Consider the following 54493-nt stretch of genomic DNA (forward strand, 5'->3'; position numbering starts at 1 on the left):
CTTCTTTGCTTCCAGTGCCTTCGCTTCGTCCAGGTCGCCACCGCGGATCGCGGTGTCGGCCAGCACGGTCACGCCGTTCGGCTGCACTTCGAGGATACCGCCTGCGACGAAGACGAACTCTATTTCGACTACTATTGCTGCTCGGTTTTAGATAATCTTTTCGTCTTACCGGGACCCTTTCGCTTGCCCGTATCTGAATAAGCTGGCGAAACTTCTGATACATCAGCCGAAGCCTGATCTTCCGCAGACGAGTTCGTACTTTTATTCTTCGCAGAACGGGCTATTTCCCACTTTTCCATGTCGCCTACGACATCTTCATCAACGTTGCTATTGAAATTCGGAGAGGGCAAGAACCATACGCCGTAAGCGCTACGTCCAGTAAAATTCGCAATATATTCTCTAAATGCACCGTAAAGCATCATGTAACCAGTACCACGAACAATTTTGAATCGTTTCTCTCCATCTTCTTTACCCTTAAAGAAGAGATAAGCGAAACCTTCGATTGTCACCGAATATGGAATTTGCAGTCCATTCTCTTGAGACTCTTGCTGGACTGAAAGACGAACCATAAGCGTAAAGTGGCGAGGATCATCAATCTCTTCGTCGGGATACATCAGATCGGTACCCAATTCGAATGAGACGTTATTGAAATCAAACTCGATTTGTGGGAAAAATCCTTCTTTGGGATTTTCTTTGTAGTCGGGATTAATTTCAATACTGATCTTACTAAATTCAAGACGCGAAAGTGATACCAGGCCGGGCTTCATAATTTACCTATTAGTAGTAAGCGCACTCTTTGAAAGGCGCAGCAATACTGGGCACGCTTCTCATAGAATTTCGGTTAGGACGATATTTATTTATATCGAATACATTTTCGAAATCCGATTTAAAAGAATCAACGCTGGTTTTCACAGCATCGTCAATTTTCTTAGCAGCTGGCTCAATAGGACAGGTGAACTTCAGTTCCAACTTTTCTTCAATTGCGTCCGCGAGTTGGTAAAGCGTATCCAACTGCAGATTTTGTTTTCCCTTAAGCATTCTGGAGACACTAGCTTCAGAAACGCCAAGTCGTTCAGCCAAATCCTTATTCAAAATATTCTTGTCACGCATAATTCTTCGGATTTGCTGCACCGGCAAAGCTCGACGAAGGGCACCCCAAAGCTCTCCTTTCTCAAGAACTTCGCTTGCGATCACATCATTGCTTTTTGCCATTTTTGACCTCACAAAAATCAATCTTACCTCTAGATTTTAAAATGTTCCTAATTTCTTCTTCACAGGGATCAGCTGCCTCTGCTGGCGTCGTTTCGTCTTTTTTATGGTATGCCATCAACAGGAAGATAGTCTTCCGTGCGGGAGATTCAAGATCTGTAACCGGATAAAAATAAATTCTGTCTTTATTATTCGGCTTTAGTTCCCAAAGCTTATGGTTAGACTTGTCGAACTTAAAGGTCCTTGCTGATTTGCAAGCTACGGCCGAGCCAGCCAAAACTGCTTGATAATTCTCATCTTGAATAGCTTCGAACAGCAGACCTATCGTTAGAAGAAAGCTTGCCTTCTTTTTACGATCGTCAACGTACTGCGATACGCTTCGTGTGAAACGATTTTTTTCGCTGGAGCAATCGGGGACTAACACAGCAACATCCCACTTAAGCTTGGACGTATCGATAACTCCTTCTCGATGGGAAGGATCAATCAGATCGTATAGTTGCTCTTGGGTAACTTTTCTAGCTTTCATGAGACAAGCATCTTAACACGTATGTTAAGTTAGTCTAGCATATTTCAAGTGTATTGATCTATCGCAGCAACATGTTGCATAGCGTACCGAAGTACGTCGATTACTGCGTGCAAACAAAAAGGCAGCCCACAGGCTGCCTTTTGTTCACGCAAGCAGATGCTTGCGACTCAGCGTCCTTTCGAACGCAGCTTCTGGATCGCCGCCAACTGCGCGATCGCCGCGGCCATTTCGGCCTGGGCTTTCGCGTAGTCGATCTTCGATTCCTTGTTCAGCATCAGCTCTTCGGCCTGCTTCTTTGCTTCCAGTGCCTTCGCTTCGTCCAGGTCGCCACCGCGGATCGCGGTGTCGGCCAGCACGGTCACGCCGTTCGGCTGCACTTCGAGGATACCGCCTGCGACGAAGACGAACTCTTCGCCGCCGGCAGCCGTCTGGATCCGGACGGCACCTGGCCTGATGCGCGTGATCAGCGGGGTGTGGCGTGGGTAGATACCCAGCTCACCCGCTTCACCCGGCAGCGCGACGAAGGTAGCCAGGCCGGAGAAGATCTGCTCTTCGGCCGAGACCACGTCCACTTGAATGGTGTTTGCCATGTCTGTCCTTCTGGTTAAGAATCTGGCTTAGGCAGCCAGTTTCTTGGCCTTCTCGATTGCTTCCTCGATGGTGCCGACCATGTAGAAGGCCTGCTCCGGCAGGTGGTCCAGTTCGCCCGATGCGATCATCTTGAAGCCCTTGATCGTGTCTTTCAGCGAAACGTACTTGCCCGGCGAGCCGGTGAACACTTCAGCGACGTGGAACGGCTGCGACAGGAAACGCTGCATCTTACGAGCGCGTGCGACGACCAGCTTGTCTTCCGGCGCCAGTTCGTCCATGCCCAGAATCGCGATGATGTCACGCAGTTCCTTGTAGCGCTGCAGGGTGCCCTGCACGGCGCGCGCGGTGCTGTAGTGCTCTTCGCCGACGACCAGCGGGTCCAGCTGGCGCGAGGTCGAGTCCAGCGGGTCCACTGCCGGGTAGATACCCAGCGAAGCGATGTCACGCGACAGAACGACGGTCGAGTCCAGGTGGGCGAAGGTGGTTGCCGGCGACGGGTCGGTCAAGTCATCCGCAGGGACGTACACGGCCTGGATCGAGGTGATCGAACCGGTCTTGGTCGAGGTAATACGCTCTTGCAGGCGGCCCATTTCTTCGGCCAGGGTCGGCTGGTAGCCCACCGCGGAAGGCATACGGCCCAGCAGTGCCGACACTTCGGTACCGGCCAGGGTATAACGGTAGATGTTGTCGACGAAGAACAGAACGTCCTTGCCTTCGTCACGGAAGGCTTCCGCCATGGTCAGGCCGGTCAGCGCGACGCGCAGACGGTTGCCCGGCGGTTCGTTCATCTGGCCGTAGACCATCGCCACCTTCGAGTTGGTCGGGTTTTCCAGGTCGACGACCTTCGCGTCCGCCATCTCGTGGTAGAAGTCGTTACCTTCACGGGTACGCTCACCCACGCCGGCGAACACGGACAGACCCGAGTGCGCCTTCGCGATGTTGTTGATCAGTTCCATCATGTTGACGGTCTTGCCGACGCCGGCGCCGCCGAACAGGCCGACCTTACCGCCTTTTGCGAACGGGCAGACCAGGTCGATCACCTTGATGCCGGTTTCCAGCAGGTCGGTCGACGGCGACAGTTCGTCGTAGGCCGGCGCATCGCGGTGGATCGATGCCATGCGCTCGTGGCTGACCGGACCGCATTCGTCGATCGGATTGCCCAGCACGTCCATGATGCGGCCCAGGGTCGGGGTGCCGACCGGGACCATGATCGGGTTGCCGGTGTTCTGGATGATCATGCCGCGGCGCAGGCCTTCCGAGCTGCCCAGTGCAATGGTACGGACCACGCCGTCGCCCAGCTGCTGCTGGACTTCCAGGGTCAGTTCCGAACCTTCCATTTTCAGTGCGTCGTACACTTTCGGCATGGCGTTACGCGGGAATTCCACGTCGACCACAGCGCCGATACACTGAACGATTTTGCCATCAGCCATTTTCGTTCCTTCAGATATAGTTAAATTCTTTTGCTTGATCGTCAGACGGCTGCTGCGCCGGAAACGATCTCGGAGAGTTCTTTGGTAATCGCTGCCTGGCGGGTCTTGTTGTAGACCAGCTTCAGGTCGCTGATGACACTACCGGCGTTGTCGCTCGCTGCTTTCATCGCCACCATGCGCGCCGATTGCTCGGACGCCAGGTTTTCTGCCACGGCCTGGTACACCAGCGCTTCCACGTAACGCACCAGCAGTTCGTCGATGACGACGGCCGCTTCCGGTTCGTAGATGTAGTCCCAGCTCATGCCGCCCTTGTCGGCTTCCATGTGCTTGGCCGGCAGCGGGAGCAGTTGCTCGACCATCGGTTCCTGCTTCATGGTGTTGATGAACTTGGTGTAGCACAGGTAGACAGCGTCGAGCTTGCCTTCCTGGTACGCGTCCAGCATCACTTTGACCGGGCCGATCAGCTTGTCCAGGTGCGGCGTATCGCCGAGCTGGGTCGCTTGCGACACGACCTTCATGCCCATGCGGTTCAGGAAGCCCAGGCCCTTGTTGCCGATGGCAACCGCCTCGACGGTGTTGCCTGCCTGCTCCATTTCGCGCGCCTTCAGCGTCACCTGGCGCAGCACGTTGGTGTTCATGCCGCCGCACAGACCTTTGTCGGTCGTGACGACGATGAAACCCACGGCTTTCGCTTGCACGTGCTTGGCTTGCGCCATGAACGGGTGCGTGTATTCCGGGTTTGCGCCGGCAAGGTTGGCGGTGATGGTACGAACCTTGTCACTGTAGGGACGGGCGGCGCGCATGCGATCCTGCGCCTTGCGCATTTTCGATGCGGCGACCATTTCCATCGCCTTGGTGATCTTCTTCGTATTCTCTACGCTCTTGATCTTGCCACGAATCTCTTTGCCTACTGCCATGAGTCCTTACTCCTTCCGCGCACCGGCGCCGTGCTCACACGACGCCGGCTTGACGATTAATATGCGCCGGATTTCTTGAAATCAGCAATGGCGGCGGCCAGCGCAGCTTCGCCGTCCTTGTCCAGTTGCTTGGTTTCGTCGATCTTCGACAGCAGGGCAGCGTGGCTCGACTTCAGGAAGTTGTGCAGACCCTGCTCGAACGGCAGGACTTTCTTGACTTCGATGTCGTCCAGGTAGCCTTTGTTGACGGCGAACAGCGATGCGGCCATCAGCGAGGTCGACAGCGGCGAGAACTGCGGCTGCTTCAGCAGTTCGGTCACGCGTGCACCGCGGTCCAGCTGCTTGCGGGTCGATTCGTCCAGGTCCGATGCGAACTGCGCGAACGCAGCCAGTTCACGGTACTGCGCCAGGTCGGTACGGATACCGCCCGACAGGCCCTTGATGACCTTGGTCTGGGCAGCGCCACCGACGCGCGACACCGAGATACCTGCGTTGATCGCAGGACGGATACCGGCGTTGAACAGCGAGGTCTCCAGGAAGATCTGGCCGTCGGTAATCGAGATCACGTTGGTCGGCACGAATGCCGAGACGTCGCCTGCCTGGGTTTCGATGATCGGCAGTGCGGTCAGCGAACCGGTCTTGCCGGTGACGGCGCCATTGGTGAACTTCTCGACGTAGTCGGCGTTCACGCGTGCTGCGCGCTCCAGCAGACGGCTGTGCAGGTAGAACACGTCGCCCGGGTAGGCTTCGCGGCCCGGCGGACGGCGCAGCAGCAGCGAGATCTGGCGGTAGGCAACGGCCTGCTTCGACAGGTCGTCGTACACGATCAGCGCGTCTTCGCCGCGGTCGCGGAAGTATTCGCCCATGGCGCAGCCCGAGTAGGCCGAGATGTACTGCATCGCAGCCGATTCCGATGCGGAAGCGGCGACCACGATGGTGTACTCCATCGCGCCGTGCTGTTCCAGCGAGCGGACGATGTTCTTGATGGTCGATGCCTTCTGGCCGATTGCGACGTACACGCAGGTGACGCCCTGGCCCTTCTGGTTGATGATCGCGTCGACAGCGACAGCCGATTTACCGGTCTGGCGGTCGCCAATGATCAGCTCACGCTGGCCACGGCCGATCGGCACCATCGCGTCGATCGACTTGATGCCGGTCTGCATCGGCTGCGAGACCGATTCACGGGCGATGACGCCCGGAGCGATCTTTTCGATCGGTGCGGTCAGGGTGGTCGCGATCGGGCCCTTGCCGTCGATCGGCTGGCCCAGTGCGTTGACCACGCGGCCACGCAGTTCCGGACCGATCGGCACTTCCAGGATGCGGCCGGTGGTCTTGACGGTGTCGCCTTCCGAGATGTGCTCGTAGGCGCCCAGGATGACGGCGCCGACGGAGTCGCGCTCGAGGTTCATCGCCAGGCCAAAGGTGTTGCCGGGGAATTCCAGCATCTCGCCCTGCATCACGTCCGACAGACCATGGATGCGGCAGATACCGTCGGCGACGGAGATCACCGTGCCTTGATTGCGAACTTCAGCCGAACCTTCCAGACCCTGGATGCGGCTCTTGATCAGTTCGCTGATTTCAGAAGAATTAAGTTGCATGAGTGCTAACTCCAAATGTTTTTGATGCGTAGGGCAAGGGCGCTAGGGCCGGCGAGTGCTGTCAGATTCCTGATTACGACACCAGCGCAACATGCATCTGTTGCAGCTTGGCGCGTACCGAGGTATCGAGCACTTCGTCGCCGACGACCACGCGCACACCACCGATCAGCGAGGGATCCACTGTTACCGTTGGGTTCAGCTTGCGGCCAAATTTCTTTTCCAGCGTTGCGACCAACTGGGCCAGCTGGTCACCCGCGATCTCGAAGGCGCTGACGATCTCCGCATCGGCGGCACCTTCGTTGGCGTTCTTCAGTGCCGCGAACTGGGCGGCGATCTCGGGCAGCAGGGTGACGCGGCCATTTTCGGCCAGCATCGCGATAAAGTTCTTCGCTTCAGCGTTCAGCGGCGACTTGACCAGGGACGCAATCGTATCGGCCAGCTGGGCAGCGGTGACCTTCGGGTTGGCGGCGAAAGCCTGCACGTCCGGGTTGGCGCCAATCTGGCCCAGCTCGGTAGTGACGGCCGACCAGGCGGTCATGTCGCCCGACTGGGCGACACGGAACAGCGCTTCGGCGTAAGGGCGGGCGACGGTTGCGAGTTCAGCCATGATCAGAGCTCGGTCGACAGTTTCGACAGCAGGTCGGCGTGGACCGCTGGGTTCACTTCACGCTTCAGGATCTGCTCGGCGCCTTGCACTGCCAGTGCGGCCACCTGGCCACGCAGTTCTTCGCGGACACGGGTCACTTGCTGCTCGGCGTCGGCCTGTGCGGCAGCGACGATACGGGCGGCTTCTTCGGCAGCGGTTGCCTTGGCTGCTTCGATGATCTGGGCAGCACGCTTTTCTGCGTCGGCGATGCGCTTCTGGACTTCGTCACGGGCACCGGCCATTTCGGCCTGCACGCGCTTTTCGGCAGCGGCCAGGTCGGCCTTGCCGCGATCGGCTGCGGCCAGGCCATTCGCGATCCTCTCGGCGCGCTCGTCGAGCGCTTTCATCAGTGGCGGCCACACGAATTTCATCGTGAAGCCCGCCAGGATGAAGAAGACCACGAACTGGACAAACAAAGTTGCGTTCAAGTTCACGGTAAATTCCTTCTCACAAAAACGGATGCCGAACCAGGGACGGTTCGGCTCTTCAGATCAAGTCGTGCTTGATTAGCTGAACGGACGTGCGAAGACGAACAGCATGGCGATACCAACGCCGATCAGGAATGCCGCGTCGATCAGGCCAGCCAGCAGGAACATCTTGGTCTGCAGGGTGTTCATCAGTTCTGGCTGACGTGCAGAAGCTTCGAGGTATTTACCGCCCATGATTGCGATACCGATGGAAGCACCGATAGCGCCCAGGCCGATGATCAAACCGCAAGCCAGTGCAACAAAAGAAAGGTCAGTCATGTGTAACTCCAAAAGTTAATTTAAAAACTAGATTAAAAACTACAACTTCTTTACAACCACTATCTATTCGATGCTTGCGGCGCCGATCAGTGGCCTTCATGGGCCTGACCGATATACACCAGCGTCAGCATCATGAAGATGAATGCCTGCAGGAACACGATCAGGATGTGGAAGATCGCCCAGATCGAACCCGCGATGATGTGACCGATCACACCAAATGCGGTGGCCATGGAGCCAAGCAGAGCAATCAATAGGAACAGCAGCTCACCGGCGTACATGTTGCCGAACAGTCGCATGGCAAGCGACACGGTTTTTGCTACATATTCGATGATGTTGAAGAGCAGGTTGAACGGCGCCATCCAGATGCCGAACGGTGCTGCGAACAGTTCGTGAAGCCAGCCGCCCAGGCCCTTGATCTTGACGCTGTAGTACAGCATCAGAGCAAGCACGCCGAGGGAGATGCCCAGGGTGCCGTTCAGGTCAGCGGTCGGCACCACGCGGTGGTACGGGAACAGGTGAGTCAGGCCCAGCCATTCGAAGCCCATCGCGAACATATCGACCGGCAGGAAGTCCAGCATGTTCATCAGGGCGACCCAGACGAAAATGGTCAGGCCCAGCGGTGCGATGAAGCTGCGATCGCCATGGACGATGGATTTGGACTGGCTTTCGACCATCTCGACCAGCATCTCGACGGCGGCCTGGAAGCGGCCCGGCACGCCCGAGGTGGCCTTGCGCGCAGCCATCCACATGAACAGGCAGCCGATCACGCCCATGGTGATCGACCAGAAGATGGTGTCGTAGTTGAAGACACTGAAGTCGACCACGAAATCCTGGTGCTTGTTCGACAGGTGGCCGAGGTGGTGAGTAATGTATTCCGATGAGGTGGGCGCGTGTGCTGCGCCGTCTGCGGTTGGAGTCGCCATGTGTCAGTGCCTAAATAATAAGATGATGTAACTCTTCAGCGCCACGACGAACCCGGCGAACAGCGCCAGCCAGTTCAGATCGTGGTACAGCTTCGCGACCGCGAACAGAAGCGCGACCGTCAATGCAATCTTTACAAATTCCCAGATGAAGAATACTGCAGGGCTACCGCCACCGGCCCGATGGGCGTTGGCGAACAGCCTGACTGCCATGATCCCGTTGGGTACTACACAACACAAACCACCCAGCACTGCCGAAAACATCGCAGACCATCCCCCCAGCAGTGCGGCGATGAGGCCTGCGACTACTGTTGCCATCAATTGCAGGGAGACGATGCGCAACATTTTTGTTCTGGTTTCTCGCCGCGCTTCGGACAGATACGATGTGGTAATTACATGAATCAGCGGGATTATAAGTGGTTATACGGACGCGAGTCAAACGATTCCGCGCTTATAACTGCGACGTAAAGATGTGATGGGAGCAACATTGGGCTAGCTGTTTTCCCCATATTTTCAGTCACTTAACTGATGAGCCGTGTAGGGTGGCCGGCTGTGCCGGCCACGCGTTCAAACAGTCTTCGCAGTGTGCGACCGTGGCATGCATACGTCAGTTGGACGCGCGTTCGGCGGAGCCGAACACCTACGATGAAGACACATTTCAGGTGCGCAGGCGGGCCAGCACGCCGTCGAGGATGTCGAGGTCGGCGAAGTCGATGATCAGCTGGCCCTTGCCCTTCGCGCCCATCTTGAACATCACCGGGGTGGCGAGCTTGTCGGACAGCTCCTCTTCCAAACGCACGATGTCGCCGGGTTTCTCCTTGGCGCGCGCCGGTGTCGCCGGGCTGGCGTTCTCCTCGAGCGCGCGGGCGACCAGCTTTTCAGTCTCGCGCACCGACAGGCGCTTGGCGATCACGTGGTTGGCCAGGGTGATCTGGTGCGCACTGTCCACCGCCAGCAGGGCCCTGGCATGGCCCATGTCGATGTCGCCGGCCATCAGCATGGTTTGCACCGGCTGGGCCAGGTTGATCAGGCGCAGCAGGTTCGACACCGCGCTGCGCGAGCGGCCGACGCTTGCTGCGGCTTGCTCGTGGGTGAATTGAAAGTCGTTGATCAGGCGCTGGATGCCCTGCGCTTCCTCGAGCGGGTTCAGGTCCTCGCGCTGGATGTTCTCGATCAGGGCCATGGCCGCGGCCGACTGGTCGTCGACCTCGCGCACCAGCACCGGAATCTCTTCCAGGCCGGCCATCTGGGCGGCGCGGAAGCGCCGCTCGCCGGCGATGATCTCGTACGGGACGGCCGCGCCCTCCCCCAGCGGACGGACCAGCACCGGCTGCATGATGCCCTGGGTCTTGATCGAGGCCGCCAGCTCGCTCAGCGAGGTTTCGTCCATGCGGGTACGCGGCTGGTATTTGCCGGCCTGGATCTGGGTGACCGGCAGCGACGAGGGCGCTTTACTGGGTGCCGGCTGGCTGTCGCCGCCGAGCAGCGCGTCGAGGCCGCGCCCGAGGCCTTTCAGTTTTTTGGTTGCCATTTCTGTGTCAGCTTTCAATGATTACATCGTCTTGATGCGTTCGACCATTTCCGCGCCAAAGGCGATGTAGGCCTGCGCGCCCTTGGAAGACGGATCGAACACCACGCCCGGCATGCCATACGAGGGCGCCTCGGCCAGGCGCACGTTGCGCGGGATGATGGTCTTGAACACCTTGTCGCCGAAGTGCTGCTCGAGCTGGCCGGAGACCTGCTGCGACAGGGTCATGCGCGGATCGAACATCACCCGCAAGAGGCCGATGATGCGCAGGTCGGTGTTCAGGTTGGCATGCACCTTCTTGATCGTGTTGACCAGGTCGGACAGGCCCTCCAGGGCGTAGTACTCGCACTGCATCGGAATGATCACGCCGTGCGCCGCGCACAGGCCGTTCAGGGTGAGCAGCGAGAGCGCCGGCGGGCAGTCGACCAGGATGAAGTCATAGTCCTTGTCCACGGCCGCCAGCGCGTCCTTCAGGCGGCGTTCGCGGTTCTCGAGCGCCACCATCTCGACTTCGGCGCCGGCCAGCTCGCGGTTGGCCGGCAGCACGTCGAAGCGCCCCGCCTCGGAGCGCATGCGCGCCGCGGCCACGTCGAGTTCGCCCAGCAGCACCTGGTAGATCGAGCCCTCGAGCGAAGCCTTGTTGATGCCGGCGCCCATGGTGGCATTGCCCTGCGGGTCGAGGTCGACCAGCAGCACACGCTGGTTCAGCTTGGCCAGGCCCGCCGACAGGTTGACTGTGGTGGTGGTCTTGCCGACCCCGCCCTTCTGGTTCGCTACGCAAAAAATCTTCGCCATCTATTCTTGTCCGTGGAAGCCAAGGTGATATACCGTTCATATCGTAAAAACGATTTAAACGGTTCGTATTTTATAAACTATATAAACTGTTTATACGGTTTATTTTGTTTATATCGATCGCTCGACAAATATGAGGTGGCGCTCCGCTCCCAGCCTTGGAACCTGCAATGGCTGTAAACCACTGATTTTCCACTCCGCCGGTACGCGCTCCTGTTCTTCCGCCGGCGCCGTGCCTTTCAGGGCGATGAATTTGCCGCCCTCGGCCAGCAGGTGCCCCGACCAGTTCAGGAAATCCGTGAGGTCGGCGAAAGCACGCGAGGTGATGACGTCGAATTTGTCGCTCACCTGCAGATCCTGCACCTTCATGGTGTGCACCGTGACGTTGGCCAGCTCCAGCTCCGCCTTCACCTGCTTTAGGAAGGCGGTTTTCTTGTGGACCGTGTCGATCATCGACACTTTCATGCCTGGCCTGCAGATCGCCAGCACCACGCCGGGCAAACCGCCCCCTGCCCCGACGTCCAGCACGTTGCCTGCGCCCGCGAATGCGGGCACCGCGGCGAGCGAATCGAGCAGGTGGTGGGTCACCATCTGCATCGGGTCACGCAAGGAGGTCAGGTTATAGACGCTGTTCCACTTGTTCATCAGCGCCAGGTAGTCGAGCAGCTTGTCCTGCTGTGCCGGGGTGACGTCCAGATGCATTTCCTCGACGCCGTCGGCCAGCACCTGCGAAAGTAGAGCGCGATCGAAATATTTCATTCAGCCTGCTCCGTCGGCGCATTGGTAAAGCCCTTGGCGCCGCGCTTTTTCAGGTGCACCAGCAGCAGCGAAATCGCCGCCGGCGTGACGCCCGAGATGCGCGAAGCCTGGCCCAGGGTTTCCGGACGCTGCTTGTCGAGCTTCTGGCGCACCTCGAAGGACAGGGCCTGGATGTCCAGGTAGTTCAGGTTTTCCGGCAGCTTCAGGTTCTCGTAGTGGTCGTGACGCTCCACTTCGCGCGCTTGCCGGTCGATGTAACCGGCGTACTTGAGCTGGATCTCGATCTGCTCCTTCACCGCCGGGTCTTCCACGCCCGGGCCGGCCAGGGGCTGGCCTTCAGCCCCGGTCATGCTCATCAAGGTGTCATAAGCGACACCCGGGCGGCGCAGCAGGTCGGCCAGGTTGTATTCGCGCTCGATCGCCTGCCCCACTACGCGCTGCGATTCGGCGGCTGCCAGGATGCGCGGGTTCACCCAGGTCGAGCGCAGGCGCTCGAGCTCGCGGGCCACCGACTCGCGCTTGTTCTCGAAGGCGGCCCACTGCGCATCGCCGACGATGCCGAGCTTGCGGCCGATCTCGGTCAGGCGCATGTCGGCATTGTCCTCACGCAGCGACAGGCGGTATTCGGCGCGGCTGGTGAACATGCGGTAAGGCTCGGCCACGCCTTGGGTGGTGAGGTCGTCGACCAGCACGCCCAGGTAGGCTTCGGAGCGGCCCGGCGTCCAGGCATCCTTGCCCTGGGTCTGCAGCGCCGCATTCAGCCCGGCCAGCAGGCCCTGGGCAGCGGCTTCCTCATAGCCGGTGGTGCCGTTGATCTGGCCGGCGAAGAACAGTCCCTTGATCGCCCGGGTTTCCAGCGACGCCTTCAGGCCGCGCGGATCGTAGTAGTCGTACTCGATCGCATAGCCTGGGCGCAGGATGAAGGCGTTCTCCATGCCGCGCATCGAGCGCACCAGTTCCAGCTGCACGTCGAACGGCAGGCTGGTCGAGATCCCGTTCGGGTAGAACTCGTTGGTGGTGAGGCCTTCCGGTTCCAGGAAGATCTGGTGCGACTCTTTCGAGGCGAAGCGGTGGATCTTGTCTTCGATCGAGGGGCAGTAACGCGGGCCCACGCCTTCGATCACGCCGGTGTACATCGGGCTGCGATCGAGGCCGTTGCGGATGATCTCGTGGGTCTTCTCGTTGGTGTGGGTCACCCAGCATGGCACCTGGCGCGGGTGCATGGCGGCGCTCCCCATGACCGAAAATACCGGCACCGGATCGAGGTCGCCCGGCTGCTCCGAGAGCACCGAGAAGTCGATGCTGCGGCCATCGATGCGCGGCGGCGTGCCGGTCTTCAGGCGGCCCTGCGGCAGCTTGAGTTCCTTCAGGCGGCTCGACAGCGACACGGCGGGCGGATCGCCGGCGCGGCCGCCCGAGTAGTTCTGCAGGCCGACGTGGATCTTCCCGTCCAGGAAAGTGCCGGCGGTGAGGACCACCGCACGGGCACGGAACTTCAGGCCGACCTGGGTGACGGCGCCGACCACGCGCTCGCCTTCGAGCATCAGGTCTTCCACGGCCTGCTGGAACAGCCACAGGTTCGGCTGGTTTTCCAGGCGCGACCGGATCGCCTGCTTGTACAGCAGGCGGTCGGCCTGGGCGCGGGTGGCGCGCACGGCCGGTCCCTTGGACGAATTCAGGATGCGGAACTGGATGCCGGACTCGTCGGTGGCAATCGCCATGGCGCCGCCGAGTGCGTCGACTTCCTTGACGAGGTGGCCCTTGCCGATGCCCCCGATCGATGGATTGCACGACATGGCGCCGAGGGTTTCGATGTTATGGGTCAGCAGCAAGGTCTTTTGACCCGTGCGTGCAGACGCGAGCGCGGCCTCGGTACCGGCATGGCCGCCGCCGACGACGATGACGTCGAATTCAGTTGGAAATAGCATGATGGAGAGTAAGGCGAGGAGTCTAATGCGCGATTATAGATTCTTTTCTCTTGCGGAAGCTTTTGGGGGGCTGAAAACGACAGATTTTGTTCCACGTGGAACAGTCAACCCGACAGTCGATCTGATGTTTCACGTGGAACAAAAACAAAAAAGCCGGGCGAACCCGGCTTGCTGTTTCACGTGGAACAATCACCAACCGATTTTGGTGAACGCGTCGTAGGCTGTCTTGAGGATCAGTCCCGACACTACCACGAGGAACAGTTTGCGCACGAAACCGCTGCCATGCTTCAGCGCCAGCCTGGTGCCGATCAGCGACCCGGCAACCTGGCACCCCGCCATCATCAAGCCCAGTTGCCACAACAGGTGGCCGCTGTATCCGAACCACAGCAAGGCCGAGAAGTTGCATGCGACGTTGACGATCTTGGCCGCCGCCGACGCGCTCAGAAAATCGAAACCGAAGAAGCGCACGAACAGGAAGATCAGGAAGCTGCCGGTGCCTGGTCCAAAGAAACCATCATAGAAGCCGATCGCGGCGCCGATGCCGATCGCCCAATAGCGCTCGGCCAAGCCGCTGTGCACGGGTGCATGCACCGAACCGAGATCTTTCTTCTTGAAGGTATAGACGGCCACCGCGACCAGGACGATCGGCAGCAGCGTACGTACAAAATCGGCCGGTACCCGCGTCACCGTCCATGCGCCAGCAAAGGACAGCGCAAAGGCGGCCAGCGCCGCCGGCGCCGCGGTGCTCCACGCCACCCTCACCCGCCGCGCGTAATTCACGGCCGCGGCACTGGTGCCGAAGATGCTGGCGAACTTGTTCGTGCCCAGCAGCGTTGCCGGAACCTCTTTCGGCAGCACGGAGAAAATCGCGGGAATCTGGATCAGGCCGCCGCCGCCGACAACGGCATCGACCAGGCCGGCGGTGAAGGCAGCAACGCCGAGCCAAGCAAAATCAATCATGGGAAACGAGGGAGGAATGCAGAGGCTGCATTGTACGGCAGCCACATCCTTCAAACAGCAATCAGCCAGCGTGCCGGGATAGTTGGCCTAGTTCATGCACAGCGCAAGAGTAGTCGTTGTTGCGACGCAACAATACGTGAATGCCGAGCGTGTCGCGATACCTAGGAGCGCAGGAAGTCGAGCAACAGGGCATTGAGGCGATCGGTTGCCGACAACTGCATCCAGTGCCCCGCCCCGCTCAGGCGCTCGTAGCGGAAACCGGCGCGGCAGTGGTGGAGTGAATCGAGCATCTGCTTCTCGCCCAGCGCCGGGTCGCGATCGCTCCAGACCCCCATGACCGGCACCTCGACCGGGCACCAGTGGTGCGGCCGGCCCAGCTTCACGTTGGCGCGGTAGTAGTTCAAGGCCGCGGTCAGGCGCCCTTCCGGCTCCAGCGCCGCACGCCAGATCGCCACCTGTTCCGGGCGCTTCGTCAATTGGCGCAGGAAGAACCAGTCGTTGGCACGGATCGCGTGTTCAGCCACGACCGGCATCAGGAAACCGAGGATGTACCAGAAGCGCATCTGCTGGGTGACGCCGGCATGCGCGATCGCCGCCGGATGTCCGGTGGACAGGGTGACGAAACGCTCGAAGCGCCGTGGCGCATTCATGCACAGCTGCCAGCCGACCAGCCCGCCCCAATCGTGGCCCACGAGCGAGGCTTTCTCCAGGCCGAGCCGGTCCATCAGGCCGAGGATGTCGGCGCACAGGAACTCGACGGCGTAGGCGCCGGTAGAGGGCGGCGCGTCGGTCTTGCCGTAGCCGCGCATGTCGGGCGCGATGACCCGGAAACCCTGGGCGACCAGCGCCGGGATCTGGAGGCGCCAGATGGCATGGGTGTCCGGAAAACCGTGCATCAGGATCACGGCCGGTCCTTCGCCCGCGCTGACGTAATGCATGCGCAAGCCGTGTACGTCGACGTAATGGGATTCCAGATTCATGTCCGCTCCACAGGCAATGGGCAGCCGCCCTCCGCCGCGTGTCCGCTTGTGGCCACGCTCGAGCAGCGCACCGAGTTCCTCAACAATATCATGATGTACTTATACCGGCTCAAAAGCCTGGTTCCTGCGGCAACACCGCAGACTATTTCTGCGCTGCTCCAAGTTTCGCCTTCACATAAGCCAGCCACCGATCGTCGGGATTCGGCCTGCCGCCGATGGATGCGATGTGCTCGAAACTACGCCAAGTGGGCGGACTCCCGCGAAAGACCAGGTAGGTTTCGCCAAGCGTGAAATTCGGTCTCAGCACGCAGTCCGAGTCGTTGTAGAGGCGACCGCCGCCGCGCTCCCAGAACGCATCATCGCCATGGTCGCTCGAGGCAGGCCCGGGGCGCGTTTCTCCGCTTGCGCCAACGAGCGTGAAACGCGTGTCAGCCGCTCCCGAGATGCGCTCTTGCACTGCGAATTCGTACTCGACCGATGGGCGTCCGCCAGACGCCGGGATCGAAGAAGGAGTTGCCCTGATGACCTTGGCGACAGACACATCCGCCGCGATTGCAATTTGCTGTTCAGGTGTCACTACCTGCGTGAGCGGTGGCATCCGGCAAGCATCAGCGAAGGGGATGCCAATCGCGTTCAGCAACACGACGGTACACAAGCGTTTTGCAGCGCTAGGTTTCAATAATGCATTGCTCATTGCTCGCTTTCGTTTGACATTCAATGTGCAAGGAATCGGCCCGCAGTCGCGGCCAGCATCGTCGTCAATGCACCCGGCTGACATTCACCGGGCCTGTTCCGCGAGGATGTCCTGCGCGGCCTTTTCCGCGATCATGATGGTCGGGGAGTTGGTGTTCCCGGAGGTGATGAAGGGCATGATCGAGGCATCGACCACGCGCAACTTGCCGATACCGCGCACCCGCAGGCGGCTGTCGACCACGGCCAGCGGATCGTCCGTGCGGCCCATGCGGCAAGTGCCGACCGGATGGAAAATCGTGGTGCCCACCAGCCCTGCCGCATGGGCGAGTTCTTCCTTGCTCTGGTATTGCGGGCCGGGCATGAATTCTTCGGGACGGTATTTTGCCAGTGCCGGCGCGGCCACGATACGGCGCGTCAGCGCCAGCGCCGCGGCGGCGACCTCGCGATCGGCCTCCGTGCTCAGGTAGTTCGGCGTGATCTGCGGTGGCGCATAGCTGTCGCCGGATGCGATGCGAACCTGCCCCCGGGAGGTTGGTTGCAGGTTGCACACGCTGGCGGTAAAGGCCGGGAAGCGGTGCAGCGGATCGCCGAACTTGTCCAGCGACAGGGGCTGGACGTGGTATTGCAGGTCAGGCGCCGCCAGCTCGGGGGCCGACTTGGCAAACACACCCAGTTGCGACGGCGCCATCGACATCGGACCACTCCGGAACAAGGCGTATTCCAGTCCGATCAGCGTCTTGCCGAACCAGTTGGTGGCGCGCGTGTTCAGGGTCGTCACGCTGCGGACCTTGAAGATCATGCGCAGCTGCAGGTGGTCCTGCAGGTTGCCGCCGACGCCGGGCAGGTCCATGACCGGCGCGATGCCATGGCGCTGGAGTTCGCCGGCTGCCCCGACGCCGGACAGCTGCAGGATCTGCGGCGACCCTACCGCTCCGGCCGCCAGCAAAGTCTCGCGCCGCGCCGTCGCCGTATACGCCTGGCCCCCGCCGGTGAAGCGCACACCCGTGCAGACCTTGCCCTGCGCACCGTCCTCGAACAGCAGGCGCTCGACGTGGCAGCCGGTCATGATCGTCAGGTTCGGCCGTTTTGCCGCCGGTTTCAAGAAGGCTTTCGCCGTGTTCAGGCGGATGCCGCGCCGCTGGTTGACCTCGAAATAGGCGGAACCCTGGCCACGGCCGGCGTTCAGATCGTCGATCTTCGGGATGCCGGTCTCGGCTGCCGCTTCACGAAAGGCGTCGAGGATTTTCCACGACAGCCGCTGTCGTTCGACACGCCACTCGCCGCCGGCGCCGTGCAGTTCGCTCGCGCCCAGATAGTGGTCTTCGCTGCGCTTGAACAGCGGCAGCACCCTTTCCCAGCGCCAGGAATCGTCGCCAACTACCATCGCCCAGCGCTCGTAATCGGCCGGCTGGCCGCGCATGTAGATCATGCCGTTGATCGACGAACTACCGCCCAGCACCTTGCCCCGCGGGTAGATCAGCGCCCTTCCATGCAAGCCGGGATCGGCCTCGGTGCGCAACAGCCAGTCGGTGCGCGGATTGCCGATGCAATGCAGGTAGCCGACCGGGATATGGATCCACAGGTAATCGTCTCGGCCGCCGGCTTCCACCAGCAGGACCTCGAGGTCCGGGTTGCGCGTCAGCCGGTTCGCCAGCACGCAGCCGGACGTGCCGCCGCCGACGATGATGTAATCGTACTCGCCCGCCGAGATCAAGGCCGGCGTTCCCGCACCGCGCCGCCATTGCCGTGCCCGCCCCTATTTCCAGGGCTGAGCGCATGCGCACCGCCGCTCTTCGGCGCACATGGCACGGGCAATCGACACAGCGCGTCGAGATCCAATGGACCCTCCGTTCGTCATTCGTTGAGGCAAGCTTACCAGATCGTAAACGGAAGTCCAGGGGCCATCTGTGGATAAGCCTCTTGATATCCACAGGTCTGTTTTGTGCAGAACTGGGGGATATGGAGGGAGGTCAAAAACTTGTCCAGTTTTCAGGCAAGCTTCACGCGCCACTGATGCACTGCCTTATACGATCGGTAAACCAATGATTTTGCAGGCGTTAACCGTCTTGTCCACAACGTGGGGCCGGCGTTAACCACTACTACTATCGTTGTATACAAACTTTGTTTGTAAACCTCGAGAAAAATTTTTGAAATTTTTTTTCCCTGCGTCGCAAGCCGTCGACACAGCCCTGGCAAAGCAGTTCTCACTGCCTGCCCTGCATGCAAAAAACCGATCACACGCTTGAGCAGCACATCAGGATCAGGGCACCGCAAGCCTGGTCTGCCTCGCCGCTAGGAGCGCCTGCGTCGCGCCAGCTCGGCAGCTGAAAGCCCGTCAGCCCTATCGTCTGCAGGCCATGACTGCAAAACCCCGATTTTCGAACTCATCTGTGGAAAACCGCTGGGATATCCACAGGATCGAATGTGTAGAACAGCCGCTTAACCCGCATGCCCAATATTCTGTCCAAGTTTCCTCCAGTTCAAACACAAGCCTTGTCCAGCAGGTTAACGCGACCGTAAACCATTGACGTTGTGGAGAAAACCTTTCTTATCCACAGCAAATAGCGCGTTTACTATTACTACCAGTTTGTATACAAACTTGTTTACTACAACGACAAAACCAACAGCACCAATCCAGCCGCAACGCGCTTCCGGCTCGAACACCTGTCGGCCACCAAGGCATCCGCCACTGCCCGGCCACCCGCATCTGCCAGGATCGGCTGCCAAGCTCCCACTGTCTCCAGAACGCCTCCAAAACCATCCTTCGGCGGATTGTTGCTGACGCCACTGTGGAAAAGTCGCTGCATATCCACAGGATCGGATGTGCAGAACACGGCAATTCCTGCTTCGCGCGAAAACTGTCCAAGTTTCGTCCAGACTCCACACAAGCTTTGTGCAAGCGGTAAACGCGCCTGCAAGTCCTTGATGCTGTGGAGTAAACGCGAGTTATCAACAGAAGAAGCCGCGTTTACTATCTACTACCAGCTTTGTATACAAACTTTAGTTAACTAATACCTTGATGCGCTGCACTGCCGGAACAGCCAGAAAAGCCGGAAAAAACCAGGAAAAACAGGTTTTTGCTGGCCTCACGCTCGTAAGACAAGCAAAATGGCAACTCAAGCGTAGGATTCAGCAGGCTCATGAGCTCGATCAAACCGTGCACAAGCGTTGAACAAGCCGGCTGGCTGCAGCTGCGCATGGCCTTGTGGCCTGCCGATCGTGCCGAACACTTGCAGGAAATGCAGGAACTGTGTGCACAAGCTGGCCGTTATGCACAGTTCCTCGCCTACTCGCACCTCGGAGAGCCCCAGGGATTGGTCGAAGTGGCGCTGCGCAGCGACTGCGTCAACGGCACCGAGTCGTCTCCAGTCGGCTTTCTGGAAGGTCTGTATGTCGATCCGGCCTTCCGCAAGCAGGGAATCGCTGCCTTGCTGGTGCAAGCTGCCGAGCAATGGGCGAAAAGACAGGGCTGCACCGAGATGGCCTCGGATGCCTTGCTCGAGAATACGGCCAGCCATGCGATGCACCGCGCGCTTGGATTCGAGGAAACCGAGCGCGTGGTGTACTTCCGCAAGCTGCTTTCATAGTAAAAACGCAATAAAACAAAGGAAAACATGCGACTGGGGATCATCAGCGCGCTGCACGAAGAACAGTTGGGGCTCGTAGAAGCCATGAGAGGGCCCGCCAAGCTCATCCATGGCAAGCGTGACTACTGGCTAGGAAACCTGTGGGAAATCGACGCTGTGTGCGTCCTATCGCGAATTGGCAAGGTTGCCGCTGCGATGACGGCCACAACGCTTGTGGAAAAGTTCGGAGTTACCCACATCCTCTTTACCGGCGTGGCTGGTGCGGGGGATAAAACGGTCCAGGTTGGCGATATCGTGGTCGCGGAGGCCCTGGTCCAGCACGATATGGATGCGAGCCCGCTGTTTCCCCGTTTCGAGGTGCCGCTCACCGGCCTGACGCACTTCCAGCCGGACCAGGGCTTGTCGCTGCGCCTGTCGCGCGCCGCCCATGACTTCCTCGAGCAGGACCTGGCAAGCGCGATCAGCGAGGGAGAACGGCGCGAATTCCGGCTGGTGCAGCCGCGCGTGCACCGTGGCCTGGTGGCGAGCGGCGACCAGTTCATGAACGACCGCCTGCGCTTGAACGCGCTCAACGAGGCCCTTCCCGGCCTGGTGGCGGTCGAGATGGAAGGCGCCGCGGTGGCCCAGGTGTGCCACGAGCTGGGCGTGCCCTGCGCCGTGATCCGCACCGTGTCGGACAACGCCAACGAAAACGCCGCGACCGATTTCATGCGTTTCGTGAAATCGGTCGCCGCGCAGTATGCGTTCCACGTCACCCGGCGCCTGTGCCGGGATCTGGTCGCCAGCCCGCTTCAGCCCAGGAGCGATTCGGCCGGCACGTAGTCGTACTTCAGGTCGCGGGCGACGGCTTCGTAGGTCACCTTGCCTTGGCAGACGTTCAGGCCATTGCGCAGGTGGACGTCGTCCAGGAGCGCCTGCCGCCAGCCCTTGGTCGCCAGCGCCACGGCATGGCCGATGGTGGCATTGTTGAGCGCGAAGGTGGAGGTGCGCGCCACCGCGCCCGGCATGTTCGCCACGCAGTAGTGGATCACGCCGTCGACCACGAACGTGGGGTCGGCATGGGTGGTCGGGTGCGAGGTTTCGAAGCAGCCGCCCTGGTCGATCGCCACGTCCACCACCACCGCGCCCTTCTTCATGCGCGCGATCATGTCGCGGCTGACCAGCTTGGGCCCCGCGCCGCCCGGCACCAGCACGCCGCCGATCACCAGGTCGGCATCCAGCACCGCTTCTTCGATCGCCTGCGCGTTGGAGTAGAGTGTGGAAATGCGGTTACCGTAGACCAGGTCGAGCTGGCGCAGGCGGTCGACGTTCTTGTCGAGCACCGTCACGCGCGCGCCGGTGCCGACCGCCATCTGCAGCGCATTGGTGCCGACCACGCCGGCGCCGATGATCGCCACATGGCCGGCGGCGACGCCCGGCACGCCCCCCAGCAGCAGGCCCATGCCGCCTTTCGATTTTTCCAGGTGGCTGGCGCCGGCCTGGATCGCCATGCGGCCGGCCACTTCGCTCATCGGCGCCAGCAGCGGCAGGCCGCCGCCCGCGCCGGTGATGGTTTCGTAGGCGATGCAGACCGCGCCGGATTTCACCAGGGCGGCAGTCTGTTCGGGATCCGGCGCCAGGTGCAGGTAGGTGTACAGCACCTGCCCCTCGCGCAGCATCGCGCACTCGAGCGGCTGCGGCTCCTTGACCTTGACGATCATGTCGGCCCGCGCGAAGACTTCCTTCGCCGTGGCCACGATGCCGGCGCCCGCCGCCATGTACTGCTCGTCCGATAGCCCGATCTGCTCGCCGGCGCCCCGCTGCACGATGACGTCGACGCCGCGCGACGTCAGTTCGCGCACCGAAGGTGGCGTCATCCCGACACGGTATTCGTGATTCTTGATCTCTTTTGGTACGCCAACAAGCATGTCTACCTCCAAGATGTATAAGAATGTGAAGCTGCTACGGCATTACGGTACGCCTGTTTCGAAGATTTTGTAGGGTGGACGTCTGTGCCGTCCACCCTACGGGTTCAGCATAAAAAAAGGGGAGCTTGCGCTCCCCGATGATTACACTCCCAGCGTCATGAGGCTTGCGTTGCCCCCAGCCGCCGTCGTGTTGACGCAGACGGCCCGTTCGGCCACCAGCCGCCACAGGGCGACCGGCCCGGTGGCGCTGGTGTCGACAATGCCGACGATGGCCCCGGTCCGCGCCGCCAGCTTGCTGCGCAGCGAACCGTTCAGGCCCGCTTCCAGCAGCGCGATCTGGAACTCGCTGGCCTCGATTTCATCTTCCCCGATGAAGCGCACGCGCTCCTTCACCAATGCCGGCAGGTTCGCCGGAATCAGATCCGGCGCGGCCAGCACCAGTGCCCGGTTGCCCTCGGCCAGGCTGGCCGCCAGCTGGTTGAGCAGGCCGGCAGCCGTCTTCGGCGCGCACAGCACGGTGCCGCGCGGCGTGAAGGCCAGGGTATTGCGCTCGCCGGTCGGACCCGGCAGGGCGATCTCGACGCCGTTCAGCGCCGTACGGCCGTAGCCTTGCGCCAGCGTTGCCACGTCGAGCTGGCCGTCGTTGCGCAGCCAGCCGAGCAGCGCGTCCAGGCCGGCATCGAACCTGCGGCTGTGCTCCATGAGCGGCGCCGCATGGCGCTGCAGGCGCTTCAGGTAGAGCGGACCGCCGGCTTTCGGGCCGGTGCCCGATTTGCCCTCGCCCCCGAAAGGCTGCACGCCCACGACCGCGCCGACGATGTTGCGGTTCACGTAGATGTTGCCCACGTGGGCGCGTGCGACGATGAAGTCGATGGTCTCGTCGATGCGCGAATGCACGCCCAGGGTCAGGCCGTAGCCGGTGGCGTTGATGGTGTCGACCACTTTCGCCAGGTCGGCACGGCGGTAACGCACGATGTGCAGTACCGGGCCGAAGACTTCGTGCTTGAGTTCGGCCATCGAGCCGATTTCCAGCACGGTCGGCGGCACGAAGGTGCCGGCCCGGTCGACGCTGTCCGGCAGCGCGAGCGCGAAATGGCTGCGTGCGGTGGCGCGCATGCGCTCGATGTGGGCCAGCAGGTTGCGCTGGGCTTCGGCGTCGATCACCGGGCCGATGTCGGTGGCCAGGCGGTCGGGCGAGCCGACGCGCAGTTCCTGCATCGCGCCCTTGAGCATGGTGATCGTCTTGTCGGCGATGTCTTCCTGCAGGAACAGCACGCGCAGCGCCGAGCAGCGCTGGCCGGCGGAGTCGAAGGCCGAGGACAGCACGTCCTGCACCACCTGCTCCGGCAGCGCCGAGGAATCCACGATCAACGCGTTCTGGCCGCCGGTTTCGGCCACCAGCGGGATGTCGATGCCTTCCTGTTCGGCGCGCTTGGCCAAAGTGCGGTTGATCAGCTGCGCCACTTCGGTGGAGCCGGTGAAGATCACGCCTTTCACACGCGAGTCCGAGGTCAGTGCGGCGCCGACCACCTCGCCGCGGCCCGGCAGCAGCTGCAGCGCGGCGCGCGGGCAGCCGGCCTCCAGGAACAGCTCGACCGCGCGGTGCGCGATCAAGGGGGTCTGCTCGGCCGGCTTGGCCAGCACCACGTTGCCGGCCGCGAGGCTTGCTGCCACCTGGCCGGTGAAGATCGCCAGCGGGAAGTTCCATGGCGAGATGCATGTCACCGGACCGAGTGCGCCTTCGGCTTTGGATGCGCGGATCTCGACCGCGTAGTAGCGCAGGAAGTCGACCGCTTCGCGCAGTTCGGCGATCGCGTTCGGCAGCGATTTACCGGCTTCGCGCACGGCCAGCGCCATCAGTTCGGTGCCGTTCTGTTCGAACAGGTCGGCGGTACGCTCGAGGATGGCGGCGCGGGTCTCGACCGGGGTGCTTTCCCATTCGCCGGCGAAGGCGCTAGCCGCGGCCAGGGCGGTGTCGACGTCGGCACGCGTGGCTTCCTGCACCTGGCCGACGACGTCGCTCGACATGGCCGGGTTGACGACCTTGGCGGTTTCACTTGCTTCCACCGGGCCGGCGATCAGCGGCATCGCGTTGTGCTGGCGCTGCTTGGCCAGGCCTTCGGCGGTGGCGGTGAGCATGTGTTCGTTGACCAGGTCGAGGCCACTTGAATTCTTGCGCTCGGCGCCGAACAGCTGCAGCGGCAGGGCGATGGCCGGGTGTGGCTTGCCGCCGGCGGCGCGCGCCTGCTCGAAGGGATCGGCCAGCAGGGTGTCGATGGCCACCTTCTCGTCCACGATCTGGTTCACGAACGAGGAGTTGGCGCCGTTTTCCAGCAGGCGGCGCACCAGGTAGGCCAGCAGGGTTTCATGCGAGCCGACCGGCGCGTAGATGCGGCAGGCCTTGTCCAGCTTGTTCGAACCGACGACCTGGTCGTACAGGGTTTCGCCCATGCCGTGCAGGCACTGGAACTCGTAGTTCTTGACCCCGTCGGCCTTGGCCCAGGTGTAGATCACCGACAGCGAGTGCGCGTTGTGGGTGGCGAACTGCGGGTAGATGATGTCGCTCGCCGCCAGCAGCTTGCGCGCGCAGGTCAGATAGGACACGTCGGTGTACACCTTGCGGGTGTAGACCGGATAGCCCGGCATGCCGTCGACCTGGGCGCGCTTGATCTCGGCGTCCCAGTAAGCGCCCTTCACCAGGCGCACCATGAACTTGCGGCCGCTGCGCTTGGCCAGGTCGACCACGAAGTCGATCACGAAGGGGCAGCGTTTTTGATAAGCCTGCACCACCAGGCCGATGCCCTCGAAGCCGGCCAGCTCGGGATCGAAAGCGAGCATTTCCAGCATGTCGAGCGAGATCTCGAGGCGGTCGGCTTCTTCGGCGTCGATGTTGATGCCGATGTTGTACTGCTTTGCCAGCAGGACCAGGCTGCGCACGCGCGGCAGCAGCTCGCCCATCACGCGGCTGTACTGGGCGCGGCTGTAGCGCGGGTGCAGGGCCGACAGCTTGATCGAGATGCCCGGGCCATCCTTGATGCCGCGGCCGTTCGAGGCCTTGCCGATCGCGTGGATCGCGCTCTCGTAGGAGGCATAGTAGTTTTTCGCATCCAGCTCGGTCAGTGCGGCTTCGCCCAGCATGTCGTAGGAATAGCGGTAGCCGCGGCTTTCGTTCTCGCGGCTGTTCTTGAGCGCTTCCTCGATGGTCTGGCCGGTGACGAACTGGTTGCCCAGCATGCGCATGGCCATGTCGACACCCTTGCGGATCAGGGGCTCGCCGCCCTTGGCGATCAGGCGGGTGAGCGCCGAGCCCAGGTTCTTTTCGCTGTTGGTCGAGACGAGTTTGCCGGTGATGAGCAGGCCCCAGGTGGCCGCGTTGACGAACAGCGAAGGCGATTCGCCCAGGTGCTTCTTCCAGTCGCCGCGGCTGATCTTGTCGGCGATGAGGCGGTCGGCGGTTTCGCTGTCCGGGATGCGCAGCAGCGCTTCGGCCAGGCACATCAGCGCCACGCCTTCTTCCGACGACAGCGAGAACTCGTGCATCAGCGCGTCCACGCCCGAGGAGCGGGTGCGCTTTTCGCGCACGCTCGAGACCAGGCGGTGGGCCAGCATGGTGGCGTCGGCGTTGGCGCTGGCGCCCTGGGCCAGCAACCACTGGACCGCTTCCGTTTCATCGCGGCGGTAGGCGGCGGTGATGGCCTCGCGCAGTGGGGTCTGGTCCTGCTTGACCTCCTGCTTGAGCGCATCGAAGGGAACGAAAGTGGTGGCCGAGGTGCTAGCCAGGGCGGCGTCAATGTGCATGGCGGGTCTTCTAAAAAGGAATCGAACATAGGCTCGACGCAGCAAAAAACGCCGACCCGCGAGAATGGCGGACGGCGTACTGCGCAATACCTTGGAATGATTCGATTGTAGAAGGAAATCTTCTGGATTAATTCTGTTTTTACGACAGACTAGCAAAAGATAGTTTTTGGTGCGACAATCTGACCAAATAATATTTACATGGCTGGAGAGAGACCATGCTCGATAAGATCAGTAAGAAAATTCTGGCGGAACTCCAGAACGACGGGCGAATCAGCAACGTCGAGCTGGCGGCGCGTGTCAACCTGTCTCCTGCCGCCTGCCTGGAGCGCGTGCGCAAGCTGCACGAGTCCGGCTACATCATGGGTTATACCGCCCAGCTCAACCCGCAGTTGCTGGATGTGTCGCTGCTGGTGTTCATCGAAGTGGTGCTCGATCGTACCACTCCCGAGGTGTTCGATGCATTCAAACAGAGCGTCCAGATGATTCCGGAAGTGCTGGAATGCCACATGGTGGCGGGCGGCTTCGACTACCTGGTCAAGGCGCGCGTCAAGGACATGGCGGCCTACCGGGAATTCCTGGGCAAGACCTTGCTGCAGAAGGGCGTGCGCGAGACGCACACGTATGCGGTGATGGAAGAGGTCAAGAACACCACCAAGCTGCCGATCAGGTAAAACGCAGTTGTAGGGTGGACGGCTTTTTGTGATCTGGTCCACTGGACCAGATCACTGCGCGCGTTCAACCAGCCGTGGAATAGCCGATTCGCGTCATCTCACCGTGTAGTTGAACGCGCGGTCGGCACAGCCGACCACCCTACGGTAAGACAGATCAGACGACCTTGCGCGCGCCGGTCTTCGGCGCCGCACTCTCCGCCATGCTTTCCAGGTTCTTGCGCAGCCAGCGGTGCGCAGGGCTGCGGCCGTCACGCTCGTGCCAGAGCATGTCCAGATGCACGGCCGGCAGCTGGAAGGGCAGCTCACGCCAGACCAGCGCGTCGGTCATGCCGGTCGAGACCATCAGGTGCTTGGGCAGCACCGTGATCAAATCCGAGTTCGCCACCACCCGCCCTGCCGTGAAGAACTGGTTCACCGTCAGCAGGATGCGGCGCTCGCGGCCAATCTGCGCCAGCGCTTCGTCGACCAGGCCGTGCGCGCGCCCCGAAAAACTCACCAACAGGTGGTTGGCCTTGCAGTAGGTGTCGAGATCCAGCTTTTCCTTGGCCAGCGGGTGGTCCTTGCGCATCACGCACACGTAGACGCCCGAATACAGGCGCTCGTGGCGGATCGGCGAGCCGGTCTCGTACGACAGCTGGGCCGCCACGCCCGGGAAGAAGCCCACCGCCAGGTCGATGTCGCCGCGCAGCAGCATCGGGCGCGGTTCGCGCGTCGTCAGCGGCACCATGCGGATGTTCACGCCCGGCGCTTCGCGCTCGATCGAACGCATCAGCGAGGGCAGCCACAGGGCGGCGGTCGCGTCGGCCATCGCCATCCGGAAGGTCGCCTGGGCTTTCGACACGTCGAAGGTTTCCGGCATCACGGCCGCCTCCAGCGCGGCCAGGGCCTGGCGCACTGCCGGCCACAGCGCTTCCGCACGCGGCGTCGGCTTGACGCCATAGGCGGTGCGGATCAACAGTTCGTCCCCGAGGCTTTCGCGCAACCGCTTGATCGCGTTCGAGACCGCCGGCTGGGTCATCGCGAGGTGCCCGGCGGCGCGGGTGAGGTTTTGCTCGGTCATCACTGCGTCGAAGACGCGCAGCAGGTTCAGGTCAAGCGTCAGGAAGCTCATGGGAACTGGTTGGTGGCAATACGGAAGGTGCGCCCAGTGTACCTCAAGTATTCACAGAATGCATAAGCGTCATCAGTGAACAGAATTAGATTTATATGTTGCATCGCACTATATTGTGCCCAACTGAACAATTCGCACATCATGTCTGCCTCATTAAGCCTCATCCAGACCGCCGGCGCTGCCGTTGCAGCCGTTCCTGTCGGCCAGGTCCTCCGTGCCGCCACCGGCCTTGCGCTGCTGGGCGGTGTCGCCATGTTTTTCCGTCCGCTGCTCGTCGGTATTGGCCGCGCCGCCGTGTTGACCGTGCGCCCGCGCCCGCCGAAAGCCCACCTGGCCAAGCGCCACTGATCCAGTTTTCTCCGTTTGAACGCGGCCTCCGATCCGGACGCCGCGTTTTTTTTCGCCCGTCATTCCGGCCTCGCCGGCACGTTACCGACCATCCAGCGTAGTAGCTTTGGTGACTCTTCGTCACCGGGCTTTTCTCGCCCATTCGATTTAACAAAGTTCACGAAGAGTCGATATGTGAATCAGAGACGAATCTTTCAGAAGTGCGAAATGAAGAGTCAATCGATGACGTTATGAGCATGATGCGGAAACAAGCGCGATCTTAGACGGATGGGGGCGGGCGAAGAAAAGCAGTGCATCGACAGTGCCTTTGGGAGAAGTTATGGGCATGAAGGATGAATATTGTTCAGTAATAGAAGAGGTTCAACACAATTCAACTTCTCTTACAGAATATGGATGAGTATTGGTAGTAAGGCGCGCGCAAGCGGCCATGTCTGTGCTCCAGGACCTTTTTCGGATCGTGCGCAGTAAATTATTTGCGCTCGCAATTGAACTGCTCCGCCGAGTCCTCGATGATGGACAGGACGGCTTGCGTATCGGTCGGCCTGGCCAGTTCGTCGGCCTCGGGGTCGGACTTGTCCCGGATGTTGGGCAGGTCGCGCCGCAGTTCTTCCAGCATGCGGATGATCTTGCTGTTCTTTTCTTCCGCCAGCAGGTTGATCTGCAGGTCGAGGTGGGAATGCTGGCTGGCGAGGGTGGACATGCGATTCTGGCGAATCAGCACGGTGGTGGAAATAATGAAGGCGTTCAGGGCGATGAGTCCCTGCAGCCAGAAGAAGGGCGGCTCGTCCCACTGGTTGAAGCCGAGTTCGGGCGCTGCGAGGTTCCAGCCAATCCAGAGCACGACGAATACCAGGTTGCCGACCACATAGCCCGGGCTGCCAAGGAAGAAGCTGATTCTCTCGACAGCTCTTTGAGCCGGGGACAGTTCCTGATTATGCCGTGCGTAGAATTCCGCCACCGTGCCCAGGTGCTCCTGGAAGGCGGATGGGAGGGCTTGCCTGTTGTCGTCGGGCGTCTCCATCGAACCAGCATAGCACCGGCGGCGGGCATGCGCGCGCGCACGCGCCTGGATAGGGACTACAAAGCTGGGGCAATAAAAAAGCCGGCAGAACAGCCGGCTTGGGGATCAGGCCTCTGCCTTGGCGGCAGTCAGGCGTTCATATTTGGCGTGCAACTGCTCGCGTGTTTCGCGCCACTCGGGATTGAGGGGAATGCAGGCGACCGGGCACAATTCCGCGCAGGTCGGCTGTTCGAAATGGCCGACGCACTCGGTGCACTTGTGCGGGTCGATCTGGTAGAACTCGGCGCCCATCGAAATGGCGTCGTTCGGGCATTCGGGTTCGCAGACGTCGCAGTTGATGCAATCGTCGGTAATCATCAGTGCCATGGCAGTGCTCGTTCCTTGCTGCGGGTTTGCTGCGGATTGTTGCTGGTCAGGCCGCCGGCGCCGCCTTGATGGATGCGATCTTCTTCTGCAGCCAGCGGTCCACCGATGGGAAGACGAATTTCGAGACGTCGCCGCCCAGCATCGCGATCTCGCGCACGATGGTGCCCGAGATAAACTGATATTGGTCGGAAGGGGTCAAAAACAAGGTTTCGACATCGGGGAGCAGGTAGCGGTTCATGCCCGCCATCTGGAACTCGTATTCGAAGTCGGACACCGCGCGCAGGCCGCGCACGATCACGCGCGCATCGTGCTGGCGCACGAAATCCTTGAGCAGGCCGGAGAAGCTTTCGACTTGCACGTTCGGATAATGGCCGAGCACTTCATTGGCGATTTCCAGGCGCTCGTCGAGCGAGAAGAACGGTCGCTTGTTCTTGCTGTCGGCGACGCCGACGACCAGGCGGTCGAACAGACCCGATGCGCGGCGCACTAAATCTTCGTGCCCTCGCGTGAGCGGATCGAAAGTACCTGGATAAACGGCTACAACCATTGCGGCTCCCTGGAGAATCACCTAATCAGAACGCGCATTATGCCTGAAAATCCGGCAACCGCCCCAGCCTGGGGCGGCTTTTGCCCAATCTTTGTGCAGGTTTTATTGCCCTGGGCGTTTCAAGCGCCGGCCTGCGTCGATTTCAGCAGGTAGTAATAGACCATGCCGGCCTTGTCGGCGCGGATCGCATCCCAGCCTTCCAGCCAGTCGGGCAATTCGGCGTCCAGCGGCAAGGCTTCTCCCGTCTCGGCAAAAACCAGGCCGTCTTCATTCAGAATAGCCTGGCACAGCGGCAGAATCTGGGTGAGCAGTCCCAGCTGATAGGGCGGATCGAGGAAAATCACGTCGAAGCGCTGGCCGCGCGCGGCCAGGTCCTTGACCAGCACCAGCGCGTCGGCGCGCAGCACTTTGACGTTGCCGGCCTTGAGCTTGTCGCGGTTGGCTTCCAACTGGCGCGCCGCCGCCCCATGGTTGTCCACCATCGTCACCGAGGCCGCGCCGCGGCTGGCCGCTTCGAAGCCGAGGGCGCCGGAGCCGGCGAACAGGTCGAGGAAGCTGGTGCCTTCGAAATCGCCGCCGAGCTGGTGCCGGATCCAGTTGAAGACGGTTTCGCGCACGCGGTCCGGCGTCGGGCGCAGGCCATCGGCGTCGAGTACCGGCAGCAAGGCGCGTTTCCAGGCGCCGCCGATGATGCGCACCTGGCGCGGCGCCAGGCGGGGAGCCCCGTGGGCTGGTTTGGAGGGTTTGGAGGACTTCTTTTGCATGGGCGGCACTATAGCATCAGCCAGCACCAGCGCCTGCCCGGCCCTTATTTACCGGCTGCCAAGGCCTGGAAATCGTTGATCCAGCCCTGCATGCGCTCGTGCGCGTGCTTTTTCTGCGCCGGGGTGGCGATGCGGATCGCGGTCAGCATGAATTTCGTGGTCTGGTCGAGGTAGGTGTCGTAAAAGGCCTTGCGCTCGGGCGACTCGGTGCGGTTGAAGAACTCGCGCTGCATCGCTGCGATCTGGGCCGCGGCCTGCTCGCGGTTCGGCTTTTCCTGCTGAAACTTGCGCAGCAGGCCGAGGATGCGGCGCTGGCGCCAGACGCGTTCTTCCAGCCAGATGTGGCTGTCGAGCGGGCGGGCGTCGGACGCCTTGCGCAGGAGGGCTTGCTGTTCGCTGTTGAAGTTCCCGAACCACAGTTCGAGCTGCTTCATCGCCTTCTTGTAGCGTTCACGCTGGCGCTTCTCCTGGCTGCCTTCGACGAACTTGCGGCGAAACTCCTCGTTTTTCGAATTGAACTTGCGCTCGATGTCGGCGATCTGGTCCGGTTTGATGGACAGTGCAAGGGTGGTCATTTCCGGCACGGCGCGCGCTGCCAACCGTTCGCCGCGGACACGGATTTCCTTGTAGATGCCGACCAGGTCGGCCTGGCTCGGGTTGCCGGCAAGTTCCTTCTGCATGGTGCCGAGCAGTGCCGCGTAATCGCGCAGCTGGGTCTGGCGGTGCCACTGGAACAGCTTGTCGATGTCGCGCTTGGCGACGGTGGCCTGTTCGCCTTCCAGATCGGCATAGGAATCCAACCACCAATACAGTAAGGTATCGCCCTGGTTATAGGTGAAACGCACCGAGCTGCAGCCTGCAGCGAGGGCGAACAGTGCGATCAGGCATACAGCAATAGTGCGCCGGAACAAGGTATCCAGCGTGATAAAATTTTTCATATTATCAATTATTTGAGGACGGCTTTATGAACGTTGTAATCCTCGCCGCCGGCATGGGAAAGCGCATGCAATCCGCGCTGCCGAAAGTCTTGCATCCACTGGCGGGGAAACCGCTGTTGCGGCACGTCATCGATACGGCCAGTAGTTTATCGCCGAGTAAATTATGCGTCATTTACGGGCACGGAGGCGCAGCGGTGCCGGAGATGGTGGGCAAACTGGCCGAACAGACCGGTACCCAGATTGATACCGCCCTGCAGCAGCCGCAGCTGGGAACGGGCCATGCGGTGATGCAGGCCGTGCCGCAGCTGGACGAGAGCGTGCCGACCCTGGTGCTGTACGGCGACGTGCCGCTGACGACCGGCGCGTCGCTCGGCCGCCTGGTGGAAGCCGCCGGCACGGACAAGCTCGCCATTCTGACGGTCGAGCAGGCCAATCCCTTCGGCCTGGGCCGCATCGTGCGCGAGAACGGCAGCATCGTGCGTATCGTCGAAGAAAAGGATGCCAGCGAAGCCGAGCGCGCGATCCGCGAAATCAACAGCGGCATCATGTGCATCCCGACCGTCCACCTGAAGCGCTGGCTGGCGGCGTTGTCGAACAACAATGCCCAGGGCGAGTACTACCTGACCGACATCGTGGCCCAGGCCGTCGCGGACGGCGTGCCGGTGGTGTCGGCCCAGCCTTCGGCCGAGTGGGAGGTGGCCGGCGTCAACAGCAAGGTGCAACTGGCCGAGCTCGAGCGCCGCCACCAGCTGAACATCGCCAATGCGCTGCTGGAAAAAGGCGTGACCCTGATGGATCCGGCCCGCATCGACGTGCGCGGTGAACTGGTGTGCGGCCGCGATGTCGTGATCGACGTCGGCTGCGTGTTCGAAGGCCGCGTGGAGCTGGCGGACGGCGTGACGGTCGGCCCGCACTGCGTGCTGGTGAATGCGAAGATCGGAGCCGGTGCTCAGATCAAGCCCTTCTGCCACATCGAGGATGCCGTGGTCGGCGACAAGTCGCAGATCGGTCCCTATGCGCGCCTGCGCCCGGGTACCGAACTGGGCGAGGACGTCCATGTGGGTAACTTCGTCGAGATCAAGAACAGCCAGGTCGCCGCGCACAGCAAGGCCAACCACCTGGCCTATGTGGGCGACGCTACCGTCGGCTCGCGCGTCAACATCGGCGCCGGCACCATCACCTGCAACTACGACGGCGCCAACAAGTTCCGCACCGTGATCGAGGACGACGCCTTCATCGGCAGCGACAGCCAGCTGGTGGCGCCGGTCACCGTCGGCAAGGGCGCGACCCTGGGAGCGGGCACGACGCTGACCAAGGATGCGCCGGCGGGCAAGCTGACCATCTCGCGGCCGAAGCAGCTGACGGTCGAAGGCTGGTCGCGCCCGGTGAAGACGAAGAAGTAATCCACCGGGTACCGACAGGCTAATCACAGGAAAGGCACAGGAAAAACACAGGCTAATCACAGACTTGTCCTGTGGTTTTCCGGGTGCTAATCCACAAAATTATCCACAGGATTTTCTGCTGGAATCAGACTGCGATCCGGGTGTCGAACTTGGAGCGGTGGGTGGAAAAATAGGCCTTCACGTTGCGCACGTTGGCGTGCGCCGTGAACAGGCGGTGCGCCAGCGCGTGGTAGGCCGGCATGTCGGCCACCTGCACGATCAGCACGAAATCGGGCCCCGGGCTGACGCGGTAGCACTGCAGGACCGCGGCGTCCTGCGCCACCAGGGCTTCGAACTCGTCCATGCGCTCGGCGGCCTGCACGTCGAGCGTGATCTCGACGATGGCGCTCAGGCGCGCGCCGACCTTGGCCGGGTCGACGATCGCCACCTGGCGCTGGATGACGCCGCTGTCGGTCAGTTGTTTCACCCGGCGCAAACAAGTCGGCGGTGACACATGCACGAGTTCCGCCAATTCCGCATTCGTATGCGATGCATCAGCCTGCAATGTATTCAGAATGCGACGATCAAGTTCGTCGAGGAGTGGTTGATCTGACATCGTTTGAAATAAGTATAAAAAAATTCGCTTAAGATGAAAGAATATTTCATGTCTATGTACTGATGAAATAATCTATCAAATTCAGATGAATTCTGAAAGCTTATTTCAATCGTGTTGCTCTACGATAGATTTCATTGCAAATCTTTTAGATGAGGTCCAACCATGTGCGGTATCGTCGGTGCAGTCGCCAAGCGCAATATCACCCCAGTCCTGATCGAAGGCCTGAAGCGTCTCGAATACCGGGGCTATGATTCCTGCGGCGTGGCCGTGCACCTGGACGGCAAACTGACCCGTGCACGCAGCACCTCGCGCGTGGCCGAGCTCGAGGAGCAGGTGCGCGAAGCCCACCTCGACGGCTTCACCGGCATCGCCCACACCCGCTGGGCCACCCACGGCGCGCCGGCTTCGCACAACGCCCACCCGCACTTCTCGCCAAGCGAAAACAATGCGCGCATCGCACTTGTCCACAACGGCATCATCGAAAACCACGACGAGCTGCGCAGCGAACTGAAGGGCCTCGGCTACGAATTCACCAGCCAGACCGACACCGAAGTCATCGCCCACCTGGTCGACCACATGTACAACGGCGACCTGTTCGACACCGTCCAGCAGGCCGTCAAGCGCCTGCACGGCGCCTATGCGATCGCCGTGTTCTCGCGCGAAGAGCCGCACCGCGTGGTGGCCGCCCGCCAGGGCTCGCCGCTGATCGTCGGCGTGGGCGAGAGCGAGAACTTCGTGGCCTCGGACGCGATGGCGCTGGCCGGCACCACCAGCCAGATCATCTACCTCGAAGAAGGCGACGTGGTCGACCTGCAGCTGGCGCGCTACTGGATCGTCGATAGCGAAGGCCGTCCGGTCGAGCGCGAAGTGAAAACCGTGCATGCCCACACCGGCGCCGCCGAGCTGGGCCCGTACCGCCACTACATGCAGAAGGAAATCTTCGAACAGCCGCGCGTCATCGGCGACACCCTGGAAGGCGTGACCGGCATCATGCCGGAACTGTTCGGCGACGGCGCCTATGGCGTGTTCAAGGAAATCGACCGCGTGCTGATCCTGGCCTGCGGCACCAGCTACTACGCCGGCCTGACCGCGAAGTACTGGATCGAGTGCATCGCCAAGGTTCCAGTCAACGTCGAGATCGCCAGCGAATACCGCTACCGCGACAGCGTGCCGCACCCGCAGACCCTGGTCGTGACCATTTCGCAGAGCGGCGAGACGGCCGACACCCTGGCCGCGCTGAAGCACGCGCGCAGCCTCGGCATGCCGCACACCTTGACCATCTGCAACGTCGCCACCAGCGCCATGGTGCGCGAGTGCAAGCTGGCCTACATCACCCGCGCCGGCGTGGAAGTGGGCGTCGCCTCGACCAAGGCGTTTACGACCCAGCTGGCCGCGCTGTTCCTCCTGACGCTGACCCTGGCGCAAGTGAACGGCCGCCTGACCGACGCCGAAGAAGCCGAACACCTCAAAATGATGCGCCACCTCCCGGTCGCGCTGGGCTCGGTGCTGGCGCTCGAGCCGCAGATCATGGCCTGGGCCGAAGAATTCGCGCGCAAGGAAAACGCGCTGTTCCTGGGCCGCGGCATGCACTACCCGATCGCGCTGGAAGGCGCCTTGAAACTCAAGGAAATCTCGTACATCCACGCCGAGGCCTACCCGGCCGGCGAACTGAAGCACGGCCCGCTGGCGCTGGTGACCGAAGAGATGCCGGTAGTAACGATCGCGCCGAACGATGCGTTGCTGGAAAAGCTGAAGTCGAACATGCAGGAAGTGCGCGCCCGCGGCGGCCAACTGTACGTGTTCGCCGACGTCGACTCGCGCATCACCTCGGGCGACGGCCTGCACGTGATCCGCCTGCCGGAACACTATGGCGACCTGTCGCCGATCCTGCACGTGGCGGCGCTGCAGCTGTTGGCTTACCACACGGCGCTGGCGCGTGGGACCGATGTGGACAAGCCGAGGAACCTGGCGAAGTCGGTGACGGTGGAGTAAGCGTCAGCTTCGTCCAGCCTCGCTGCTGAACGAAAGCCCATGTGTGCCATGGCCACATGGGCTTTTTTATTGATTTATGTATTCACTTCCTTTTTCCGGGCGTTCAGGTATTCATTCTTTAAATCCTGGTAGATCGTATCCAGTTCCGCGACCTGGCTGCTGTAGTGATGGAAATTCTCCTTGCTTTCCATCGCCAGTTTCGCGTGTTCGGACAGTAATGCGATCGACCTGACCCATTTGCTCCATGAGGGAAGCTTGGACAGTTCGTTGTCGTATACCTTGTCGAACTGATCCACCATGTAATACATGGAGCGGTTTTCCACCATGCTGTCGCTCTTGTCGCCGGTGACGAAGACTGCAAACGGAGCGATCATGTCGTCGGAAATGGCGGGGTCGATCGTGATGCGTTTGCCGAATCCGAGCCGCGCTTTCACCCATTGCTCGACCCCGATCACATTCATGGTCGGATCGACGGGCAACCACGTGCCCGAGGTCTCGTCAAACACTTCCAGCCACCGGTGATCGTTATGGCGGGCGCCGAAGAGGGAATAGCGCGCTCCTTTTTCCTTCACCAACTGCTCCGCCTGGCCCTGGCGTTCGGGATGCAGCCGCGACAGGTTGACCTCGGCAATGGAGCGCGTCCTGATGTTCATCGCCTTGACGATCGCCACATACACCTGGGCCAGGTCGTAGCAATTACCGGCCCCGCGTTCCAGAATCTCTTTCACGGTTCTACGCTTGTGGTCGGTTGCCACCCACTCCAGTCGATTGCTTACCCAGCTCAGCAAAGTACTCGCTTTCTGGTAGTCGGTATGATCGTTCGCGGTGATCTGCTCACCAAGGGTTTTCAGGTTCAGGTTGGTCGTATCGATTTTTTCCGAAAGACTGGTACGGCCGGACTGGGCAAAAACCAGAAAAGGCTGTGCGGCAAGGAGCAAAAGAACAAGGAGTTTTTTCATGGAATTTCAAGCTGCTAGGTTTGATGTCGCCAAAGATGGAACCGGTTTGACATGCATATCTGGTTAAAAAACCAGGGTACCTGCCTGTCAAAACCAAGCACTATCGCACGAAAAACTTTGGCAAGTCAGCATTCCAGCGGGCTGATCTAACAAAGGAAAGAACCCTTGTTGCATGAGCAAAATTGTAACAATATGTGTATAAGTCTCATGCTCCAAAGCAGGTTCATCAAGTCTAGGCTACGGGCAGAAAAAGCTTTCCGGCATCGTTCACTCCGTCACTTCCTGCTCGTCCGTAGAGTGGAACAGCCTGCAGCTGCTTGTTTCCTAAATACATTAAGTCCTATTAACAGTGGGCAAAATGTGTTCTTTTTTAGCCGATCTGTACGCTTCTTGTTCCCATACGCGGTCCGGAATTCGGTTGACTTCCGAATTGAACAAACTTATCTTAATTTCATCGATGAGCAGATAAAAGATGTGCTTGTTTGATAATTTTCTATTCGTGCGGTGACGCGGAGAGGCATTGTGACTTCTCCTGAGGAAGCGTTTGCGCGACGTCCCATGCGGTTGCCGCCTTGATGAACCCGATGACCGGGCCGCCGCCTCATGGCGGAGCCTGGCACCGACGCTCGCCGCGTCGTGCCGCGCGGCCGGTCGAATGGAGGACGCATGAATGTGTTAATGGTAGGTGCAGGCAATGCGGGATGCGCGCTCGGCGCGATCCTGGCACAGGACGGGCACCGGGTGGCCTTGCTGAAAACCTCGCACTCGCTGCACGATCAGAACTTCGATACCGTGCGCGAGACCCGCACGATCAAGCTCATCAGCAATCCGAAAGGCGGCGAGACCAGCACGGCGTCGATCGCCCTGGCCACGCGCGACCTCGAGGAAGCATTCGCCGAGACGCCGGACGCGATCATCATCACCACCCAGACCCAATGCCATGCCGAGATCGCCGCGCTGATCGGTCCCTACCTGAAAGCACACCAGTTGGTGCTGTTGGCGCCCGGCTACATGGGCTCCTGCTATTTCCTGCCTTACCAGCAGAAGGAGGGCTTCCTGCTGGCGGAAGGCGAAAGCCTGCCCTATGACGCGCGCATCGTCGAGCCGGGCGTCGTCAACGTCCTGTTCCGCAACACGCGCAATGCGCTGGCCTTCCTGCCGCGCGAGCGCGCCGCCGAAGGGCTGGAACGCGCCGCGCGCCTGTTCCCGACCTATGTTGCCACCCGTACCAACGTGGTCGAGTCGGCCATGCACAATCCGAACCTGATCGTGCACACCATCGGCACCCTGCTCTCGGCCAGCCGCATCGAGCATGCGGAAGGCGAGTTCTGGATGTACCGCGAAGCTTTTACACCCTCGGTGCTGAACCTGCTGTACAAGCTCGATGCCGAAAAGAACGCCGTCATCGTCGCCACCGGCGGCAAGCCTTCACCCTATTTTGACGAGTGCAAGTTCCGCAATGAAGAAGATCTGTCGCAACCGTCGATTTCCGTGTTCCGCCGCTATGCGCGCGAAGGCGGGCCGAAGGGGCCGGCCACCTTGCAGACGCGCTTCATCACCGAAGACGTGCCGATGGGCCTGGCGCTGCTGTCCTCGATCGGCCGCCTGATGGGCGTGCCGACGCCGACCGCCGACGCCCTGACCGTCATCGCCAGCGGGCTGCTGGACCGCGACTTTGCCGCCGAGGCAAGGACCCTGGAAAAGCTGGGACTGGGCGACAAGTCGCCGGAAGAGTTCAAACGCGTACTGAACGGGTGAGGCCATGAGCATCCACGACCTGCTCGCCAAACCCTATTACGCCTGGCGCCGCTATATCCCGAGCCGCGTGCTCTACCATCCGGATTTCTTCAGCGTGCAGGACATGCTGTCGCGCGACCAGGCCGCCATCGCGGAACTGGCCCAGCAGCGCCTGCGCAAGATCCTTGTCCACGCCCTCGAACACGTGCCCTATTACGGGCGCAGCGTCAAGCTGAGCATCGAGGAGGCGAACAACGAACCGGTGCAGGAAGTGCTGGCGGCCTTCCCCTTCCTGGCCAAGGAAGAAGTGATGTCGCAGCAGCGCTACTTCCTCGACCGCCGGCTCGACCCGCAAAAGCTGATGTATGCGACCAGTGGCGGCTCGTCCGGGCAGGGCATCGGCCTGTGGCGCACCAAGCGCCTGGCCGACATCGAGAAGGCTTTCTTTACCCATGAATGGGGCAAGCTCGGCTTTTCCTTCGACAAGTCGCGCATCCTGCGCATCGGCGCCGATGCGCGCCGCCTGGCACACGAAGAACCGGCGCGCGTGGTCGGCAACCGCCTGATGCTGTCGCCCTATCACGTGCACGACCAGCACAAGGCGGCCATCGTGGAAGCGATCCGGCGCTTCCAGCCCGAATATGTGCACGGCTACCCGAGTTCGGTGACGGCGCTGGCCGAGTTGGTCGACGCCGGGGAGCTCGACGTGCAGGTGAAGGCGGTACTGCTGGCTTCCGAACCGGCGACGCCGGCGCAGCTCGCGTCGATCCGCCGGCTGTTCCGTGCACCGGTGTCACTTAACTATGGTTTGTCGGAACGGACGAATCTGGCCTTCCTGAAGGTCGATGAGGATGGCATCTCGGATTATCGGTTCCAGCCGCTCTATGGCTGGAACGAGAACCGCATGGACGGCGACCGCCCCGAGATCGTCGGCACCTCGCTGTGGAACGACGTGATGCCGCTGATCCGCTACCGCACCAATGACTACGGCCTGATCGATGCGGACGGCCGCTGCCCGGGCATCGATGGGCGCGGTCATGAATACCTGGTGGACCGCTCGGGCAAGCGCATTCCGGGTCTGTCGATCGTCATCGACGAGGTCACCTGGGACTTCGTGCGCCTGTACCAGGTGCGGCAGAAGAAGCCAGGCGAGATCACGCTGGCGGTGGTGCCGCGCCACGGCAGCCTGAACGACGAACAGCGTGCCTTCGTGCTGGATGCCCAGCAAAAGCGCTGGGGCGGCTTCTTCGACATCGCGCTGCAGGAAGAAAGCGACATTCCGCTGGCGCCGAACGGCAAGCGCAAGCTGGTGGTGAATTCGCTCACGACCTGACGCGCGACTCCCGGCAGCTTATGCCGGGGGATGTACCAAGGCCGCGGTGCACAGGTAAGGATCCTCGTTGCCGACGCAGAGGATCGGCGCCCCACGCTCCAGCGCATAGTGCCGCGCCAGCGCCAGCACCGTCACGAAGGGCACGGCGCCGCAGCTTCCGCTGCCCAGGCCGACGCGGACGATGTCGTCCGCGGCATCGACTTGCGGGATCGCCGGTGCGCTCAGGCCCATCAGCTCGAGCACGCGGTTGGGGCGGTGCGCGGTGTCGGCGACGACCATGCTGATCTGGGAGATATCCACCGCCGCAGCCTTGCTTGCCTGCTCGGCCAGCTCGAGCAGCAGGCTCGGATCGACACGTTTGGTGTCGTCGGCCGAGGTATCGCGGCGGCGCTCGTTGACGGGATCGAGCAAGGTGAACTCGGCGCCGCATGCGTGGGCCGGTTTCAGGTCGGTCAACAGCAATCCTGCGGCGCCTTCGCCGGGGATCTGGCCACGCGATTGCGAGGAGGTGAACAGGGACGATTGCGCAGCCAGGCGGTCGATGCTTTCCTGCCCGATCAGCGAAGCGCAGGCGATGACGAGGGCGACCTTTGGGGCGTCACCGGATGAGCGCCCCGGTTCCTTCGAACACCTTGTTGCCGAGCTCCAGGGCTTGCAGCATCAATTCGCTGTGGGTGTCGGCGGCGCCGCGTTCGGTGGCGATGCGTTCGCCGCTGCCGTCGTAGAGCTGCAGCGGCGGCAAGTCTCCCGCGTCGAGATGCGAGGCATGTTCGCAGGCGGGCGCCAGCAGCTGCGCCGGATCCCAGCTGCTGGTTGCGACGCGGTTGGCCTGTACGCTGCGGCGCGCCCGGAAGCCGTCGATGGCGTCGTCCTGCTCGGTGGCGCGCACGCCATGAAAGCGCAGGGTCTCGCCGCCCGGCGTGGCTGGCGCGAGCGCCCTGCCGTCGAACACGATCAGGCGGTGTTTGGCCTGCCCATGCGCACGGTCGCCGGCATCCTCCGCCTGGTCATGCTCGAAGCGCCAGTTGAGGCCTTCCGATGCCAGCACCCGCGTGAAGAACTCCAGGTCGTTCTCGCGGTACTGGGTGCAGACCGCGCGCGGCAGCAGCTCCTGCGTGATGTCGAAATCGAAACGCACCTGTGGATAATCCGCCAGTAATTCACAGGCGATGTCGCGGACGTTCTTGTCCTGCAAGATGTAGCTGTCGGGCCGCAGCGCCAGCATGGACAGCGCCGGCTCGAGCCGCAGGCGGTAGCGCGCCACGCCGCCATCCGCGCCCAGCCAGGCAGCCGAGGTGCACAGACCGTGCCACATGCGGCGTGATCCGTCCGGTTGCAGCAGCCCCACGGTCAGCTCTTCGCCGATAAATAGTTCGAGGTCGAGGTCGGTCGAGGTGCTGAGCGCATCGACGTCGAAGGCGAACAATGCGTTGACCGCCTCGAGTCCGCTGAACGCTTCCGCCGCCAGGGATTCGGGCAGGGCGCTATCCTGGCTGCTCGCCAGCGTGATGAGCCGTGCGTGCTGGCTCAGGCCCGTGCCGAAGACGCCCAGCGGGCCGTTCATGCCGCGACGGCCAGCAGCTCCAGCCGCAGCTCCTTCATGCCGGCCGGGACGTAGATCGAGATCGATTGCGCCTTGAGCATGCGCTCGTACATCGGCCCTTTCGCCTCCAGCACGAAGTAGCAGGTCTCGGGGCGCACCGGCACCGCCGCCGGCAGCTGCGGTGCGTACTGCAGCCGCACGCCCGGCAGCGCCGACAGCACGAACTTCTCGACGTCGTCCGGCGCGCCGACCTTGAAGCGCAGCGGCACCACGTCCACCAGCTCCACCGCGGGGATCGCGGCCGAGACCGCGATGTAGAAAGTGGTGCGCTCGTCGATCTTGCCCGAGTCGAGCGCGCCGATGTGGTAGGACGGCCGCACCTCGCTGAGCGCGATCGCGAAGTATTTCGAGGAGATCACCGTATCGAGCAGTTCACGGATGATCGCGTGCAGCTTGGCGAAGGACGGTCCCGGATCGTTGTGCTGGTAGGGCGGCAAATCGGAAAGTAGCCAGCTTTTGGAGAAGGTCATCAGGCCGCCCGCCAGGTCGAGCAGTTGCTCGTACAGGCGCTCCGGATGCAGGGCGGGATGGTTGAAGTGGTGGGTCAGCGTCGCATAGGCGGAACTGGCCGTGTGCAGCAGCCAGAACGAGGACATGTCGCCCGAGCGGAACTCCACCACGTTGCGGCTCGGCTCGCGCTGGTGCCCGTACAGGGCGGCGGTCTTGGCCTGCAGCGCATCAAGCAGGCGGCGCAGTTGCTGGAACAGCACCGGCGCGGCCCCGGTCGACAGCGTCGGCGGCACGAAGCTCTCGTCCATCTCGAAGCCGCCGGTGGAGGCGCGCCGCAGGCGCAGCAGCGGGAAGTGGATGTAGGAGTCGCGCGGCTCCGCCTCCGACACCAGCCGCACCGCCTTCTTCAGGTAGGACAGCTGGACCGGCGCGGCCTGGGTGTAGAGGTCGGGCGTTTCCTGGTTCGCCTGCACGAAGCGCGCCGTGTTGCTGGCCTGTCCGGGCGGGGTGAAGTTGCCGCTGAAAGGCTTCATGCCGGGCAGGGCGACGTAATAGGTGATGCTCTGCTGCGATGGCGGCAGCAGGCTCAGGTCCACCGTCTCGGGCAGCGCGTCGACGTCGGGCGCGTCGACCAGTTCCCCATCCTGGAAGCGCACCGCCAGGGACAGCAGGCGCAGCACGCTGTTGGCCAGCGCCTCGCGGTCGACCTGCAGCGCCTCCACGCCCCAGGCATAGGGATGCACGGCCTTGATGCTCTTGTGGAGGCATTGTTCGTGATAGTGGTCTTGCCGCTGGAAGTGCTGTGGACGCAATAACAGGCCTTCGCCCCAGAGAACTTTGCTGGTCATGTCTCTGTCCTCCCTCAAGTTTTATTCGGATTTGGTGGAACGTATCTCAGAGGAACCATAACAACTGGAAAGGGTTGCCCATGTGAAGTTGATCAAACGTTGGCGCTGCCCCGCGTGGCAACATCGAATTTCGTTTTTTGCCGTCCACAGGCAAGGCTGAGAGGGGAAGCTGATGAAGGGATACACGCCAGGCTTGTTCGACCGCCTGCTGGGCATGCCGAACCGCGGGCCGGGCAAGAGCACGTCGCAACGCTTGACGATCGAAGAGCTGAAGGACACCGTGGCGCGCGACCTCGAGTCCCTGCTCAACACGCGTTCGAGCATCCAGGAAGACGCGCTCAAGGCCTACCCCGAATGCAGCCGCTCGATGGTCACCTACGGACTGAACGACTTCGCCGACCGCTGCCTGTCCAGTCCCACCGACCGCGCGGCCATCTGCGCCAGCATCGAGAAGACCATCGCCTGCCACGAGCCGCGCCTGCACAATGTGCGCGCCAACCTCGACCTGCGGGGCGAGTCGGTCAACCGCCTGAACTTTTCGATCACGGCCGTGCTGGTGGCCAGCGTGTCGCAGGAGCCGGTCAACTTCGATGCCGTGCTGACGCCGTCGACCCTGCAGTACAGCATCAGCAAGGCCGGCAAGACATCAGGCAAAGCAGCGCGCGCCGCGCCGCCGGGAGCGTGAAGATGGACCAGATGCTGCCCTATTACGAAAGCGAGCTTGGTTACCTGCGCCGCGACCTGCGCGAGTTCGCCGAACGCTATCCGCGCATCGCCGGGCGCCTCCTGATCAGCGGCGAGGTGTGCGAAGACCCGCATACCGAGCGCATGATCGAATCCTTCGCGCTGCTCAACGCGCGCATCGCCAAGCGCCTCGACGACGACTACCCGGAATTCACCGAAGCGCTGTTCGAGGTGCTGTATCCGCACTACCTGCGCCCCTTCCCCTCGTGCTCGATCGCGCGCGTGGACTTCGGCGGCGCGGCCAAGCAGCCAGGGACCAGCATCATCGCGCGCGGCACCCAGCTGAACACGCGCCCGGTGCGCGGCGCGGCCTGCACCTTCCGCACGGTCTACCCGGTCACGGTGGCGCCGCTGGCGCTCACCAGCGCCGTCTTCTCGGCCATCGTCGACGCGCCCGACGCCGTGCGCCTGCCGGGGAATGCGTCTTCCAGCATCAGCCTCACCGTGTCCAGCACCGCCGAGCAGGGCTCGATCGCCCAGCTGGCCCTACCCCGGCTGCGCGTCTTCATCGACGGCGAACCCTCGTTCTGCGCCGCCCTGCGCGACGCGCTTTTCATGCGCGGCGTGGCCGCCTGGGTGGAAGCCGACAACAGCGGTCGCTGGACCCCGCTGCCCGCGATCCCGGTGCAGCCCGCCGGCTTCGACGAGCAAGAATCCCTGATTGACTTCCCGGCGCGCTCGCATGCGGCCTATCGCCTGCTGACCGAATATTTCTGCTTCCCCGAGAAGTTCAACTTCGTCGATATCGATTTGCAGGCGCTGGCCGCGCATGCGCCGCCCGGCGCGCGCAGCCTGAGCCTGCACCTGGCCTTGAGCGGCATCCGGTCGGATTCGAACCTGGCGCGCATGCTCGGCACCCTGTCCACCAATAACGTGCTGCTGGGCTGTACGCCGGTGATCAACCTGTTCCGCCAGCGCGGCGAACCGATCCGCGTGACGCACACCAGCGCCAGCTACCCGGTCCTGGCCGATGCGCGGCGCGCGTTCGCCTACGAAGTCTATGCGATCGAGTCGCTCACCCTCATCCGCCAGACCCCGCAGGGCGAGACCCTGGTGCAGTTCCGCCCCTTCTATGCGCTGAAGCACGCGCAGATGCCGGACGACGCCGGCCACTACTACGCGGTGCGGCGCGACGAATCGCTGGCGGACAGGAGCCCGGGTTTCGAGACCCAGGTGTCGATCGTCGACATCGACTTCGACCCGGGCGAGGTGGAAACCGATACCCTGAACATCGAGCTCACCTGCACCAACCGCGACCTGCCGGCCAGCTTGAGCTACGGCCAGCAGGGCGGCGACCTGTTCCTGGAAGGCGGATCGAGCGTGCGTGCGATCGCCTTCCTGCGCAAGCCCACGGCTTCCTACCGCTTCGCCAGCGGGCGCGGCGCGCACTGGCGCCTGATTTCGCACCTGGCGCTCAACCACCTGTCGCTGGCCGACGGCGGCGTCGATGCCTTCCGCGAGATGCTGGCCCTGTACGACCTGCCGCGCTCGCCGTCTTCGCAGCGCCAGATCGGCGGCATCAAGGCGATCGCCCAGCGTCCCACCACCGCCTGGCTGGCCGGGAATCCCTTTACCTGCCTGGTGCGCGGCGTCGAGGTCCGGCTCAGCATCGACGAGGAAGCGTTCGTGGGCAGCGGCATCCATGCCTTCGCCCAGGTAGTCGAGCGCTTCCTGGCGCTGTACGTGCATGCCAACAGCTTCACCCAGCTGGTGATCGCATCGAGCAAAACCGGAGAAGAGATATTGACATGCCAGCCCCGCAGCGGCGATTTGAGCCTGCTGTAATCGAGCGCCTGTTCCGCGAGCCCTACCGCTTCGAGTACGTGCAGGCGGTGCGCATGCTGGAACTGTGGCTGCGCCGGCGCGGCAAGCCGGCGCGCGACCTGGTGCCGCAGTACCTGCGCTTCCAGAATTCGGTGTCGCTCGGTTTCCCGGCCAGCCAGCTCGAGGCCGTCCAGGCAGAGCCGAGCGACACCGATACCGGGGCTGCGGCCCTCGCCGCCGCGCTGCACGAGGGAACGCTCAAGCATGTACGCCTGACGCCCTCGTTCATGGGCCTGCTGGGCGGCCACGGCGTGCTGCCCCTGCATTACACCGAACGCATCGCCGAGCACCAGTCGCTGGAAAAGGGTGAACCCGAAGCCGAAGGCGCGCGCGCATTCCTCGACGCCTTTTCGAACCGTTCGATGGCCCTGTTCTACCAGGCCTGGCGCAAGTACCGGCTGGCGCAGCAATACCAGCTGGACGGCCACGACGCCTTCCTGCCCCTCCTCCTGAGCCTGGCCGGCCTGGGCAACGGCGCGCTGCGGCGCCGCCTGGCCGGCAGCGATGACGGGACGGTGCTGGACGAGTCGATCGCCTATTTTGCCGGCGCGATGCGCCAGCGTCCGGCCTCGAGCGTGCAGCTGGGGCGGGTGCTGTCGGAATATTTTGGACAGCCGATCGCGGCCGAGCAGTTCGTCGGCTGCTGGTACGAGGTGCCCCCCGGCCAGCAGACCATCCTGGGGATGGACACCGCGGTGCTCGGATCGAGCGCCATCGCCGGCGCGCGCGTCTGGCAGCGCGACCTGCGCCTGCGCCTGGTGGTGGGACCGCTGGACCGGGCCGGCTTCAACGACTTCCTGCCGGACGGGCTGGCCGCGCGCGCGCTGCGCAGCATGCTGGCGATGTTTACCGGGCTGTCGCTCGAATACGAGGTGGAACTGGTGCTGCTGGCAGCCGACGTGCGCAACGTGCGGCTGGAGGGGAGCGAGGGCCGGCTGGGCTGGGATGCCTACCTGGTCGAGGGATTGCAGACGGAAGACCGGCGCGACGTGCGCTACGAGTTGAGTCTTTAGCGCCTCAGCGCCGGCCCAGCTCACGCTCCAGGTCGACCCGCAGCATATAGGCCGTCGGCGTCAGGCCGCGGTCGCCCGGCGTATAGAAAATACCCGGCAACACGCCGTCTTCTTCGAGCTGGGGCAGCAGGTCGCTCATCAGGTCGTCCAGCGGAAACGCTTGCGGCTCGTAGCCGTCCCATTCGTATTCCGCGCACAGGTCGGCGAATTCGCTGGCCGGCCACATGGCGAACACCAGGGTGCCGTCGTCGGCCTTGGCCAGCGCCCAGCCGTCGCGGTACAGCCCCCATACTTCGCCCGACTCCGCCACCTGCTGCACGAAGCGCGCATAGCGCAGGCGGGCCGGCAGGGTGACCACGTCCGCCAGTTGCTGCGCGCCGAGCTTGATTGCTGAAAGTGTCTGCTCGCTCAAGATATCCACCGCCAAAGAATAAATGCCGTCATGGCGAGAATACGCCGGATCGCGAATCGGTGGCGCAGGAACGGCCGCAAAACCGGCGCCACCGGCTCCCTCGACAAGGCCGGAAGCCTGGTCCACAATCGCCACCATCTCGATAGGAAGCCAAGGCATGGATACCGCAAGGCGCGCAGTGGACAACCGGTACTTCAGCGACTTCGCCGCCGCGCTGCGCTACTGGCGCGGCAAGCGCGGGCTCAGCCAGCTGAAGCTGTCGGCCGATAGCGGCATCTCGCAGCGCCACCTGAGCTTCCTGGAGACGGGCAGGGCGGCCCCTAGCCGCGAGCTGATCCTCAAGCTGGGCCTGGCGCTCGACATCCCGCTGCGCCAGCGCAACGCCATGCTGCTGGCGGCCGGCTTCGCGCCGGCCTACCGCGAACGCAGCCTGTCGGACCCGGAGCTGGCGGCCGTGATGCAGGCGCTCGACTTCATGCTGGCCCAGCAGGCGCCCTATCCGGCCCTGGTGGTCGACCGCCTGTGGAACCTGGTGATGGCGAACGAGCCGGCTGCCCGCATGATGCGCTTCTTCCTCGGCATGCCGGCTGATTCCCCGATCCCGCGCGACGGCTCGGTCAACGTCCTGAAACTCATCCTGGATCCGCATGGCCTGCGGCGCCACCTGGTGAACTGGGAAGACGTCTGCACCGACCTGCTGCAGTGGGTGCAGCGCGAAGCCATGGGCGACGGTCCCGGCAGCGAGGCGACGGCGCTGCTGGACGAGCTGATGGCCTTCCCGGGCATCGCGCAGGCGGCCAGCCAGCCCAATCTCGACCGCCGCGCCCTGCCCTTCCTGCCGGTCCAGCTGCGCAAGGACGAGGTCGCGCTGAACCTGTTCACCACCATCACTACCCTGGGCACGCCACACGACGTCACCGTGCACGAACTGCGACTGGAATCCTTCTTCCCGGCCGATGCGGCCAGCCGCGCATGGTTCGAGACGCAGGCGCGGTGCTGAACTGAGCTGAACTGAGCTGAACTAAGGATAAGATGGGCGTTTTCCACCAACGCATCCATCCATGTTGTTCGATCTCCTGCCCTTCGGCCGCATGGCCGGCCTGTTCTTCCTGACCGCCATCGCCGAGCTGCTCGGCTGCTACCTGCCGCTGCTGTGGCTGACCGGGAAAGGGTCCGCCTGGCTGCTGCTGCCGGCGGCGCTCAGCCTGGCCGTCTTCGTCTGGCTCCTGACCCTGCACCCGGCCGCCAGCGGCCGCGTCTACGCCAGCTACGGCGCGGTCTACATCGCCACCGCGCTGGCCTGGCTGTGGATCGTGGACGGCATCAGGCCGGTGTGGAGCGATTACCTGGGCGTGGCGCTGGCGCTCGCAGGCGCCGCCTGCATCGCACTGGGCCAGCGCCAGGCTTGAATCCTGGCGACTTGCGGGGGGCGGAATCCGCCATGTCGGCTGTCCTGCACCAGTTCAGAAAATGTCACGGAACTGTTATCGAATGGTCACAAAGGAGTCATGTTCGCTCCCTACCATGGAGGGACTTTCCCACACTACCAACAGGAATTCTCGTGAACAAGCCGACCGATCTCGCCCGCATCCCTGTCGACCATGACGACATCGATACGAACGTTTCGTCGAACGAACACTTCAGCACCGTGCTCGAAGCCCGCCTGAGCCGCCGCAGCCTGCTGCGCGGCGGCGCCGCGACGGCTGCCTCCGCCCTGCTGGGCGCCATCGGACTGAGCGGTTGCGGCGGTTCCGACAATGACATCGTCACCGCGCCCACGCCGCCGGCCACGTCCAATCCGCCCCCGACCGAAAGACTGCTCGGCTTCGGCGCCGTCTCCAAGAGCCTGGCCGATACCGTGGTCGTCCCGGCCGGCTATACCGCCACTGTCCTGTACGCGCTGGGCGACCCGCTGAGCGCGAATACCGCCGCCTACAAGAACGACGGCACCGACGGCGACTTCGAGAACCGCGCCGGCGACCACCACGACGGCATGGAATTCTTCCCGCTCTCCGCCACGGGTGGCGCGTCGACCAGCGTCAGCGACCGCGGCCTGCTGGCGATGAACCACGAAGCCACCACCGACGAAAAACTGTCCTCGTTCTTCGTGCATGCCAACGGCGGCACCATGACCCTGCCGCGCCCGGCGCTCGAGGTCGACAAGGAAATGGCGCTGCACGGCCTGTCCGTGGTCGAAGTGCGGCTGAGCGGCGGCAAGTGGGCCTACCAGAAGGATTCGTCGTTCAACCGCCGCGTGCACCAGCAGACCGAGGTCGAGCTCTCCGGTCCGGTGCGCGGCAACGCGCTGGTGGTCACCAAATACTCGAGCAACGGCACCAGGATCCGCGGCACCCTGAACAACTGCGGCACCGGCAAGACCCCGTGGAACACCTACCTGTCGGGCGAAGAGAACTGGGCCGGCTACTTCACCCGCGCCGCCGGCGACGACGCCGCGCGCGGCGACAAGAGCGTGGCCTCGCTCAACCGCTACGGCCGCAGCCAGGGCGCCAGCTCGCGCCACGGCTGGGAAACCGGCGGCCCGGAGGACAAATACCAGCGCTGGGACATCAGCAAGAAGGGCGCTTCGCTCGACGGCAGCGACGACTACCGCAACGAGATGAACGGCATGGGCTACATCGTCGAGATGGATGCCTACGACAAGACCCGCGCGATCAAGAAGCGCACCGCGCTGGGCCGCTTCGCCCACGAGAGCGCCGTGTTCGGCAAGCCGGTCGTGGGCCAGCCGCTGGCCGTGTACATGGGCGACGATTCGCGCAACGAATACATCTTCAAGTTCGTCTCGAACGCGCTCTGGAGCGCGGCCGATGCGACGCCGGCGGACCGCATCGCCACCGGCGACAAGTACCTCGACAGCGGCAAGCTGTACGTGGCGAAATTCGCCGCCGACGGCAGCGGCCAGTGGATCGAGCTGTCGATCTCCAACCCGGCCATCGCCGCCTACGCCGGCTACAGGTTCGCCGACCAGGCCGACGTGCTGGTCAACGCCAGATTGGCCGGCGACGCCGTCGGCGCGACCAAAATGGACCGTCCGGAATGGTGCTCGGTGCACCCGGGCACCGGCGAGATCTACTTCACGCTGACCAACAACAGCAACCGCCGCGTCGAGCCGGGCAGCGCGAGCCAGGCCGCGCCGGACGCCGCCAATCCGCGCGTCTATACCGACATGAAGGGCAGCAGCGCGCAGCAGGGCAACCCGAACGGCCACATCATCCGCGTCAAGGAAGGCAGTGCGGGGTCGACCGCGACCGGCTTCACCTGGGACGTCTACCTGTTCGGCGCCGAATCGGGCGCCCCGGCAGGCACGGTGAACCTGTCCGGCCTCACCGCCGACCAGGACTTCTCCAGCCCGGACGGCCTGGCCTTCAGCCCCTCCACCGGCATCTGCTGGATCCAGACCGACGACGGCGCCTACACCGACGTCACCAACTGCATGATGCTGGCCGGCGTGCCGGGCCGCGTGGGCGACGGCAAGAAAGTCACCCTGAACTACCCGCGCGCCAACGGCAGCACCCTGAGCGTGGACACCTACGTCGGCGCCGCCGCGACCGCGGACACGCTCAAGCGCTTCCTGGTCGGCCCGGTCGGTTCCGAGATCACCGGCATCGCCGAGACCCCGGACGGCAAGGCGCTGTTCGTGAACATCCAGCACCCGGGCGAGACCACCGCCGCCGGCAACATCGCCGACCCGGGCAAGTACACCAGCCAGTGGCCGGCGAACGCCGGCTACGGCGCCGGCAGGCGCCCGCGCTCGGCGACCATCGTGATCACCAAGAACGACGGCGGCAGGATCGGTACCTGAGTCGAACCCTTCTCCATCCTTTGGGGCTGGACGTGCGAGCGTCCGGCCCTTTTTTTCGTCCATCGCAAGGAGCCTCGATGCGAGGCATGTCAGCATCGTGGATGCGCCATTCACCGCCGCAGGAGCACGCCATGCCGACCGTCACGCTGTCCACCTATCTCCGCATCACGCGCGCCAGCGCCCTGTTCGACGTCCTCATCGTCGCGCCCTTCGCCACGCCCTGGACCTTCCTGCTGCTGTACCCGCAGCTGAACAGGCTCAATCTGGAGCTGGGCGGCGCGGCGCTGCCGCCCTTCGCCCAGTTGCATATCCTGATCACCTGCCTGATGGGCAGCCTGGTGCTGCTATGGTCCGTGCGGCGCCTGCTGGAACCGAGCCTGGCGCTCGGGCGCTACGACGGCGCCGGGCGCTTCCTGTTCGCGACCTGGATGCTGTGGGCGCTGGCCCAGGGCGGACTGCCGCTGGTCTGGCTGTTCCTGGTGCCGGAACTGCTGTGGGGCGTGGCCCAGTGGTGGCCGGTGGCCCCAGTGCGCCCGGCCCGGCGCAGCAACGGGGCGGGCCTCAAGCTGGTGCACGCGTCCTAGGGCAGCAGCACCGCGCCCTGGCCACCGTGTGGCGCTGTCGCTGCTCAACCCGCACGTCTACCTCGATACCGTGGTGCTGCTGGGCGCGGTCGGCAGCAGCCTGGCCGGCGATGCGCGCCTGTCCTTCGCGCTCGGGGCAAAGATGGCCTCGGTGTTGTGGTTTTCGGCGCTCGGCCTGGGCGCCCGGCGCTTTGCATCCGTGCTCGGCCGCCCCTCGGTGTGGCGTGCGATGGAAGCCATGACGGGCACGCTGGTGCTGGTGCTGGGGTATCTGCTGCTACGCGGAGCGTGAACCCACGGCTCTCGCTATACTCATGATGTCATCTTGACGGAGCCGCAATCATGAGCCACGACCTGCTGTCGAAGCTGGACATCCGCTACCCCATCATCCAGGCCCCGATGGCGGGCGTCTCCACCCCGGCCCTGGCCGCCGCCGTCTCGGAAGCGGGCGGGCTCGGTTCGATCGCCCTGGGTACCTCGACCGTGCAGGCGGCGCGCGCCGCCATCGCGGCGGTGCGCGAGAAAACGGGCCGGCCGTTCAACGCCAATGTGTTCACCCATGCCCCGGCCCAGGCCGATCCGGCGCGCGAAGCCGCCTGGCTGGCCTGGCTGCGCCCGCATTTCGCGCAGTTCGGCGCCGAGCCTCCCGCCGCGCTGTCGGAAATCTACCGCAGCTTCCTGGCGGACGAGGCGATGCTCGAGCTGCTGCTGGAAACGCGACCAGCCGTCGTCAGCTTCCATTTCGGCCTGCCGCCGCAGGACTGGATCGATGCGCTGAAAAGCGCCGGCATCATCCTGTTCACCACCGCGACCTCGCTGGATGAGGCGCGCAGAATCGAGGCGGCCGGCATCGACGCGATCGTTGTCCAGGGCATCGAGGCGGGGGGACACCGCGGCATGTTCGATCCTTCCGCGCCGGATCCGGCCTTGCCCACCTTGGAGCTGCTGGAACAGCTGCGCGACAAGGTCGCGCTGCCGCTGGTCGCGGCCGGCGGCATCATGGACGGCAGACAGATCCGCACCGCGTTCTACCACGGCGCCAGCGCGGTCCAGATGGGCAGCGCCTTCATCGCCTGTCCCGAATCCTCGGCCCCGCCGCACCACCGCGCCCTGATCGCGCGAGGCGGCGAGTTGCGGACCGAACTCACGGCCGTCATCTCCGGACGGCCGGCGCGCGGCATCGTCAACAAGCTGTTCCTTGAAGTCGGCGCGGACGGCCATCCTCCGCTGCCTGACTATCCGATCGCCTACGATGCCGCCAAGGCCCTGCACGCGGCCGCGTCGAGCAAGGGCAGCCAGGACTACTCGGTCAACTGGGGCGGCACCAACTTCGCCCAGGCGCGCGCCATGCCGGCCGGCGAACTGGTGGCAACCCTGGTGTCGGAGACGACCGAAGCGGCTTAAACCTCGCGCGCCAGCGGGCGGCAGCGTTCTTCAAGCAAGGCATGCAGCAGCTTTACCGCAGGCGAGAACTGCCGGCGGTGCGGGCAGACCAGGTTCAATGGCGTGGGCTCGCCCGGCAGCTCCGGCAGCAGCACTTCCAGCCGCCCCTGCGCAACGTCCTGGCTGACGTCGAGCCAGGATTTGTAGGCGATGCCCTCGCCGGTCAGCGCCCAGCGCCGCACCACCTCGGCATCGTCGCTCACCAGCCGTCCCGTCACCTGCACCAGCCGCGCTCCTTCCGCCGTCGGGAAGGACCAGCGGTCGTAGGTGCGCCCGCGTAGCCGGTATTGCAGGCAGTTGTGATCGGCCAGCGCGTCGAGCGAATCCGGGCGCCCATGGCGGGCGAGGTAGGCGGGCGAGGCCACCAGCACGCGGCGGTTGCCGGGCGCCACCGGCAGGGCGATGTAGCTGGCGTCATCGATCTGCCCGTAGCGCAGCGCGATGTCGACCGGGTCGCGAAATACGTCCGCCACCTGGTCCGACACCAGCAACTGGATGTCGAGCCCGGGGTGGGCGCGCCGGAATTCCGAGATCCAGGGCAGCAGCAGGTTGCGCCCGAAGTCGGAAGGCGCCGCGATCTGCAGGGTGCCGGTCAGGCAGTTGGCGTCGCCCCGAAGGCCGTCGTAACCCTGGCGCAGGGCATCCAGCGCGTCCTGCGCGAAGGGCAGGTAGCGCTTGCCTTCCTCGGTCAGGCGTAGACTGCGGGTGGAGCGCGCGAACAGGCGGATGTCGAGCTCGCGCTCCAGGCGCCCGATCGCCGCGCTGGCCTGCCCGGGCAGCAGGTTGACTTCGCGCGCCGCTTTCGAAAAGCTGCCCAGGGCGGCGCTTCGCACGAACAGCGCCAGGTCATCCAGCCTGATCATTTTCTCTCCAGCTGTGAAAGTGAAATCGCTCCAGCCGGGTTTTTCATCCCCGGGCTCCTGCATAGAATCGTCATTGACCTTAAAACTTACCGGAGATTCAACATGAAAGCAGTAGTGTATACCCAGCACGGCTTGCCCATCAGCGACCCCCAGTCCCTGCAGGAGATCGAGCTGCCGATGCCGCTCGCCGGTCCGCACGACCTGCTGGTGGAAGTGCGCGCCGTCTCGGTCAATCCGGTCGATACCAAGATCCGCCTGGGCAGCCCGGTCACCGAACCGCGCGTGCTGGGCTGGGACGCCAGCGGCATCGTGCGCGGCGTCGGCAGTGCCGTCACCCTGTTCAAGGAAGGCGACGAAGTGTTCTACGCCGGCTCGCTGCTGCGCCCAGGTTCCAACAGCCAGTTCCAGGCGGTGGACGAGCGCATCGTCGGCCGCAAGCCGGCAACGCTCGATTTCGCCCAGTCGGCCGCCCTGCCCCTGACCGCGATCACGGCCTGGGAGCTGCTGTTCGACCGGTTGCGCATCGCCGAGGGCGGCGGTGGCGGGAAGTCGCTGCTGGTGATCGGCGCGGCCGGCGGAGTCGGCTCGATCCTGTTACAGTTGGCACGCAGGCTCACTGCGCTCACCGTGATCGGCACCGCCTCGCGCGAGGAAACCCGCAACTGGGTGCGCGAGCTCGGCGCCCACCACGTCATCGACCACGCGCAGCCATTGCGAGCGCAGCTCGAAGCGCTGGGCTTCCCGGCAGTGGACATCGTCATCAGCCTGACGCACACCGACAAGCACTATCCCGCCATCGTCGACGTGCTGGCGCCGCAGGGGCAGTTCGCGCTGATCGACGATCCGGCCAGCCTGGACGCCGTACCGCTCAAACGCAAGTCGATCTCGCTGCACTGGGAGCTGATGTTCACGCGCTCGATGTTCGAGACGGACGACATGATCAAGCAGCACAAGCTCCTGAATCTCGTCGCGCAGATGGTCGACGAGGGCAGCCTGCGCACCACGCTCGGCGAGCATTACGGCAGCATCTCGGCAGAGAACCTGCGTCGCGCACACGCGTTGATCGAGAGCGGCCGCGCGGTCGGCAAGATCGTGCTCGAACATGTTTAAGTCAATGTAACAAGGTAAGGAAACGAACAAGATGGATATTCTCGCAACCGCCCGCACGCGCCACACCGCCAAGGCCTACGACAGCGAACGCCGCGTCCCCGAAGAACTCATGCAGCAGGTCTACAGCCTGCTGCGCCACAGCCCGTCGTCGGTGAACTCGCAGCCCTGGCACTTCATCGTCGCCAATACCCCAGAGGGCAAGGCGCGCGTGGCCAAGGCGGCGCAGGGCGGCTATGGCTACAACGCGGCGAAGATCCTCGATGCCTCGCACGTGATCGTGTTCTGCTCGCGCATCGACATGGACGACGCCCACCTGGAGCGCCTGCTTGCGCAGGAAGCGCGCGACGGACGTTTCCGCGACGATGCCGCGCGTGCGGGCCAGGACGCGGGCCGGCGCGGCTATGTGCGCACCCACCGCTACACCACGCGCGACCTGCCGCAGTGGCTGGAAAAGCAGGTCTATTTGGCGTTGGGCACGG

General features: G+C 63.0%; 55 protein-coding genes and 1 pseudogene (1 of these 56 cut by a window edge). 18 read left to right on the forward strand and 38 right to left on the reverse strand.

Annotation, left to right across the window (positions count from 1 at the left end; genetic code table 11):
- From ACK4S9_RS14850 to ACK4S9_RS14955, 22 genes and pseudogenes are all read right to left on the reverse strand, one after another.
- Positions 1–126: pseudogene (locus ACK4S9_RS14850) on the reverse strand (F0F1 ATP synthase subunit epsilon); the annotation flags it as partial.
- A 5-nt stretch (positions 127–131) separates the two neighbouring features.
- Positions 132–767 carry a hypothetical protein gene (locus tag ACK4S9_RS14855; protein WP_409726867.1) on the reverse strand — a complete coding sequence of 212 codons (636 nt, stop codon included), beginning with the start codon at positions 765–767 and terminating at the stop codon, positions 132–134.
- 10 nt (positions 768–777) lie between these two features.
- Positions 778–1212, reverse strand: a complete 435-nt coding sequence (locus tag ACK4S9_RS14860; protein WP_409726869.1) for a helix-turn-helix domain-containing protein — start codon at positions 1210–1212, stop codon at positions 778–780.
- Complete coding sequence (locus ACK4S9_RS14865; protein WP_409726871.1) at positions 1196–1735, reverse strand: hypothetical protein; 540 nt, start codon at positions 1733–1735, stop codon at positions 1196–1198. The genes ACK4S9_RS14860 and ACK4S9_RS14865 overlap by 17 nt, the downstream gene beginning before the upstream one ends.
- Before the next feature lie 167 nt (positions 1736–1902).
- On the reverse strand, positions 1903–2325 hold the full coding sequence (locus ACK4S9_RS14870; protein ID WP_036216819.1) for a F0F1 ATP synthase subunit epsilon: 423 nt from the start codon (positions 2323–2325) through the stop codon (positions 1903–1905).
- 27 nt (positions 2326–2352) lie between these two features.
- Positions 2353–3756, reverse strand: a complete 1404-nt coding sequence (atpD, locus tag ACK4S9_RS14875) for a F0F1 ATP synthase subunit beta (protein ID WP_409726873.1) — start codon at positions 3754–3756, stop codon at positions 2353–2355.
- 41 nt (positions 3757–3797) lie between these two features.
- Positions 3798–4673, reverse strand: coding sequence for a F0F1 ATP synthase subunit gamma (gene atpG / locus ACK4S9_RS14880; RefSeq protein ID WP_409726875.1), 876 nt, complete (start codon positions 4671–4673; stop codon positions 3798–3800).
- A 56-nt stretch (positions 4674–4729) separates the two neighbouring features.
- Entirely contained in the window at positions 4730–6271 is a 1542-nt protein-coding gene (atpA, locus tag ACK4S9_RS14885; RefSeq protein ID WP_409726877.1) for a F0F1 ATP synthase subunit alpha, read from the reverse strand.
- Positions 6272–6344: 73 nt separating this feature from the next.
- The gene (locus ACK4S9_RS14890) at positions 6345–6878 is read right to left on the reverse strand and encodes a F0F1 ATP synthase subunit delta (protein ID WP_409726879.1); all 534 of its coding nucleotides are present in this window, start codon (positions 6876–6878) and stop codon (positions 6345–6347) included.
- Positions 6879–6880: 2 nt separating this feature from the next.
- A complete protein-coding gene (locus ACK4S9_RS14895; protein ID WP_409726881.1) occupies positions 6881–7351 on the reverse strand; it encodes a F0F1 ATP synthase subunit B in 471 nt (156 codons plus the stop codon).
- 72 nt (positions 7352–7423) lie between these two features.
- Positions 7424–7663 (reverse strand): F0F1 ATP synthase subunit C, encoded by a 240-nt coding sequence (gene atpE / locus ACK4S9_RS14900; protein WP_409726883.1) that lies wholly within the window; start codon positions 7661–7663, stop codon positions 7424–7426.
- An 86-nt stretch (positions 7664–7749) separates the two neighbouring features.
- Positions 7750–8586: a F0F1 ATP synthase subunit A gene (atpB, locus tag ACK4S9_RS14905; protein WP_409726885.1), complete on the reverse strand. Its 837-nt coding sequence runs from the start codon at positions 8584–8586 to the stop codon at positions 7750–7752.
- A 3-nt stretch (positions 8587–8589) separates the two neighbouring features.
- Entirely contained in the window at positions 8590–8928 is a 339-nt protein-coding gene (locus tag ACK4S9_RS14910) for an ATP synthase subunit I (RefSeq protein WP_409726887.1), read from the reverse strand.
- Positions 8929–9241: 313 nt separating this feature from the next.
- Complete coding sequence (locus ACK4S9_RS14915) at positions 9242–10114, reverse strand: ParB/RepB/Spo0J family partition protein (protein ID WP_409726889.1); 873 nt, start codon at positions 10112–10114, stop codon at positions 9242–9244.
- A gap of 21 nt (positions 10115–10135) precedes the next feature.
- Positions 10136–10906 carry a ParA family protein gene (locus tag ACK4S9_RS14920; RefSeq protein ID WP_409726891.1) on the reverse strand — a complete coding sequence of 257 codons (771 nt, stop codon included), beginning with the start codon at positions 10904–10906 and terminating at the stop codon, positions 10136–10138.
- A gap of 108 nt (positions 10907–11014) precedes the next feature.
- Entirely contained in the window at positions 11015–11662 is a 648-nt protein-coding gene (rsmG, locus tag ACK4S9_RS14925) for a 16S rRNA (guanine(527)-N(7))-methyltransferase RsmG (RefSeq protein WP_409726893.1), read from the reverse strand.
- Complete coding sequence (gene mnmG / locus ACK4S9_RS14930) at positions 11659–13590, reverse strand: tRNA uridine-5-carboxymethylaminomethyl(34) synthesis enzyme MnmG (protein ID WP_409726895.1); 1932 nt, start codon at positions 13588–13590, stop codon at positions 11659–11661. The genes rsmG and mnmG overlap by 4 nt, the downstream gene beginning before the upstream one ends.
- A 189-nt stretch (positions 13591–13779) precedes the next feature.
- Positions 13780–14550 (reverse strand): sulfite exporter TauE/SafE family protein, encoded by a 771-nt coding sequence (locus tag ACK4S9_RS14935; protein ID WP_409726898.1) that lies wholly within the window; start codon positions 14548–14550, stop codon positions 13780–13782.
- Positions 14551–14711: 161 nt separating this feature from the next.
- Positions 14712–15530 carry an alpha/beta fold hydrolase gene (locus ACK4S9_RS14940; protein WP_409726900.1) on the reverse strand — a complete coding sequence of 273 codons (819 nt, stop codon included), beginning with the start codon at positions 15528–15530 and terminating at the stop codon, positions 14712–14714.
- A 142-nt stretch (positions 15531–15672) separates the two neighbouring features.
- Positions 15673–16224, reverse strand: a complete 552-nt coding sequence (locus ACK4S9_RS14945; RefSeq protein WP_409726902.1) for a hypothetical protein — start codon at positions 16222–16224, stop codon at positions 15673–15675.
- 84 nt (positions 16225–16308) lie between these two features.
- On the reverse strand, positions 16309–17937 hold the full coding sequence (locus tag ACK4S9_RS14950; RefSeq protein ID WP_409726904.1) for a GMC family oxidoreductase: 1629 nt from the start codon (positions 17935–17937) through the stop codon (positions 16309–16311).
- A 1290-nt stretch (positions 17938–19227) separates the two neighbouring features.
- Positions 19228–19365, reverse strand: a complete 138-nt coding sequence (locus ACK4S9_RS14955; protein ID WP_409726906.1) for a hypothetical protein — start codon at positions 19363–19365, stop codon at positions 19228–19230.
- On the opposite strand from ACK4S9_RS14955, the gene aac(6') reads away from it, so the two are divergent.
- A complete protein-coding gene (gene aac(6'), locus ACK4S9_RS14960; RefSeq protein WP_409726908.1) occupies positions 19364–19810 on the forward strand; it encodes an aminoglycoside 6'-N-acetyltransferase in 447 nt (148 codons plus the stop codon). The genes ACK4S9_RS14955 and aac(6') overlap by 2 nt on opposite strands.
- A 27-nt stretch (positions 19811–19837) precedes the next feature.
- A complete protein-coding gene (locus ACK4S9_RS14965; RefSeq protein WP_409726910.1) occupies positions 19838–20632 on the forward strand; it encodes a 5'-methylthioadenosine/adenosylhomocysteine nucleosidase in 795 nt (264 codons plus the stop codon).
- Here the strand turns inward: ACK4S9_RS14965 and ald are convergent.
- Together ald and putA are read right to left on the reverse strand one after the other, a co-directional pair.
- The gene (gene ald, locus ACK4S9_RS14970; RefSeq protein ID WP_409726912.1) at positions 20602–21717 is read right to left on the reverse strand and encodes an alanine dehydrogenase; all 1116 of its coding nucleotides are present in this window, start codon (positions 21715–21717) and stop codon (positions 20602–20604) included. The two genes, ACK4S9_RS14965 and ald, sit on opposite strands and share 31 nt — an antisense overlap.
- Positions 21718–21858: 141 nt before the next feature.
- Positions 21859–25515, reverse strand: a complete 3657-nt coding sequence (putA, locus tag ACK4S9_RS14975) for a trifunctional transcriptional regulator/proline dehydrogenase/L-glutamate gamma-semialdehyde dehydrogenase (RefSeq protein ID WP_409726914.1) — start codon at positions 25513–25515, stop codon at positions 21859–21861.
- Positions 25516–25730: 215 nt separating this feature from the next.
- Between putA and ACK4S9_RS14980 the strand changes: the two genes are divergently transcribed.
- The gene (locus ACK4S9_RS14980) at positions 25731–26186 is read left to right on the forward strand and encodes an Lrp/AsnC ligand binding domain-containing protein (protein ID WP_005664065.1); all 456 of its coding nucleotides are present in this window, start codon (positions 25731–25733) and stop codon (positions 26184–26186) included.
- A gap of 154 nt (positions 26187–26340) precedes the next feature.
- On the opposite strand, the gene ACK4S9_RS14985 is transcribed toward ACK4S9_RS14980, so the two are convergent.
- From ACK4S9_RS14985 to ACK4S9_RS15015, 7 genes are all read right to left on the reverse strand, one after another.
- Positions 26341–27297 carry a LysR family transcriptional regulator gene (locus tag ACK4S9_RS14985; protein ID WP_027864665.1) on the reverse strand — a complete coding sequence of 319 codons (957 nt, stop codon included), beginning with the start codon at positions 27295–27297 and terminating at the stop codon, positions 26341–26343.
- A gap of 153 nt (positions 27298–27450) precedes the next feature.
- A complete protein-coding gene (locus tag ACK4S9_RS14990) occupies positions 27451–27708 on the reverse strand; it encodes a hypothetical protein (RefSeq protein ID WP_409726916.1) in 258 nt (85 codons plus the stop codon).
- Positions 27709–28114: 406 nt separating this feature from the next.
- A complete protein-coding gene (locus tag ACK4S9_RS14995) occupies positions 28115–28666 on the reverse strand; it encodes a DUF1003 domain-containing protein (RefSeq protein WP_409726918.1) in 552 nt (183 codons plus the stop codon).
- Between the two features lie 105 nt (positions 28667–28771).
- Positions 28772–29032 (reverse strand): YfhL family 4Fe-4S dicluster ferredoxin, encoded by a 261-nt coding sequence (locus ACK4S9_RS15000; protein WP_036216851.1) that lies wholly within the window; start codon positions 29030–29032, stop codon positions 28772–28774.
- Between the two features lie 46 nt (positions 29033–29078).
- Positions 29079–29579, reverse strand: a complete 501-nt coding sequence (gene coaD, locus ACK4S9_RS15005; RefSeq protein ID WP_409726921.1) for a pantetheine-phosphate adenylyltransferase — start codon at positions 29577–29579, stop codon at positions 29079–29081.
- 119 nt (positions 29580–29698) lie between these two features.
- Positions 29699–30343 (reverse strand): 16S rRNA (guanine(966)-N(2))-methyltransferase RsmD, encoded by a 645-nt coding sequence (gene rsmD / locus ACK4S9_RS15010; RefSeq protein ID WP_409726923.1) that lies wholly within the window; start codon positions 30341–30343, stop codon positions 29699–29701.
- Between the two features lie 44 nt (positions 30344–30387).
- On the reverse strand, positions 30388–31281 hold the full coding sequence (locus ACK4S9_RS15015) for a DUF6279 family lipoprotein (RefSeq protein WP_409726925.1): 894 nt from the start codon (positions 31279–31281) through the stop codon (positions 30388–30390).
- 26 nt (positions 31282–31307) lie between these two features.
- Here ACK4S9_RS15015 and glmU point away from each other — a divergent pair, with 26 nt between their 5' ends.
- On the forward strand, positions 31308–32684 hold the full coding sequence (gene glmU, locus ACK4S9_RS15020) for a bifunctional UDP-N-acetylglucosamine diphosphorylase/glucosamine-1-phosphate N-acetyltransferase GlmU (protein ID WP_409726927.1): 1377 nt from the start codon (positions 31308–31310) through the stop codon (positions 32682–32684).
- 124 nt (positions 32685–32808) lie between these two features.
- Here the strand turns inward: glmU and ACK4S9_RS15025 are convergent, their stop codons facing one another.
- Positions 32809–33279: an Lrp/AsnC family transcriptional regulator gene (locus ACK4S9_RS15025; protein ID WP_409726929.1), complete on the reverse strand. Its 471-nt coding sequence runs from the start codon at positions 33277–33279 to the stop codon at positions 32809–32811.
- A 162-nt stretch (positions 33280–33441) separates the two neighbouring features.
- On the opposite strand from ACK4S9_RS15025, the gene glmS reads away from it, so the two are divergent.
- Positions 33442–35271, forward strand: a complete 1830-nt coding sequence (gene glmS / locus ACK4S9_RS15030) for a glutamine--fructose-6-phosphate transaminase (isomerizing) (protein WP_409726931.1) — start codon at positions 33442–33444, stop codon at positions 35269–35271.
- A 74-nt stretch (positions 35272–35345) separates the two neighbouring features.
- On the opposite strand, the gene ACK4S9_RS15035 is transcribed toward glmS, so the two are convergent.
- Positions 35346–36230, reverse strand: a complete 885-nt coding sequence (locus ACK4S9_RS15035; protein ID WP_409726933.1) for a transglutaminase-like domain-containing protein — start codon at positions 36228–36230, stop codon at positions 35346–35348.
- A gap of 666 nt (positions 36231–36896) precedes the next feature.
- Here ACK4S9_RS15035 and ACK4S9_RS15040 point away from each other — a divergent pair.
- Both ACK4S9_RS15040 and ACK4S9_RS15045 read left to right on the forward strand, forming a co-directional pair.
- Complete coding sequence (locus ACK4S9_RS15040) at positions 36897–37988, forward strand: NAD/NADP octopine/nopaline dehydrogenase family protein (protein ID WP_409726935.1); 1092 nt, start codon at positions 36897–36899, stop codon at positions 37986–37988.
- 4 nt (positions 37989–37992) lie between these two features.
- Positions 37993–39300: a hypothetical protein gene (locus tag ACK4S9_RS15045; protein ID WP_409726937.1), complete on the forward strand. Its 1308-nt coding sequence runs from the start codon at positions 37993–37995 to the stop codon at positions 39298–39300.
- 18 nt (positions 39301–39318) lie between these two features.
- On the opposite strand, the gene ACK4S9_RS15050 is transcribed toward ACK4S9_RS15045, so the two are convergent.
- The 3 genes from ACK4S9_RS15050 to tssK all read right to left on the reverse strand — a co-directional run bounded on the left by ACK4S9_RS15050 (position 39319) and on the right by tssK (position 42201).
- On the reverse strand, positions 39319–39756 hold the full coding sequence (locus ACK4S9_RS15050; protein WP_409726939.1) for a hypothetical protein: 438 nt from the start codon (positions 39754–39756) through the stop codon (positions 39319–39321).
- 142 nt (positions 39757–39898) lie between these two features.
- Positions 39899–40864 (reverse strand): type VI secretion system Vgr family protein, encoded by a 966-nt coding sequence (locus ACK4S9_RS15055; protein ID WP_409726941.1) that lies wholly within the window; start codon positions 40862–40864, stop codon positions 39899–39901.
- Complete coding sequence (gene tssK / locus ACK4S9_RS15060) at positions 40861–42201, reverse strand: type VI secretion system baseplate subunit TssK (protein ID WP_409726943.1); 1341 nt, start codon at positions 42199–42201, stop codon at positions 40861–40863. Before tssK ends, ACK4S9_RS15055 begins: the two co-directional genes overlap by 4 nt.
- A 172-nt stretch (positions 42202–42373) precedes the next feature.
- Here tssK and tssE point away from each other — a divergent pair, with 172 nt between their 5' ends.
- From tssE to tssG, 3 genes are read left to right on the forward strand one after another with little or no spacing between them, the layout of a single operon-like run.
- Entirely contained in the window at positions 42374–42886 is a 513-nt protein-coding gene (tssE, locus tag ACK4S9_RS15065; RefSeq protein ID WP_409726945.1) for a type VI secretion system baseplate subunit TssE, read from the forward strand.
- 2 nt (positions 42887–42888) lie between these two features.
- A complete protein-coding gene (gene tssF / locus ACK4S9_RS15070; protein WP_409726947.1) occupies positions 42889–44730 on the forward strand; it encodes a type VI secretion system baseplate subunit TssF in 1842 nt (613 codons plus the stop codon).
- Entirely contained in the window at positions 44694–45782 is a 1089-nt protein-coding gene (gene tssG / locus ACK4S9_RS15075; protein ID WP_409726950.1) for a type VI secretion system baseplate subunit TssG, read from the forward strand. The genes tssF and tssG overlap by 37 nt, the downstream gene beginning before the upstream one ends.
- 4 nt (positions 45783–45786) lie before the next feature.
- Here the strand turns inward: tssG and ACK4S9_RS15080 are convergent, their stop codons facing one another.
- On the reverse strand, positions 45787–46194 hold the full coding sequence (locus tag ACK4S9_RS15080; protein WP_409726952.1) for a DUF2750 domain-containing protein: 408 nt from the start codon (positions 46192–46194) through the stop codon (positions 45787–45789).
- Between the two features lie 157 nt (positions 46195–46351).
- Between ACK4S9_RS15080 and ACK4S9_RS15085 the strand changes: the two genes are divergently transcribed.
- The 6 genes from ACK4S9_RS15085 (at position 46352) to ACK4S9_RS15110 (ending at position 52002) form a co-directional block, all read left to right on the forward strand.
- Positions 46352–47194 (forward strand): helix-turn-helix domain-containing protein, encoded by an 843-nt coding sequence (locus ACK4S9_RS15085; RefSeq protein WP_409726954.1) that lies wholly within the window; start codon positions 46352–46354, stop codon positions 47192–47194.
- A 61-nt stretch (positions 47195–47255) separates the two neighbouring features.
- The gene (locus ACK4S9_RS15090; protein WP_409726956.1) at positions 47256–47603 is read left to right on the forward strand and encodes a YnfA family protein; all 348 of its coding nucleotides are present in this window, start codon (positions 47256–47258) and stop codon (positions 47601–47603) included.
- Between the two features lie 152 nt (positions 47604–47755).
- Positions 47756–50014, forward strand: a complete 2259-nt coding sequence (locus tag ACK4S9_RS15095; protein WP_409726958.1) for a PhoX family protein — start codon at positions 47756–47758, stop codon at positions 50012–50014.
- A gap of 131 nt (positions 50015–50145) precedes the next feature.
- A complete protein-coding gene (locus ACK4S9_RS15100; RefSeq protein ID WP_409726960.1) occupies positions 50146–50598 on the forward strand; it encodes a hypothetical protein in 453 nt (150 codons plus the stop codon).
- 28 nt (positions 50599–50626) lie between these two features.
- A complete protein-coding gene (locus ACK4S9_RS15105; RefSeq protein WP_409726962.1) occupies positions 50627–50890 on the forward strand; it encodes a LysE/ArgO family amino acid transporter in 264 nt (87 codons plus the stop codon).
- A 50-nt stretch (positions 50891–50940) separates the two neighbouring features.
- Positions 50941–52002, forward strand: coding sequence for an NAD(P)H-dependent flavin oxidoreductase (locus ACK4S9_RS15110; RefSeq protein ID WP_409726964.1), 1062 nt, complete (start codon positions 50941–50943; stop codon positions 52000–52002).
- Here ACK4S9_RS15110 and ACK4S9_RS15115 read toward each other — a convergent pair.
- Complete coding sequence (locus tag ACK4S9_RS15115; RefSeq protein ID WP_409726966.1) at positions 51999–52904, reverse strand: LysR substrate-binding domain-containing protein; 906 nt, start codon at positions 52902–52904, stop codon at positions 51999–52001. The two genes, ACK4S9_RS15110 and ACK4S9_RS15115, sit on opposite strands and share 4 nt — an antisense overlap.
- A gap of 102 nt (positions 52905–53006) precedes the next feature.
- On the opposite strand from ACK4S9_RS15115, the gene ACK4S9_RS15120 reads away from it, so the two are divergent.
- Together ACK4S9_RS15120 and nfsB are read left to right on the forward strand one after the other, a co-directional pair.
- Positions 53007–54014 carry a zinc-binding alcohol dehydrogenase family protein gene (locus ACK4S9_RS15120; protein WP_409726968.1) on the forward strand — a complete coding sequence of 336 codons (1008 nt, stop codon included), beginning with the start codon at positions 53007–53009 and terminating at the stop codon, positions 54012–54014.
- 31 nt (positions 54015–54045) lie between these two features.
- A protein-coding gene (nfsB, locus tag ACK4S9_RS15125; protein WP_409726970.1) for an oxygen-insensitive NAD(P)H nitroreductase crosses the window boundary here: on the forward strand, positions 54046–54493 show its 5' portion. It continues 206 nt past the right edge of the window; 448 of the gene's 654 nt are visible here — the first part of the coding sequence; its start codon is at positions 54046–54048; the stop codon falls past the right edge of the window.

Source organism: Massilia sp., from assembly GCF_046293535.1.
Classification (GTDB): domain Bacteria; phylum Pseudomonadota; class Gammaproteobacteria; order Burkholderiales; family Burkholderiaceae_D; genus Telluria.

What these genes read in the sequence shown, in the direction of transcription:
- ACK4S9_RS14855 (WP_409726867.1), bottom strand. Translation starts at nt 767, where the DNA reads ATGAAGCCCGGCCTGGTATCACTTTCGCGTCTTGAATTTAGTAAGATC.
- ACK4S9_RS14860 (WP_409726869.1), bottom strand. Translation starts at nt 1,212, where the DNA reads ATGGCAAAAAGCAATGATGTGATCGCAAGCGAAGTTCTTGAGAAAGGA.
- ACK4S9_RS14865 (WP_409726871.1), bottom strand. Translation starts at nt 1,735, where the DNA reads ATGAAAGCTAGAAAAGTTACCCAAGAGCAACTATACGATCTGATTGAT.
- ACK4S9_RS14870 (WP_036216819.1), bottom strand. Translation starts at nt 2,325, where the DNA reads ATGGCAAACACCATTCAAGTGGACGTGGTCTCGGCCGAAGAGCAGATC.
- atpD (WP_409726873.1), bottom strand. Translation starts at nt 3,756, where the DNA reads ATGGCTGATGGCAAAATCGTTCAGTGTATCGGCGCTGTGGTCGACGTG.
- atpG (WP_409726875.1), bottom strand. Translation starts at nt 4,673, where the DNA reads ATGGCAGTAGGCAAAGAGATTCGTGGCAAGATCAAGAGCGTAGAGAAT.
- atpA (WP_409726877.1), bottom strand. Translation starts at nt 6,271, where the DNA reads ATGCAACTTAATTCTTCTGAAATCAGCGAACTGATCAAGAGCCGCATC.
- ACK4S9_RS14890 (WP_409726879.1), bottom strand. Translation starts at nt 6,878, where the DNA reads ATGGCTGAACTCGCAACCGTCGCCCGCCCTTACGCCGAAGCGCTGTTC.
- atpE (WP_409726883.1), bottom strand. Translation starts at nt 7,663, where the DNA reads ATGACTGACCTTTCTTTTGTTGCACTGGCTTGCGGTTTGATCATCGGC.
- atpB (WP_409726885.1), bottom strand. Translation starts at nt 8,586, where the DNA reads ATGGCGACTCCAACCGCAGACGGCGCAGCACACGCGCCCACCTCATCG.
- ACK4S9_RS14910 (WP_409726887.1), bottom strand. Translation starts at nt 8,928, where the DNA reads ATGTTGCGCATCGTCTCCCTGCAATTGATGGCAACAGTAGTCGCAGGC.
- ACK4S9_RS14915 (WP_409726889.1), bottom strand. Translation starts at nt 10,114, where the DNA reads ATGGCAACCAAAAAACTGAAAGGCCTCGGGCGCGGCCTCGACGCGCTG.
- ACK4S9_RS14920 (WP_409726891.1), bottom strand. Translation starts at nt 10,906, where the DNA reads ATGGCGAAGATTTTTTGCGTAGCGAACCAGAAGGGCGGGGTCGGCAAG.
- rsmG (WP_409726893.1), bottom strand. Translation starts at nt 11,662, where the DNA reads ATGAAATATTTCGATCGCGCTCTACTTTCGCAGGTGCTGGCCGACGGC.
- mnmG (WP_409726895.1), bottom strand. Translation starts at nt 13,590, where the DNA reads ATGCTATTTCCAACTGAATTCGACGTCATCGTCGTCGGCGGCGGCCAT.
- ACK4S9_RS14935 (WP_409726898.1), bottom strand. Translation starts at nt 14,550, where the DNA reads ATGATTGATTTTGCTTGGCTCGGCGTTGCTGCCTTCACCGCCGGCCTG.
- ACK4S9_RS14940 (WP_409726900.1), bottom strand. Translation starts at nt 15,530, where the DNA reads ATGAATCTGGAATCCCATTACGTCGACGTACACGGCTTGCGCATGCAT.
- ACK4S9_RS14945 (WP_409726902.1), bottom strand. Translation starts at nt 16,224, where the DNA reads ATGAGCAATGCATTATTGAAACCTAGCGCTGCAAAACGCTTGTGTACC.
- ACK4S9_RS14955 (WP_409726906.1), bottom strand. Translation starts at nt 19,365, where the DNA reads ATGAGCCTGCTGAATCCTACGCTTGAGTTGCCATTTTGCTTGTCTTAC.
- ACK4S9_RS14965 (WP_409726910.1), top strand. Translation starts at nt 19,838, where the DNA reads ATGCGACTGGGGATCATCAGCGCGCTGCACGAAGAACAGTTGGGGCTC.
- ald (WP_409726912.1), bottom strand. Translation starts at nt 21,717, where the DNA reads ATGCTTGTTGGCGTACCAAAAGAGATCAAGAATCACGAATACCGTGTC.
- putA (WP_409726914.1), bottom strand. Translation starts at nt 25,515, where the DNA reads ATGCACATTGACGCCGCCCTGGCTAGCACCTCGGCCACCACTTTCGTT.
- ACK4S9_RS14980 (WP_005664065.1), top strand. Translation starts at nt 25,731, where the DNA reads ATGCTCGATAAGATCAGTAAGAAAATTCTGGCGGAACTCCAGAACGAC.
- ACK4S9_RS14985 (WP_027864665.1), bottom strand. Translation starts at nt 27,297, where the DNA reads ATGAGCTTCCTGACGCTTGACCTGAACCTGCTGCGCGTCTTCGACGCA.
- ACK4S9_RS14990 (WP_409726916.1), bottom strand. Translation starts at nt 27,708, where the DNA reads ATGACGGGCGAAAAAAAACGCGGCGTCCGGATCGGAGGCCGCGTTCAA.
- ACK4S9_RS14995 (WP_409726918.1), bottom strand. Translation starts at nt 28,666, where the DNA reads ATGGAGACGCCCGACGACAACAGGCAAGCCCTCCCATCCGCCTTCCAG.
- ACK4S9_RS15000 (WP_036216851.1), bottom strand. Translation starts at nt 29,032, where the DNA reads ATGGCACTGATGATTACCGACGATTGCATCAACTGCGACGTCTGCGAA.
- coaD (WP_409726921.1), bottom strand. Translation starts at nt 29,579, where the DNA reads ATGGTTGTAGCCGTTTATCCAGGTACTTTCGATCCGCTCACGCGAGGG.
- rsmD (WP_409726923.1), bottom strand. Translation starts at nt 30,343, where the DNA reads ATGCAAAAGAAGTCCTCCAAACCCTCCAAACCAGCCCACGGGGCTCCC.
- ACK4S9_RS15015 (WP_409726925.1), bottom strand. Translation starts at nt 31,281, where the DNA reads ATGAAAAATTTTATCACGCTGGATACCTTGTTCCGGCGCACTATTGCT.
- glmU (WP_409726927.1), top strand. Translation starts at nt 31,308, where the DNA reads ATGAACGTTGTAATCCTCGCCGCCGGCATGGGAAAGCGCATGCAATCC.
- ACK4S9_RS15025 (WP_409726929.1), bottom strand. Translation starts at nt 33,279, where the DNA reads ATGTCAGATCAACCACTCCTCGACGAACTTGATCGTCGCATTCTGAAT.
- glmS (WP_409726931.1), top strand. Translation starts at nt 33,442, where the DNA reads ATGTGCGGTATCGTCGGTGCAGTCGCCAAGCGCAATATCACCCCAGTC.
- ACK4S9_RS15035 (WP_409726933.1), bottom strand. Translation starts at nt 36,230, where the DNA reads ATGAAAAAACTCCTTGTTCTTTTGCTCCTTGCCGCACAGCCTTTTCTG.
- ACK4S9_RS15040 (WP_409726935.1), top strand. Translation starts at nt 36,897, where the DNA reads ATGAATGTGTTAATGGTAGGTGCAGGCAATGCGGGATGCGCGCTCGGC.
- ACK4S9_RS15045 (WP_409726937.1), top strand. Translation starts at nt 37,993, where the DNA reads ATGAGCATCCACGACCTGCTCGCCAAACCCTATTACGCCTGGCGCCGC.
- ACK4S9_RS15055 (WP_409726941.1), bottom strand. Translation starts at nt 40,864, where the DNA reads ATGAACGGCCCGCTGGGCGTCTTCGGCACGGGCCTGAGCCAGCACGCA.
- tssK (WP_409726943.1), bottom strand. Translation starts at nt 42,201, where the DNA reads ATGACCAGCAAAGTTCTCTGGGGCGAAGGCCTGTTATTGCGTCCACAG.
- tssE (WP_409726945.1), top strand. Translation starts at nt 42,374, where the DNA reads ATGAAGGGATACACGCCAGGCTTGTTCGACCGCCTGCTGGGCATGCCG.
- tssF (WP_409726947.1), top strand. Translation starts at nt 42,889, where the DNA reads ATGGACCAGATGCTGCCCTATTACGAAAGCGAGCTTGGTTACCTGCGC.
- tssG (WP_409726950.1), top strand. Translation starts at nt 44,694, where the DNA reads ATGCCAGCCCCGCAGCGGCGATTTGAGCCTGCTGTAATCGAGCGCCTG.
- ACK4S9_RS15085 (WP_409726954.1), top strand. Translation starts at nt 46,352, where the DNA reads ATGGATACCGCAAGGCGCGCAGTGGACAACCGGTACTTCAGCGACTTC.
- ACK4S9_RS15090 (WP_409726956.1), top strand. Translation starts at nt 47,256, where the DNA reads ATGTTGTTCGATCTCCTGCCCTTCGGCCGCATGGCCGGCCTGTTCTTC.
- ACK4S9_RS15100 (WP_409726960.1), top strand. Translation starts at nt 50,146, where the DNA reads ATGCCGACCGTCACGCTGTCCACCTATCTCCGCATCACGCGCGCCAGC.
- ACK4S9_RS15110 (WP_409726964.1), top strand. Translation starts at nt 50,941, where the DNA reads ATGAGCCACGACCTGCTGTCGAAGCTGGACATCCGCTACCCCATCATC.
- ACK4S9_RS15115 (WP_409726966.1), bottom strand. Translation starts at nt 52,904, where the DNA reads ATGATCAGGCTGGATGACCTGGCGCTGTTCGTGCGAAGCGCCGCCCTG.
- ACK4S9_RS15120 (WP_409726968.1), top strand. Translation starts at nt 53,007, where the DNA reads ATGAAAGCAGTAGTGTATACCCAGCACGGCTTGCCCATCAGCGACCCC.